The organism is Martinezella rhizogenes (assembly GCF_000799715.1).
Taxonomy (GTDB): Bacteria; Pseudomonadota; Alphaproteobacteria; order Rhizobiales; family Rhizobiaceae; genus Rhizobium; species Rhizobium rhizogenes_C.
The window spans coordinates 1,031,720-1,089,390 of record NZ_JUHG01000013.1; the positions used below are offsets into that span (position 1 = coordinate 1,031,720).

53 protein-coding genes and 1 riboswitch (2 of these 54 running past the window's edge) are annotated in these 57,671 nt (G+C 60.3%); of the genes, 33 read left to right on the forward strand and 20 right to left on the reverse strand.

What is annotated here, in order from left to right:
- Positions 1-30: the 5' portion of a transporter substrate-binding domain-containing protein gene (locus tag EX00_RS16665; protein WP_047459863.1), read on the reverse strand. Its footprint begins 819 nt before the window's first position; 30 of the gene's 849 nt are visible here — the first part of the coding sequence; its start codon is at positions 28-30; the stop codon falls past the left edge of the window.
- Between the two features lie 326 nt (positions 31-356).
- Here EX00_RS16665 and EX00_RS16670 point away from each other — a divergent pair, with 326 nt between their 5' ends.
- Together EX00_RS16670 and EX00_RS16675 are read left to right on the forward strand one after the other, a co-directional pair.
- Positions 357-1,274: a LysR substrate-binding domain-containing protein gene (locus EX00_RS16670; RefSeq protein WP_047459864.1), complete on the forward strand. Its 918-nt coding sequence runs from the start codon at positions 357-359 to the stop codon at positions 1,272-1,274.
- Positions 1,275-1,408: 134 nt separating this feature from the next.
- Positions 1,409-2,260 (forward strand): alpha/beta hydrolase family protein, encoded by an 852-nt coding sequence (locus EX00_RS16675; protein ID WP_234709042.1) that lies wholly within the window; start codon positions 1,409-1,411, stop codon positions 2,258-2,260.
- 71 nt (positions 2,261-2,331) lie between these two features.
- Here EX00_RS16675 and EX00_RS16680 read toward each other — a convergent pair whose 3' ends face one another.
- The 5 genes from EX00_RS16680 to EX00_RS16700 form a co-directional block, all read right to left on the reverse strand.
- Positions 2,332-3,267 (reverse strand): 2-hydroxyacid dehydrogenase, encoded by a 936-nt coding sequence (locus EX00_RS16680; RefSeq protein ID WP_047459870.1) that lies wholly within the window; start codon positions 3,265-3,267, stop codon positions 2,332-2,334.
- A 27-nt stretch (positions 3,268-3,294) separates the two neighbouring features.
- Positions 3,295-4,026, reverse strand: a complete 732-nt coding sequence (locus EX00_RS16685) for an amino acid ABC transporter ATP-binding protein (RefSeq protein WP_007689256.1) — start codon at positions 4,024-4,026, stop codon at positions 3,295-3,297.
- Positions 4,007-4,666 (reverse strand): amino acid ABC transporter permease, encoded by a 660-nt coding sequence (locus tag EX00_RS16690; RefSeq protein WP_047459873.1) that lies wholly within the window; start codon positions 4,664-4,666, stop codon positions 4,007-4,009. Before EX00_RS16690 ends, EX00_RS16685 begins: the two co-directional genes overlap by 20 nt.
- Positions 4,663-5,367, reverse strand: a complete 705-nt coding sequence (locus EX00_RS16695) for an amino acid ABC transporter permease (protein ID WP_047459874.1) — start codon at positions 5,365-5,367, stop codon at positions 4,663-4,665. Before EX00_RS16695 ends, EX00_RS16690 begins: the two co-directional genes overlap by 4 nt.
- Positions 5,368-5,439: 72 nt before the next feature.
- Positions 5,440-6,243 carry a transporter substrate-binding domain-containing protein gene (locus EX00_RS16700; protein WP_047459877.1) on the reverse strand — a complete coding sequence of 268 codons (804 nt, stop codon included), beginning with the start codon at positions 6,241-6,243 and terminating at the stop codon, positions 5,440-5,442.
- Positions 6,244-6,568: 325 nt separating this feature from the next.
- Between EX00_RS16700 and EX00_RS16705 the strand changes: the two genes are divergently transcribed.
- From EX00_RS16705 to EX00_RS16755, 11 genes are all read left to right on the forward strand, one after another.
- Positions 6,569-6,889: an EthD domain-containing protein gene (locus tag EX00_RS16705; protein ID WP_047459881.1), complete on the forward strand. Its 321-nt coding sequence runs from the start codon at positions 6,569-6,571 to the stop codon at positions 6,887-6,889.
- 55 nt (positions 6,890-6,944) lie between these two features.
- The gene (locus EX00_RS16710; protein WP_047459882.1) at positions 6,945-7,967 is read left to right on the forward strand and encodes a LacI family DNA-binding transcriptional regulator; all 1,023 of its coding nucleotides are present in this window, start codon (positions 6,945-6,947) and stop codon (positions 7,965-7,967) included.
- Between the two features lie 96 nt (positions 7,968-8,063).
- Positions 8,064-8,195: riboswitch (TPP riboswitch) on the forward strand.
- A 94-nt stretch (positions 8,196-8,289) separates the two neighbouring features.
- Complete coding sequence (gene thiC / locus EX00_RS16715) at positions 8,290-10,116, forward strand: phosphomethylpyrimidine synthase ThiC (protein WP_047459885.1); 1,827 nt, start codon at positions 8,290-8,292, stop codon at positions 10,114-10,116.
- 1 nt (position 10,117) lies between these two features.
- Entirely contained in the window at positions 10,118-11,092 is a 975-nt protein-coding gene (gene thiO, locus EX00_RS16720) for a glycine oxidase ThiO (protein WP_047460479.1), read from the forward strand.
- On the forward strand, positions 11,089-11,286 hold the full coding sequence (thiS, locus tag EX00_RS16725) for a sulfur carrier protein ThiS (protein ID WP_047459888.1): 198 nt from the start codon (positions 11,089-11,091) through the stop codon (positions 11,284-11,286). Before thiO ends, thiS begins: the two co-directional genes overlap by 4 nt.
- A gap of 2 nt (positions 11,287-11,288) precedes the next feature.
- Positions 11,289-12,062, forward strand: a complete 774-nt coding sequence (locus EX00_RS16730; protein ID WP_047459891.1) for a thiazole synthase — start codon at positions 11,289-11,291, stop codon at positions 12,060-12,062.
- Positions 12,059-12,685, forward strand: coding sequence for a thiamine phosphate synthase (locus tag EX00_RS16735; RefSeq protein ID WP_047459894.1), 627 nt, complete (start codon positions 12,059-12,061; stop codon positions 12,683-12,685). Before EX00_RS16730 ends, EX00_RS16735 begins: the two co-directional genes overlap by 4 nt.
- A gap of 147 nt (positions 12,686-12,832) precedes the next feature.
- Positions 12,833-13,735, forward strand: coding sequence for an alpha/beta fold hydrolase (locus tag EX00_RS16740; protein ID WP_047459897.1), 903 nt, complete (start codon positions 12,833-12,835; stop codon positions 13,733-13,735).
- Between the two features lie 147 nt (positions 13,736-13,882).
- The gene (locus EX00_RS16745) at positions 13,883-14,905 is read left to right on the forward strand and encodes an ABC transporter substrate-binding protein (RefSeq protein WP_047459900.1); all 1,023 of its coding nucleotides are present in this window, start codon (positions 13,883-13,885) and stop codon (positions 14,903-14,905) included.
- A 51-nt stretch (positions 14,906-14,956) separates the two neighbouring features.
- On the forward strand, positions 14,957-15,724 hold the full coding sequence (locus EX00_RS16750; protein ID WP_047459902.1) for an ABC transporter ATP-binding protein: 768 nt from the start codon (positions 14,957-14,959) through the stop codon (positions 15,722-15,724).
- Positions 15,725-15,752: 28 nt separating this feature from the next.
- On the forward strand, positions 15,753-16,574 hold the full coding sequence (locus EX00_RS16755) for an ABC transporter permease (protein WP_052210781.1): 822 nt from the start codon (positions 15,753-15,755) through the stop codon (positions 16,572-16,574).
- Between the two features lie 88 nt (positions 16,575-16,662).
- Here the strand turns inward: EX00_RS16755 and EX00_RS31750 are convergent, their stop codons facing one another.
- Positions 16,663-16,833 (reverse strand): hypothetical protein, encoded by a 171-nt coding sequence (locus tag EX00_RS31750; protein ID WP_202903725.1) that lies wholly within the window; start codon positions 16,831-16,833, stop codon positions 16,663-16,665.
- A 158-nt stretch (positions 16,834-16,991) separates the two neighbouring features.
- Entirely contained in the window at positions 16,992-17,882 is an 891-nt protein-coding gene (locus EX00_RS16760; RefSeq protein ID WP_202903728.1) for a LysR family transcriptional regulator, read from the reverse strand.
- 270 nt (positions 17,883-18,152) lie between these two features.
- On the opposite strand from EX00_RS16760, the gene EX00_RS16765 reads away from it, so the two are divergent.
- Positions 18,153-19,436, forward strand: a complete 1,284-nt coding sequence (locus tag EX00_RS16765; protein ID WP_047459912.1) for an NAD(P)/FAD-dependent oxidoreductase — start codon at positions 18,153-18,155, stop codon at positions 19,434-19,436.
- Between the two features lie 35 nt (positions 19,437-19,471).
- Positions 19,472-21,010, forward strand: a complete 1,539-nt coding sequence (gene amaB, locus EX00_RS16770) for an L-piperidine-6-carboxylate dehydrogenase (protein WP_047459915.1) — start codon at positions 19,472-19,474, stop codon at positions 21,008-21,010.
- Between the two features lie 95 nt (positions 21,011-21,105).
- Here the strand turns inward: amaB and EX00_RS16775 are convergent, their stop codons facing one another.
- Positions 21,106-21,735 carry a TetR/AcrR family transcriptional regulator gene (locus tag EX00_RS16775; protein ID WP_047459917.1) on the reverse strand — a complete coding sequence of 210 codons (630 nt, stop codon included), beginning with the start codon at positions 21,733-21,735 and terminating at the stop codon, positions 21,106-21,108.
- Positions 21,736-21,863: 128 nt separating this feature from the next.
- On the opposite strand from EX00_RS16775, the gene EX00_RS16780 reads away from it, so the two are divergent.
- The 7 genes from EX00_RS16780 (at position 21,864) to EX00_RS16810 (ending at position 33,350) form a co-directional block, all read left to right on the forward strand.
- Positions 21,864-22,943 (forward strand): efflux RND transporter periplasmic adaptor subunit, encoded by a 1,080-nt coding sequence (locus EX00_RS16780; RefSeq protein ID WP_047459919.1) that lies wholly within the window; start codon positions 21,864-21,866, stop codon positions 22,941-22,943.
- Positions 22,940-24,025 (forward strand): efflux RND transporter periplasmic adaptor subunit, encoded by a 1,086-nt coding sequence (locus tag EX00_RS16785; RefSeq protein WP_047459922.1) that lies wholly within the window; start codon positions 22,940-22,942, stop codon positions 24,023-24,025. Before EX00_RS16780 ends, EX00_RS16785 begins: the two co-directional genes overlap by 4 nt.
- Positions 24,022-27,072 carry an efflux RND transporter permease subunit gene (locus EX00_RS16790; RefSeq protein ID WP_047459924.1) on the forward strand — a complete coding sequence of 1,017 codons (3,051 nt, stop codon included), beginning with the start codon at positions 24,022-24,024 and terminating at the stop codon, positions 27,070-27,072. Before EX00_RS16785 ends, EX00_RS16790 begins: the two co-directional genes overlap by 4 nt.
- Before the next feature lie 263 nt (positions 27,073-27,335).
- Positions 27,336-29,360, forward strand: coding sequence for a protease modulator HflK (hflK, locus tag EX00_RS16795; RefSeq protein WP_080761264.1), 2,025 nt, complete (start codon positions 27,336-27,338; stop codon positions 29,358-29,360).
- The gene (hflC, locus tag EX00_RS16800; RefSeq protein ID WP_047459929.1) at positions 29,357-30,367 is read left to right on the forward strand and encodes a protease modulator HflC; all 1,011 of its coding nucleotides are present in this window, start codon (positions 29,357-29,359) and stop codon (positions 30,365-30,367) included. Before hflK (EX00_RS16795) ends, hflC begins: the two co-directional genes overlap by 4 nt.
- 2 nt (positions 30,368-30,369) lie before the next feature.
- Positions 30,370-31,410 (forward strand): protease modulator HflK, encoded by a 1,041-nt coding sequence (gene hflK, locus EX00_RS16805; RefSeq protein ID WP_047459931.1) that lies wholly within the window; start codon positions 30,370-30,372, stop codon positions 31,408-31,410.
- Positions 31,407-33,350, forward strand: coding sequence for a heavy metal translocating P-type ATPase (locus EX00_RS16810; protein ID WP_047459934.1), 1,944 nt, complete (start codon positions 31,407-31,409; stop codon positions 33,348-33,350). The genes hflK (EX00_RS16805) and EX00_RS16810 overlap by 4 nt, the downstream gene beginning before the upstream one ends.
- Before the next feature lie 152 nt (positions 33,351-33,502).
- Here EX00_RS16810 and EX00_RS16815 read toward each other — a convergent pair whose 3' ends face one another.
- From EX00_RS16815 to EX00_RS16825, 3 genes are all read right to left on the reverse strand, one after another.
- Positions 33,503-34,852, reverse strand: coding sequence for a c-type cytochrome (locus EX00_RS16815; protein ID WP_047459937.1), 1,350 nt, complete (start codon positions 34,850-34,852; stop codon positions 33,503-33,505).
- A 159-nt stretch (positions 34,853-35,011) separates the two neighbouring features.
- A complete protein-coding gene (locus EX00_RS16820; protein ID WP_047459939.1) occupies positions 35,012-37,279 on the reverse strand; it encodes a xanthine dehydrogenase family protein molybdopterin-binding subunit in 2,268 nt (755 codons plus the stop codon).
- A complete protein-coding gene (locus EX00_RS16825) occupies positions 37,276-37,737 on the reverse strand; it encodes a (2Fe-2S)-binding protein (protein ID WP_047459941.1) in 462 nt (153 codons plus the stop codon). Before EX00_RS16825 ends, EX00_RS16820 begins: the two co-directional genes overlap by 4 nt.
- A gap of 645 nt (positions 37,738-38,382) precedes the next feature.
- Here EX00_RS16825 and EX00_RS31110 point away from each other — a divergent pair.
- From EX00_RS31110 to EX00_RS16850, 5 genes are all read left to right on the forward strand, one after another.
- Positions 38,383-39,465: a molybdopterin cofactor-binding domain-containing protein gene (locus EX00_RS31110; RefSeq protein WP_202903726.1), complete on the forward strand. Its 1,083-nt coding sequence runs from the start codon at positions 38,383-38,385 to the stop codon at positions 39,463-39,465.
- Positions 39,466-40,051: 586 nt separating this feature from the next.
- Entirely contained in the window at positions 40,052-41,278 is a 1,227-nt protein-coding gene (locus EX00_RS16835) for an ABC transporter substrate-binding protein (protein WP_234709030.1), read from the forward strand.
- An 87-nt stretch (positions 41,279-41,365) separates the two neighbouring features.
- Positions 41,366-42,232 carry a carbohydrate ABC transporter permease gene (locus EX00_RS16840; protein WP_047459947.1) on the forward strand — a complete coding sequence of 289 codons (867 nt, stop codon included), beginning with the start codon at positions 41,366-41,368 and terminating at the stop codon, positions 42,230-42,232.
- On the forward strand, positions 42,229-43,140 hold the full coding sequence (locus tag EX00_RS16845) for a carbohydrate ABC transporter permease (RefSeq protein WP_047459951.1): 912 nt from the start codon (positions 42,229-42,231) through the stop codon (positions 43,138-43,140). The genes EX00_RS16840 and EX00_RS16845 overlap by 4 nt, the downstream gene beginning before the upstream one ends.
- 4 nt (positions 43,141-43,144) lie before the next feature.
- Positions 43,145-44,230: an ABC transporter ATP-binding protein gene (locus EX00_RS16850; protein WP_047459954.1), complete on the forward strand. Its 1,086-nt coding sequence runs from the start codon at positions 43,145-43,147 to the stop codon at positions 44,228-44,230.
- Positions 44,231-44,261: 31 nt separating this feature from the next.
- Here EX00_RS16850 and argE read toward each other — a convergent pair whose 3' ends face one another.
- The 7 genes from argE to EX00_RS16885 form a co-directional block, all read right to left on the reverse strand.
- Positions 44,262-45,374 carry an acetylornithine deacetylase gene (gene argE, locus EX00_RS16855; RefSeq protein ID WP_047459957.1) on the reverse strand — a complete coding sequence of 371 codons (1,113 nt, stop codon included), beginning with the start codon at positions 45,372-45,374 and terminating at the stop codon, positions 44,262-44,264.
- Positions 45,375-45,446: 72 nt separating this feature from the next.
- Complete coding sequence (locus EX00_RS16860; protein ID WP_047459958.1) at positions 45,447-47,804, reverse strand: beta-glucosidase family protein; 2,358 nt, start codon at positions 47,802-47,804, stop codon at positions 45,447-45,449.
- A gap of 260 nt (positions 47,805-48,064) precedes the next feature.
- Positions 48,065-49,015 carry a LysR family transcriptional regulator gene (locus EX00_RS16865; RefSeq protein WP_047459961.1) on the reverse strand — a complete coding sequence of 317 codons (951 nt, stop codon included), beginning with the start codon at positions 49,013-49,015 and terminating at the stop codon, positions 48,065-48,067.
- Between the two features lie 49 nt (positions 49,016-49,064).
- Positions 49,065-49,736 carry a DUF1028 domain-containing protein gene (locus EX00_RS16870; protein WP_047459963.1) on the reverse strand — a complete coding sequence of 224 codons (672 nt, stop codon included), beginning with the start codon at positions 49,734-49,736 and terminating at the stop codon, positions 49,065-49,067.
- 14 nt (positions 49,737-49,750) lie between these two features.
- Positions 49,751-50,164: a RidA family protein gene (locus EX00_RS16875; protein WP_047459965.1), complete on the reverse strand. Its 414-nt coding sequence runs from the start codon at positions 50,162-50,164 to the stop codon at positions 49,751-49,753.
- Between the two features lie 80 nt (positions 50,165-50,244).
- Entirely contained in the window at positions 50,245-51,510 is a 1,266-nt protein-coding gene (locus tag EX00_RS16880; protein ID WP_047459968.1) for a flavin-containing monooxygenase, read from the reverse strand.
- 508 nt (positions 51,511-52,018) lie between these two features.
- A complete protein-coding gene (locus EX00_RS16885) occupies positions 52,019-52,414 on the reverse strand; it encodes a winged helix-turn-helix transcriptional regulator (RefSeq protein WP_047460482.1) in 396 nt (131 codons plus the stop codon).
- 45 nt (positions 52,415-52,459) lie between these two features.
- On the opposite strand from EX00_RS16885, the gene EX00_RS16890 reads away from it, so the two are divergent.
- Complete coding sequence (locus EX00_RS16890; protein ID WP_047459970.1) at positions 52,460-53,269, forward strand: SDR family NAD(P)-dependent oxidoreductase; 810 nt, start codon at positions 52,460-52,462, stop codon at positions 53,267-53,269.
- 102 nt (positions 53,270-53,371) lie between these two features.
- Here the strand turns inward: EX00_RS16890 and EX00_RS16895 are convergent, their stop codons facing one another.
- The gene (locus EX00_RS16895) at positions 53,372-54,298 is read right to left on the reverse strand and encodes an AraC family transcriptional regulator (protein ID WP_047460484.1); all 927 of its coding nucleotides are present in this window, start codon (positions 54,296-54,298) and stop codon (positions 53,372-53,374) included.
- Between the two features lie 82 nt (positions 54,299-54,380).
- Between EX00_RS16895 and EX00_RS16900 the strand changes: the two genes are divergently transcribed.
- The 5 genes from EX00_RS16900 to EX00_RS16920 all read left to right on the forward strand — a co-directional run.
- Positions 54,381-55,208 (forward strand): oxidoreductase, encoded by an 828-nt coding sequence (locus EX00_RS16900; protein ID WP_047459973.1) that lies wholly within the window; start codon positions 54,381-54,383, stop codon positions 55,206-55,208.
- A gap of 60 nt (positions 55,209-55,268) precedes the next feature.
- Positions 55,269-55,859: a TetR/AcrR family transcriptional regulator gene (locus EX00_RS16905; protein WP_047459976.1), complete on the forward strand. Its 591-nt coding sequence runs from the start codon at positions 55,269-55,271 to the stop codon at positions 55,857-55,859.
- Positions 55,860-55,934: 75 nt separating this feature from the next.
- Positions 55,935-56,564 (forward strand): hypothetical protein, encoded by a 630-nt coding sequence (locus EX00_RS16910; RefSeq protein WP_047459977.1) that lies wholly within the window; start codon positions 55,935-55,937, stop codon positions 56,562-56,564.
- Between the two features lie 104 nt (positions 56,565-56,668).
- On the forward strand, positions 56,669-57,523 hold the full coding sequence (locus EX00_RS16915; RefSeq protein WP_047459980.1) for a cytochrome b/b6 domain-containing protein: 855 nt from the start codon (positions 56,669-56,671) through the stop codon (positions 57,521-57,523).
- Positions 57,520-57,671, forward strand: partial view of a molybdopterin-binding protein gene (locus EX00_RS16920; protein ID WP_047459981.1) — the start only. 625 nt of this gene lie beyond the right edge of the window; only the first 152 of its 777 coding nucleotides appear in the window; it begins with the start codon at positions 57,520-57,522; its stop codon lies off the right edge, out of view. Before EX00_RS16915 ends, EX00_RS16920 begins: the two co-directional genes overlap by 4 nt.

Below are 57,671 nucleotides of genomic sequence, written 5' to 3' on the forward strand. Positions count from 1 at the left end.
GAGGCCTGCGAAATCTCTGCGTTTCATCATGTTCATTCCCCTTTTTTGTTTGATGATTGATGATCTGCTTGACTGCAATAGGAAGGAGCAGCTCCAGCGCTCCGATGCCTAAAGCTCGGTTTGAAGCTCTTGTCCGACGGTCGAGGAGACCTGCTTTGCAGCGCATCCGACGCGTATCGTGTGAGCTTCGCCATCGCAAAAGCAGGCTTGCAAGATTCTCTTTCCTTTGTGGGCGTCTAATTTTCGCGCACCTATTACAATTGCCCGATTAATGGCCTGTCGCGCGTAAAAACACAAAACTTGAAAACTCGGTTCGTCATGAGTATTTGTCATGACGAAGACATAATAGGGACTTCATGCGTCGCTTCCTTCCTTCATTACCGGCCCTGCAGGCCTTCGAAGCCGCTGCTCGCCACATGAGCTTTACGAAGGCGGGGGAGGAGCTTGCGATGACGCAAAGCGGCATCAGCCGCCATATACAGAATCTCGAACGCTATCTCGGCGTCCGGCTTTTCGAGCGCTCCGGATCGCGGCTCGTGCTGACTGATCCCGGCGCCAAGTATTTTCAGGAGATCGAACAGACGCTCAACAAGCTTGAGGAGGTCTCCATTGACGTCGTGCGTGGGCGCAAGGCGGATGCATCGCTGATGATCGGGGCCTACCCCACGCTTGCCGCGCGGTGGCTGGCACCCCGGCTCGAAGGCTTCGTGCAGGGAAATCCCGACATGCCGATCGAGATCATGCTGGTCGATCCCAAGCTGGATTTCGATCATAGCCGGATTGACATCGCCATCCTGCGCGGCGTCGGCTCCTGGCGAAATGCGCGCGCCTCCTTGCTGTTTCCCGAGGAGCTTGCCGTCGTCGCTTCCCCGAAGCTGATCCCGGCGACGACGACGCTCGACTGGCTCGATTTCGCCCGGTTTCCCACGCTTCAAAATGCCAGCAGGCCCAGTCTCTGGCTCAACTGGCTGCGAGCCGCCAATCTGAGCTATAGCGGCGCCATCCAGGGGGTTCGCTTTGCCCATAGCGAGATGCTCATCAACGCTGCCGTCAGCGGTCTCGGCCTGGCGGTCGTGCCGGTGCAATATGTCGAGCGGGAACTGGAGAGCGGCGAGCTGCATCTACCGCTCGGAAAGCCGGTTCGCTCCAGCGAATCCTATTGGGCCGTCTATTCGGAGCGGAAGTCGCAAAAACACAGCGTCATCGCATTCCGCGACTGGCTGTTGCATGAGAGCCGGAAAAGCCGCCAGGTGACGGGTGGGACTGCGGCGTAACAACACCCGGGCCTGTCCTTGACCGCGTTGCCTTTTTCTCTAGTCTTCATCGGTATTTGCAACACCGTGGCCGTTGAGGATTTAAGATGCTTGGAATGACGAAGGCGAGCAAATTTGGGCTCGTGTGCTTGACTGTGGCAACCATCGCCAGTTTCGCGTCCGCCGCCGAGACGAAGGTTTCCTTTAGCGTCGACGGGCAAAAGGTGATCGGCACCCTGTCGACGATCGATAACAATCCCAAGGCGCCCGTCGTTGTCATGTTCCACGGCTTTGGTGGCTCGCGCGACGAACTGGCGATCAAGGACACCAAGGACGGGGTCTTTTCGCGCAGCGCCCGGCTTCTTGCCGAAAGCGGTTATGCAAGCCTGCGGATCGACTTCCGCGGATCCGGGGAGAGCGACGGCAAATGGGCTGATACCACCTTCTCCGGCCAGATCAAGGATGGCGTCGCGGCGGTGGACTGGCTGAAGGCCAGCGACAAGGTCGACGGCTTCAGGATCTCGATCCTCGGCTGGAGCCAGGGCGGCCTGGTGGGTGCCCATGTGGCGAGGGCGCGACCGGACGTCAAATCCGTGACCTTGTGGGCGCCGGTGGTGACGCCGCTTTACACCTACGGCAGCCTCCTCGGCGCCGACAATGTCGCGAAAGGGTTGACCAGCCCGCCGGACACCGAGATCACCGCCAAATTACCGTGGGGCGTCGATACCACGCTGAAGGCTTCCTTCTTCAAGGAAATGCCAACCACCAGCACGATCGCGGCAATCGCCCATTACCCCGGCCCGCTGCAAGTCATCGTCGGCAGCAAGGATATCACGGTCACGCCCCAGCCGGCATCCGGCCAGGTCCTTCTCGATTATCACGATGGCGAAGAGCGTCTGGACGTTTTCGACATGGATCATGTTTTCAACGCCTTTACCGGGCCGGAGACGATCGACAGCCACCTGGTTCCGGCAACGCTGGAATGGTTGAAGAAATTCAACCCCTGATAAGGTTACAGATCAGATGAGCGGCGTTGCGGCCGCTCATCTGATCTCCATCGAGATCCGGCGTCAGCTCGTCAAACGACAGCAGTCGGTAGCGGCATTCCCGCGAAATGGGCGTCGAGATTGGCAAGTACCAGATCGGCCATGGCCCGCCGGGTCTCATGCGTGGCACTGCCGAGATGCGGCGCCAGAAGCACGTTGTCCATGTCGTACAGCTCTTCCGGGACGCGGGGTTCATCCTCGAAGACATCAAGTGCTGCGCCGCCGATTCGCCGGTCCCGCAAGGCGACGACCAGCGCCCGCTCATCGACCAGCGAGCCGCGTGCGACGTTGACGAGCGTGCCGCTCGGCCCGAGGGCATCGAGCACCTCGGCGTTGACGACATGCCTGGTTTCGGCCGTGGCGGCGGCGGCAAGGATGAGGACATCGCAATTTGCGGCAAGCGCTGTGAGCGTCTCATGATAGTCGTAGGGCACATCCCGCTTCGAGCGCGCCGAATAGGAAATGCGGGCGTCGAAACCCTCGAGCCGCCTGGCAATCGCCATGCCGATGCGGCCAAGCCCGAAAATGCCGTAGCGGCGACCGGCGACCCGCGTCGAGAGCCCCATGTCGGCCGAGAGCCATTTGCCGGCTCGGACATAGGCATCGGCACGCGGCAATTGTCGGCCAAAGGCAAGGATCAGCCCGAGCGCCAGATCCGCGACATCGGCCGTCAGCACATCCGGCGTGTTGGAGACACGGATGCCCCGCCGCTTCGCCTCGGCCAGATCGACCTTGTCGAAGCCGACGCCGTTGATTGCAACGATTTCGAGTTTTGGAAGGGCGGAAGCCAGATCGGCCGGAATACCGAGGTGACCGCCCGTGACGGTGGCGCGAATGCTATCGCCATTGGCCGCCAGGAAGGCCGCCTTGTCCTCCATCTCGAAGAGGCGATGGATGGTAAATCGTTTGGCCAACTCCGTTTCGAGAAAGGGCGTCAGCGGGCAGAGCTGCAGGATGTCTACGGTCATGGATCAACTCAAACTTTGAACGAGGGGTTATTTCACGTCGGATTTCACGAACTGGCGCAGCTCCGGCGTTTGCGGGTTGGCGAACAGCTCCGCCGACGGTCCCTGCTCCCAGATCGTGCCCTTGTGCATGAAGATGGTTTGGGTCGCGACGCGCCGGGCAAAGCTCATCTCGTGGGTGACGAGGATCATTGTCATGCCGTCGCGCGCCAGTCGTTCCATGACCAACAGCACTTCCTCGGTCAGTTCCGGGTCGAGCGCGGAGGTCACCTCGTCGAAGAGCATCACCTTCGGCCGCATGGCGAGCGAGCGGGCGATGGCCACGCGCTGCTGCTGGCCGCCGGAGAGTTGATCCGGATAGGCATCGAATTTTTCCGACAGGCCGACGAGTTGCAGAACTTCTCGGGCGATCTCGCGGGTCTGCGCCTTCTTGACATCCTTGACGATGCGCGGCGCCAGCATGATGTTCTCGCCGACCGTCAGGTGCGGAAAGAGATTGTAGCTCTGGAAGACGATGCCGACATCGGTTCTGAGATCCCTCAGCGACTTGGCATCGCCGCCGAGCGCATGGCCGGCAATCTCGATCCGGCCGGAATTGATCTTCTCCAGCCCGTTCATGCAACGAAGCAGCGTGCTCTTTCCGGAACCGGAACGACCGATCAGCGCGAAGACCTCGCCCCGTCCGACGCTCAGCGACACACCTTTGAGAACCTCGAGCGCACCGAAGCTCTTGTGAACATTTTCAACGATTACTTCCGGCATGAAGCCTCCTTTCCAGCCAACGCGACAGCTGGGACAATGGGTAGCAGACGACGAAGTAGAGGGCCGCCACGGCGATGAAGACGCGAAACGGCTGGAACGTCGCATTGTTGATAAGCTGCCCGGCACGGGCGAGTTCGACAAAGCCTATGATCGAGGCGATCGAGGTGTTCTTGACCACCTGCACGGCAAAGCCGACGGTCGGCGGCAGGGAAATACGCATCGCCTGCGGCAGGATGACGTAGCGATATTGCTGCAACCGGGTCATGGCGAGCGACTCGGACGCCTCCCATTGCGGCTTGGGCACAGCCTGGATACAGCCCCGCCAGATCTCCGCCAGATAGCCGGAGGCATAGATCGTCATCGACGCACCCGCGGCAATCAGCGGCGGCAGTTCGAAGCCGGCAAGGCTCAACCCGTAATAGGACAGGAAGAGGATCATCAGGACCGGAATGCCCTGGATCACCTGGATATAGGTGCCGGCGGCAATACGCACGGCCTTGAGTGATGACGTTCGGGCGAGTGCCACGGCAAAGCCCAGGAGCCCACCACCGATCAGCGCGATGATCGTCAGAACGACGGTCCATTGCAGCGATTGCAGCAGGAAGGTGAATTCGTTGATGCCGAATGTTCTGAGTGTCATGCCTGTACCTCCGGCAGGGCCGTGATCGTGCGACGCGCGACGCGGCGGCCGAAGAGCCACATTCCAACGAGCGCGAGGCCGGCCCGCAGCGCAAGCGCCAGCGCCAGATACATCAGCGTGACGACGATATAGACCTCGAAGGACCGGTAGGTCTGCGATTCCACGAAGGCGGCCGAGGCGGCGAGTTCATGGGTCGAGATTGCCGAGCAGATGCTCGATGCCAGCATCATCAGCACGAACTGGCTGCACAGCGCCGGATAGACCTTGGCGATGGCCGGCACGATGATGACATGACGATAGATCTGGAACCGCGTGAAGCCGAGCGCTTCGCCCGCCTCGATCTGGGACTTGTGCACCGCCTCGATGCCAGCCCGGATGATTTCCGTCGAATAGGCGGCGAGATTGATGGTCATGCCGATCAGCGCCGCCGTATCGGCACCGACCCTCAAGCCGAGACCCGGCAGACCGAAATAGACGATGAAGAGCTGCACCAGGAAGGGCGTATTGCGGATGACTTCGACATAGGCATCGACGAGAAACCGCACCCACCTGCCCTGGACGGAACGCAGCGAGGCAAGCACGATGCCGAAGCCGGACCCAAGGATGATCGACAGAACCGAAAGCCTGATGGTCAGCCAAAGACCGCTCAGGAACTCGCCCTGATATTGCGCGAGCGCGCTGAATTGAAACGTATACGACATGGAAAGGACCTCCGTTGAGGTTTCGCGGCCCGCCGGCGAATAGTCCGCCGGCGGGCACGGACGCAAACCCAATCAGAAGGACGGAAGCTGCGGCATCGGCCGGCCGGTCCACTTCAGCGAGATCTTGTCGAGATCGCCGGACATCTTCATGAGGTAGATCGAGGTATTCAGCCATTGGCGCAGTTCGAAATCATCGATCTTCGTCGCCATGGAATTACCTTGCTGGAAGAAGGTGAAGCCGACCTGCAGGCCCGCATCCGGGAGCTGCTTGATGATCGCCTCGCCAACCGTGGAGGGTAGCGCCACCGCGTCGGTCTGGCCGGCGATCAGTGCCTGCGCGCTGGTGGAATCATCCTCATAGACAACAATCTCGAGGCCGGGAACCGCCGCCTTGCGCAGCGCCGTTTCCTGCGACGAACCACGGTTCACCGCCACGCGCTTGCCCTCGAGATCGGACAGCTTGGTGAATTTCTGGCCGGGACCGGAAATGATGTCCATGTTGAAGGCGCTGTAGGGCTGGGTGAACATCACCGTCTTCGCCCGCTCGCCGGTCGGCGCCAACGTTGCGACGAGGAAATCCACCTTGCCGGTCTGAAGCGCCGGAATGCGCGACGGCGGCGTTAGCGGAACAAGTTCCACCGGCAGCGAGAGATAGCCGGCTATCAGATTGGCGACGTCGACGTCATAGCCGGCCGGATTGCCCTTTTCATCGACCATGCCCATCGGCGGCGCGCCGGTGAGAACGCCGATGCGCACCTTGCCGCGCGAGACGATGTCGTTCAGCGTCGTCGCATGGGCCTGCGTCGTCGCAAGCAGGCCCGTGGCGACAATACCGACCGCGGCCATGATCCCGCGCAGGGATTTCGAGATGTTCATGATACTCCTCCATTGGTGCTTTGTTACACTCCGCCGCTGCCCACTCCCCGGAGCCTTCGCGGCGGAATCATTCATCTATTCGCGGCACCCATGTTTACGGTAACATAGGGAAAGAGAATGGAGAAAACCACCATAGCCAAATTGGCGCTTTTGAAGTGTTCGCTCCTATTTCCCAGAATTCAAACAATAATGCTTGCGCTTCTGCACCGCCTCCGATCCGGCTCGCACCTTTTCGGTTGGTGATTGCAATAGAGCATGTTACCGGTATCATTGCAAGCTGGATAACACATAGTGGTTTCGGCATCGTCTTAAGGGAGGAAAATTCATGTTCACTCGTTCCGCGATTTTCGAGGGCGCAATCCACGCCGGTCGCGAGGAGGAATTCTTTCGCATCGTCGAGGAAAAGCTGCTACCCGTGTGGAAGCGCATGCCGAATGCCCAGGCCGTGCGTGTGATGCGCACCGGGCGCAGCGACCCCGGAGCCGCGCCGATCATCATGGTCCAGGAAATCGATTATCCGACGATGGATGCCGTGGAAGAGGCGCTCGCCTCGCCCGTTCGCCTGGAAGGTCGCGCCATCACCGACGAGATGATGAGCATGTGCGACGGCCGGTTCTATCATCTCGTCTACCAACGGATTGCGTGAGTCAAAAACAGGGGAAAACGTGGCGCATCCTTCAGACATATCCCGCAAGGCGACCATGAGCGACGTCTCGCGGCTTGCCGGCGTTTCGAAGATGACCGTATCTCGCGTGCTGGCCGACCCGGCGCTCGTCGCCGAACCGACGCGCAACCGCGTGATGACAGCGATCGAGCAGCTCGGCTATGTGCCGGACCGGACAGCCAGCTCACTTTCCTCGCGCCGGACCAACTTCATCACCGCGATCCTGCCCACCTTGACCAACGCCAATTTCGCCGACACCGCACAGGGCCTGGCGGGTGCGCTGCGCGCCGCCGACTACCAGCTTCTGATCGGCTACACCATGTACAGCCTGTCGGAGGAGGAGCGAATCGTTCGCGCCATGCTGGCGCGGCGCCCGGACGCGATCGTCATCGCCAGCACGGTCCATACCAAGGCGACCAACGAGATGCTGCTGCGGGCAGGCATTCCGATCGTCGAAATCTGGGACGTGCCGGAACATCCGGTCGATCATGCTGTGGGCTTTTCCAATTACGAAGTCGGGCGGCTGGCGGCCCGGCACCTCATCTCGCTCGGCCATCGCCGCATCGGCGCCGTCGGATCGGCGATCGATGCTGACGCCATGGACTTTCGTGGCGAAAGCCGCCTGCTGGGATTCGCCGCAGCCCTTCGGGAGGCTGGCCTCTCCGACAATTTCATCGTTCGCCAGAACGCCGCGCCTTCGTCCTACGACCACGGCGCAGAGGCGCTGAGCACGCTTCTCCAACGAGCCCCCGATGTTCAGGCCGTCTTTGCCGTTTCCGACATTTCCGCGGTCGGCGCGCTGATGGAATGTCATCGCCGCAAGATCGCTGTCCCGGACGACCTTTCCATTCTCGGCTTCGGCGATTTCGACATCGCCCACCAGTGCGTGCCGGCACTGTCGACCATCCGCGTCGATGCCGCCATGATCGGCCGGAAAACCGGGGAGTTGCTGCTTTCCATCCTGGAGCCAGGCGGCACCGGCGCGCAACCGGCGGAGAGCCGCATGAATGTCGGCTTCGAACTCGTCATCCGCGAAACGACGAGTGCACCCAAAACATAGCCTTCTTGCTTGGCCGGAGGATCTCTCGGCCAAGCCTCGATGTCATCGCCTCATCTGCAGGGTTGACATGACCCGAACCGAGAGCATAGCCTTCACGACATTCACCAGGGGGGTCCCGGCAAGGGGCTGAGATACTGCTGGACAACTCGGCTTTGCCGATTGTGGCGCAGTGACCCGTTGAACCTGATCCAGTTCATACTGGCGTAGGGACGGTGCAAGCGCTCGAAAGGTTTGTGGATTCACGCGTGGAATCCTTAGCCGGCGTCTTTTCATCATTCCGGCTGAGGACTGGGTCTCCAATCGCAACTTGGAGCCTCAAACCATGAATATCGCCGCAAAGAATGTAACCCCGACAGTCACCACCGGCCCCTTGCCGGCATCCCGGAAGATCTACATTCCCGGAGACATCCACCCCGACATCCGCGTGCCGATGCGCGAAATCAGCCTCCATCCGACATCGGGCGAGCCGCCCGTCATCGTCTATGATTCCTCCGGCCCCTACACGATCGAGGGTGCCGATATCCGCATCGAGCAGGGGCTTGTCGATCTGCGCCGCAACTGGGTGCTCGCCCGTGGCGACGTCGAAGCCTATCAGGGCCGCCATGTCCGCCCCGAGGACAACGGCTTTGCCAGTGGCGAAAGGCTGACGCCCGAATTTCCCACGCTACGCCAGCCGTTGCGCGCCAAGGATAGCAAGGCCGTCACCCAGCTCGCCTATGCGCGCGCCGGCATTATCACACCGGAGATGGAGTTTATCGCCATCCGCGAAAACCTCGGCCGCAAGGCACAAGTGGATGCGATGGTGCGCGACGGCGAAAGCTTCGGCGCCCATATTCCGGACCATGTGACGGCGGAATTCGTCCGGCAGGAAGTGGCGGCGGGCCGCGCGATCATCCCGGCCAACATCAACCACCCGGAAGCCGAGCCGATGATCATCGGCCGGAATTTTCTGGTGAAGATCAACGCCAATATCGGCAACTCGGCCGTCACCTCGTCGATGGCCGAAGAGGTCGAGAAGATGGTCTGGGCGGCGCGCTGGGGTGCCGACACCGTCATGGACCTTTCGACCGGCCGCAACATCCACAATATCCGCGAATGGATCATCCGCAACTCGCCGCTGCCGATCGGCACCGTTCCGCTCTACCAGGCGCTGGAGAAGGTCGAGGGCATTGCCGAGAACCTGACCTGGGAGGTCTATCGCGACACCCTCATCGAGCAGGCCGAACAGGGTGTCGACTATTTCACCATCCATGCCGGCGTGCGGCTCCACTACATCCCGCTCACCGTCAACCGCGTCACCGGCATCGTCTCGCGCGGCGGCTCGATCATGGCCAAGTGGTGTCTCCATCATCATCGCGAGAGCTTCCTCTACGAGCATTTCGAGGAGATCTGCGACATCTGCCGCGCCTATGACGTTTCCTTCTCGCTCGGCGACGGCCTGCGCCCCGGCTCGATCGCCGATGCCAATGACGCGGCGCAGTTCGCCGAACTGGAAACGCTGGGCGAATTGACCAAGATCGCCTGGGCTAAGGATTGCCAGGTGATGATCGAGGGCCCCGGCCATGTGCCGATGCACAAGATCAAGGAGAACATGGACAAGCAGCTCAAGGTCTGCGGCGAAGCCCCTTTCTATACGCTCGGGCCGTTGACGACCGACATCGCACCCGGCTACGACCACATCACCTCCGGCATTGGTGCGGCGATGATCGGCTGGTTCGGTACCGCGATGCTCTGCTACGTCACCCCGAAGGAGCATCTGGGACTTCCGGATCGCAACGACGTCAAGACCGGCGTCATCACCTACAAGATCGCCGCCCACGCCGCCGATCTTGCCAAAGGACATCCGGCAGCACAGCTGCGCGACGACGCGCTCTCGCGTGCCCGTTTCGAATTCCGCTGGGAGGACCAGTTCAACCTCTCGCTGGATCCGGAAACCGCCCGCAGCTTCCATGACGAGACGCTGCCGAAGGAGGCGCACAAGGTCGCGCATTTCTGCTCCATGTGCGGCCCGAAATTCTGCTCCATGCGGATTTCGCACGACATCCGTGCCGAGGCGCAGAAGGAGGGTCTGGAGGCGATGGCGGCGAAGTACCGCGAGGGTGGCGATCTCTATATGCCGCTCGATGCCGTCGAGCCTTCGGCCGGCTGAGATGCGTATCCTCGTCAAAGGGGCCGGCGTCGCCGGCCTCACGGTCGCGCATGAACTCCACGCTCGCGGCGCCGACGTCACCGTCTTCAACCCGCGCCCAGGGTTCGGCCGTGCCGCATCCTGGCTCGCGGGCGGCATGCTGGCGCCCTGGTGCGAACGGGAAAGTGCCGAGGAGGCGGTGCTCACGCGCGGCCTCGATGCTGCCGACCGGTGGGAGGCGATCCTGCCCGGAGAAGTCGTCCGCAACGGGACGCTGGTGGTGGCGCCAGCGCGCGATCATGGTGAGCTGAAGCGCTTCGCCGGTCGGACGACGGGTTATGAATGGGTGGAAGAAGAAGCCTTGGCTACACTGGAACCGGCGCTTGCCGGGCGCTTTCGGCAAGGCCTGTTCTTTCCCCGCGAAGCCCATCTCGATCCACGGCGGGTGTTGAGCGCACTGCAGGAAAGGCTTGCCGTACGAGGCGTTATCTTCATCAGCGAGAATCCGACCGAACAGGGTTTCGACGATATTGTCGACTGCACCGGCGGAGCACGCATTGGAGAGACCCGCGACCTGCGTGGGGTGCGAGGCGAAATGCTCTATCTTCAGACCGATGAGGTCGAACTCATCAGACCCGTTCGTCTGCTGCACCCGCGTATTCCCGTCTATATCGTGCCGCGCGGCAACGGCCTTTTCATGGTCGGTGCAACGATGATCGAGACCGAATTCAACGGGCCGATCGCGGCGCGCTCGCTGATGGAATTGCTGAACGCCGCCTATGCGCTGCACCCGGCTTTCGCGGATGCCACCGTCATTGAGACCGGCGCCGGTATCCGCCCGGCCTTCCGTGACAATTTTCCGCGCGTGAGGCGGGAAGGAAATGCCGTCATTCTCAATGGTCTTTATCGTCACGGCTTTCTGCTGGCGCCGGCCATGGCCGCTGAGGCCGCTGATCTTGTCTTTTCCCGACCCCCCATAGGAGCGCCTGTCCCATGAGACTGATCGTCAACGGCGAGTCCCAGACCATCACTGTCGCGACACTTTCCGAGCTGCTGGTCACGCTGGATTATGAGGGCGACTGGCTTGCGACCGCCGTCAACGGCGAGCTCGTTCATCGCGAGGATCGCGCCGACCACGCCCTCAACGACAATGACAGGATCGAGATCCTGACCCCCATGCAAGGAGGCTGATCATGCTTGCTCTCTACGGAACCGAAGTCGCGTCCCGCCTTTTGCTGGGCACCGCGCGCTACCCCTCTCCCGCCATTCTGGCCGAGGCCGTCAGACAGTCGGCAACGGAGATCGTAACCGTGTCGCTGCGCCGCGAGACAGCCGGCGGGCGCAATGGCAGCACGTTTTTCGAGATGATCCGCGCGCTCGGCGTCCACGTCCTTCCCAATACCGCCGGCTGCCATGGCGTTTCCGAAGCGGTACTGACGGCCAAAATGGCGCGCGAAGTGTTTCAGACCAACTGGATCAAGCTGGAAGTCATCGGCAATCACGACACACTTCAACCGGATATCTTTGGGCTGGTGGAGGCGGCGCGCATTCTTTCCAGCGAAGGGTTCGAGGTCTTTCCCTATACGACCGACGATCTGGTGGTGGCCGAACGGCTGCTGGATGCGGGCTGCAAGGTCCTGATGCCCTGGTGCGCGCCGATCGGCAGTGCTGCTGGGCCGCTCAATCTTTCCGCCCTTCGGGCCATGCGGGCGCATTTCCCGGATGTGCCGCTGATCGTCGATGCCGGTATCGGCCGGCCATCGCATGCGACGACGGTCATGGAGCTCGGCTTCGATGCGGTGCTGCTCAACACCGCCGTTGCTGGCGCCCGCGACCCAGCCGCCATGGCTGGCGCCTTTGCCAAGGCGATCGACGCGGGCCGGCAAGCCTTTGGCGCCGGCATGCTGGAGCCGCGCGATATGGCGGTGCCATCGACGCCGGTGATTGGAAAGGCGGTCTTCGCATGAGGCTTGCCCCCTTCTACCTCATCGTCGATAGCGCCGACTGGATTGCCCGGCTGGTGCCGCTCGGCGTCAAGCTGGTGCAGCTGCGCATCAAGGATCGTACGCCGTCGGAGATCCGCGCCGAAATCCAAAGGGCGAAGGCAATCTGCACGGCGCATCAATGCCAGCTCGTCATCAACGACTACTGGCAGCTTGCCATCGAAGAAGGATGCGACTTTATCCATCTCGGGCAGGAAGACCTGGCCGTGGCCGATCTCCGGGCTATTCGCAAAGCGGGCCTGAAGCTCGGGCTCTCGACGCATGACGAGGCCGAACTGGCCACAGCCCTTGCCGCGAGGCCGGATTATATCGCACTCGGCCCGGTCTACCCCACCATCCTCAAGAAAATGCCATGGGCACCACAGGGCCTCGATCGTCTGCGCCAATGGAAAGGCCGGATCGGAACGCTGCCGCTCGTCGCCATCGGCGGTTTGAACCTCGATCGCGTCGCGGGCGTCTTCCAGAACGGCGCCGACAGCGCTGCTGTCGTGACCGACATCACGCGTAACGCCGACCCCGAAGCCCGAACCCTGGAATGGATCGCCGCAACCCGCATCCATGCCACCAGTCAAGCCAGGACGGAATGACGACGCCGCATAGATCTCTATCGCATAGAAAAGTGGCGTCGGCCTGTTCGAAGATGCTTGACTGGCCCGGCAGCGGCCGAACACAACAATCAGCATCGTAGGCCCGATCGCGCTCGAGGGCGCCCATTCCAACGGAGTCATCAAGCCATGGATCGACACGCGAATACGCTATTCCCCGATTTCGAGGACAGGTGCATCGAGACAGCCCAGGCCGAGTTGGCCGTCCTGACCGGCGGTTCCGGGCCGGCGATCCTTCTCCTGCATGGCTATCCGGAGACACGATCCACCTGGCATCGCATTGCGCCGGTTCTCGCGACCAACCACAGCATCGTCGTCCCAGATCTGCCCGGCTACGGCAACAGCCGCCTCGTCGGCAATTCTGAAGGCGCCGGATCGAAGCGGCGAATGGCGACGTGCCTGCATGAGATGATGAAGGCCCTTGGACACGAACGCTTCGTTGTCGTCGGCCACGATCGCGGCGGCCGCGTCGCCTACCGCATGGCGCTCGACTATCCAGAATCCGTTACCGCGCTCGTCTCGGTTACGGTCGTGCCGACGTCGGAGATGTGGGAGGGTGCAGCCAAGGCTTTCGGCATGGGTGCCTGGCACTGGTTCATGATGGCGCAGCCAGCACCGCTGCCGGAGAAGCTGATGGCGGCGGACCCCGGCTTCCTGATCGACCTCACCCTCGACAAGATGGCTCTCGGCATCGACAGGCTTCACCCGCTGGCGCTCGAGGATTATCGGGCCGCCTTCGACAGGCCGGAGGTGCGGCACGCCATGTGCGAGGACTACAGGGCCGGCGCCACCACCGATGAAGCTGACGATCTCACGGATCGCGCGTCCGGGCGCAAGATCCAGGTACCCGTCCTTGTCCTTTCGGAAGAAGGGCGGCTCTATGGCGGCGGCCGGGAGCCATTGGATATATGGGCGGATTGGGCGGAAAATGTCGAAGGCATTGGTATTGGCGGCGGCCATCTGTTGCCTGAAACCGCAGCCGACGAGGTGCTCGGTGCCCTCCTGCCCTTCCTGAAGAAAATCTCTCGATGACATGCCGGCGGGTAACCTGCCTCCTTGCCTGAAGCTTAGGCGCAGAAGGTGCCGGAGACATCGCCACGGTTGGTTGCCTTCCATGACGGTCAATGGCAAACAGGAGCAAAGACGCCCCAGGCGCTGCCCCATCGGAGGAGACACCAAATGAAGTTTACCTTGAACCGCCGTCAGGCGCTTATCGGCATGGGCGCTGTCGGCGCTGCGGCCGCCTTCGGCATGCCGGCGCGCGCGGCAACCCGCAATCTCGCGGTGCTGCATCTTGCCAGCCATGCGCCGAGCTTCATCGCCTATGAGCGCGGCTACTACAAGGAAGCCGGGCTCGACATCGACCTGAAATTCTTCGAAGCCGCCCAGCCCATGGCCGTGGCGATTGCCTCCGGCGACGTCGATTTCGGCGTGACCGCGATGAGCGGCGGCCTGATCAGCCTGGCGCAGAAGGACGCAGTCAAGGTAATCGGCGGCGCGCTGACCGAGGAGAAAGGCACCGTTGGCGCCATCATCCTCGCCTCGAACAAGGCCTATGATGCGGGCCTGACGGATCCGTCAAAACTAGCCGGCAAGAGCTTCGGCATCACCACCGCCGGCTCGTCCTTCCATTTCATGATCCACAAGATCGCGCAGGCGAACAATATCAAGCTCTCGGACATTCAGCTTCGCCCGCTGCAAAAGCTCGGCGCCCTGGTCGGCGCGCTGTCGACCGGGCAGATCGATGCCTGGGCGATCCAGCCGAATGTGGCCAAGCAGATGCTCCGGGAAGGCGCCGCCAAGCAGATCGGCCTCGTGTCCGATTATGCGCCGAACTACCAGGTGACAACCGCCTTTACCTCGACCAAGAATGCCAAGAGTGAACGGGAGCTGACAGAGGCCTTCGTCAAAGCCTATTCCAAGGCGATCGCAGACTACAACGCAGCCTTCGTCGACAACAAGGCCAATGACGCCGAGCGCGACGATCTGGCGAAGATCGTGCACAAATACGTCGAAAGCGACAGTCCGTTCGAGACCGCCAGGCAGAACCTGATCGACGGCGCGATGCGGATCAACAACGGCCTGGCGCTCTCGCTCGGCAGCTGTGTGGAACAGCTCGAATGGTTCAAGTCCGAAGGCATGGTCAAGGAAGCGATCACCAACGAGCAGCTCTTCGACACGTCCTACGTCAAAACGATCTGATCGGCCGCAGCTGAATGCGGGGGGCTTTCAAGGCTTCCGCCTGGAGGACACATGGACCTGAAGCTCAAGAACATCAGCCATCGCTACGGATCCGTCGAGGTTCTGAAGGATATCTCGCTCGATATCCCGCAGGGCCAGATCGTCTGTCTGATCGGACCATCCGGATGCGGCAAGTCCACGCTGTTGCGCTTCCTCGGCGGCCTTGAGCGCCCCTCATCGGGCGAGGTCCTGCAAATCGGCAATCCGCCAGCCGGTTCGCTCAATCCGCTCACCTACGTCTTCCAACACTTTGCCCTGCTGCCTTGGCGCACGGTCGAGGGCAATATCAAGCTGGTGCTCGAGGATCATGGCCTCAGCAAACGCGAGATGGACGAAATCGTCACGGATGTCCTCGAACGCACGCGCCTTTCCGAATTTCGGCGCACGCTTCCCAAGCAACTCTCCGGAGGTATGCGCCAGCGTGTTGCCATCAGCCGGGCGCTTGCGGTTCGCCCCGCCGTCATGCTGATGGACGAGCCGCTGTCGGCGCTCGACAGCCAGACCCGCGAACTGCTGATGGACGACCTGATTTCGCTCTGGACCCGCCAGCCCTTCACCTCGGTCTATGTCACCCACAATCTCAATGAGGCCGTTCGGCTGGGTCATCGTGTCGTCGTCCTCTCCCGCCGCCCTGGACGCATTCGCGACATCGTCGATATCGATATTCCGCTGTCCGACCGCCATCTCGGCGATCCGGTGCTGGAGGAAAAGCAGAAGCAGCTCTGGGAGCTGATGCGGGAAGAGGCCATGGCCGCCGACAAGGAGCTGGTCAATGTCTGACATCACCACATTTTCACCGCCGTCATGCATGGCCGATGACGACAATGCCGGAACGAATGCAGCGCCGGTTCGCGCTGTCGACTTTCGCGGCGGCGGCTTTGCCCCGACGCCTGTTCGCGGCATGGCGCTCGCAGTCTTCGTCATCCTGATCGCGCTTGCCGAAATCGGCACCCGCACCGGCATCATATCGAACCTGACGCTGCCGCGACCGTCGGCGGTTCTTGAGACCTTCATGCAGCTCTGGCGAACAGGCCTGCTCTGGCAGCATTTGTTGCCGTCTTTGCAGCGGCTTTTCGTCGGCGCCACCCTCGGCATTGCCGCCGGCATCTCGATCGGCGTCTGCATCGGCCTTTTCAGCCATGTCCGCGCCGGCCTCGTGCCGCTCGTGGCGGCACTGTTTCCGATCCCGAAGATTGCCCTCCTGCCACTGTTCGTCATCTGGTTCGGGATCGACGAAACCTCGAAATATGCGCTGATCGCCTTCGGGACATTCACGCCGACGGTCGTCGCCACCTATGGCGCCGTCGACAATGTCGACCGCTCGCTGATCCGCATGGGCCAGAGCTTCGGCTTGAGTTGGTGGTCGATTGTCCGCAAGATCGTCCTGCCGGGCGCTTTTCCGGCGATTCTTTCCGGTCTTCGCGTGTCGATCTCGATCGCGATCATCCTGCTGGTCGCCGCGGAAATGCTCGGCGCGCAATTTGGCGTCGGCGCCTATATCCTCGAAGCAGGCTCGCTTTATGATCTTGAAAAGCTGTTCACCGGCGTCGCCATCTTGTCGATGATGGGCCTGATCGTGAACTTCGTCATCGGCCAGATCGAACGGCGCTTCCTGAACTGGCGCGGATAGTCATCCAGTTCTGTCGCTTGCGGATGTCCGGCGGACTGACCGCAAGCGACAGGATCAGGGAATGCGGCGAAGAACAGGGCCGGCAGTATCAGCTATTGGCCGTTCCAAGATTGTCGCCCGGCATGGCGCCGGTCTTGTCGACCGTGTCGGTCTTCGGCGCGCGCGCAGAGCGCTCGACCTGCACCGACCGCCATTCACTTTCCAGGCGATCGACGACGTGTAAAGGTATCTCGTTCCGCATGGCTTCACGCTCTTGCATCAGGACCTCCTTGGTGTGAGACCACTTGGATGGCACGAAAGAAATTCTTTGTAAATCATAGCATTAAAGGGTTTAAACGATTGAATTTATTTTAATCGATTAGAGATTCTTCAATTATGCAGGCGCCCTCGATTTCTCCACAGGGGCAGGGTGATCCCTCAACGCTGATTCACAATCCACTCGCGAAAGCGGACAAGCGGCGGATATGCCAGGCGCTCGAACGGACAGGCAAGATAATAGCGTTCGTCGCTTTCCAGCTCGTTGGACGAGGCGGCCACCAGCTCTCCGCGCTTGAGTTCTTCCTGGATGAGAAATGTCGGCAGCAAGGCAACACCAAGGCCGGAGATGGCAGCCTGAGCGGCGGTTGCGAACTGATCGAACAACATGCCCCGCACACCGGATGCGGGCGCGCCGTTCGCCGCCAGCCATTTTTCCCAGGCATCCGGCCGGGTGGTCAGATGCAGCAGCGGCACCTGCAGAAAGTCGGCGGGCTCCACCAGCCGGTGACGGGCGAGAAAATCGGGGCTGCAAGCGGGCACGGTCCGCTCCGACATCAAGAATGCAAGTTCGGCACCCGGCCAGTGCGGATGGCCAAAATGAATGGCCGCATCGATCGAATCCAGCCGAAAATCGAACGGCGACAGACGGGTCACCAGATTGATGGTGATGCCCGGATTGGTCGAAAGAAAATCGCCGAGCCTCGGGGCGAGCCAGCGCGTCCCGAAGGTCGGTAGGATCGCCACGTTCAATGTTCCGCCGTTCGGGTTGGCGCGCAGGTCGAGCGACGCCGAGGAGATCCGCCGCAATGCCTCGCGGATCTCGCGGGCATAGCTGTCGCCGGCAAGCGTCAGCCGGATGGTTTGGCGCTCCCGCACGAACAGCTCCACGCCAAGCTGCTCCTCCAGCGCCTTGATCTGGCGGCTGACCGCGCTTTGCGTGAGATCCAGTTCCCTTGCGGCCACGGTGACACTGCCGGTGCGGGCCGCCGCCTCGAAAGCAGACAGCAGGGACAAAGAGGGCAGAAATCTCCGAGGCGTGATCATGTTCATTCCCATACGGAATTAACTCTTGAAGAAATATCAATTTCTTCCATGAAAACCGCGCCGTAAAGAGGCGGAGGCAGAAAAATTGGAATGATGTCTCCATATCTCATGAACGTCGCTCCCGTCCGCCTGCCCAACCGTTGCGAGATCGTCCAATGCAGGCTACTGCTTTCATCTCCAGACATTGGCTGCGGCCGGGTCAGGCGTCTCTAGGATGTCGGTTCCAGTCTGCCGCGAAGGCATTGCCCGAGATTTTCATATTGATGGACAGGACCGATGCTGAATAACCCCCGCTCCCACGGCCTTTGGGAGAAGACCGCACCCGCCGGCCCCGTGACATCAGCGCTTGCCGGCGACATCACCGCCGATGTCGTCATCGTCGGTGGCGGCTACACCGGCCTCTCGGCGGCCCTGCATCTCACTGAAGCTGGTCAGTCGGCGGTCGTTCTGGAGGCGGTCGAAATCGGTTTTGGTGGTGCTGGCCGCAATGTCGGCCTGGTCAATGGCGGCATGTGGGTGATGCCGGACGATATTCCCGGCGTGCTGGGACCGGTCCACGGCGAGCGGGCGCTCGATCTGCTCGGGGCAGCGCCGCTTCTGGTACGCGAGATCGTCGAGAGACACGAGATCGCCTGCGAGATCGAAAAGAACGGCACGTTGCATCTGGCCGTTGGGGCTGATGGCCTGAAGGAGTTGCAGGAGCGGCATCGCCAATGGACCGCCCGGGGCGCCCCGGTGCAACTGCTGTCTGCCGAAGAGACTGCCCGCCGGGTCGGCAGCTCCGCCTATGCCGGATCGTTGTTCGATCCGCGCGCCGGCACCATCCAGCCGCTTGCCTATGCGCGCGGCCTGGCGCATGCGGCCATCCGTGCCGGCACGAAAATCTTTACCGGTAGCGCCGTCATCGCCACCGAACGCCAGGGCGACGGATGGAAGGTGAGCACGGCGCATGGGTCCGTCTCCGCAAAATGGATCGTCGTCGCCACCGACGCCTATTCCACCGGCCCCTGGGAACAGGTGCGCACCGAGCAGGTGCATCTGCCCTATTTCAATTTCGCCACCGTGCCGCTCGGCGACAATGTACGCAAGTCGATCCTGCCTGGCCGCGAAGGCTGCTGGGATACGAAGGAAATCCTGTCGTCCTTCCGCATGGACCAGGCCGGACGTCTTGTCATCGGCAGCATCGGGGCATTGCGCAACACCGGCCTTGCCGTTCACAGAAGCTGGGCGCGGCGGTCGTTGAAGAAGCTGTTCCCGCATCTCGGAGACATCGCCTTTGAAAGCGAGTGGTACGGCAAGATCGGCATGACCGAGGATGCCGTCCCCCGTTTCCATAAATTCGCGGAGAACGTCATCGGCTTTTCAGGCTATAATGGCCGGGGCATTGCGCCGGGCACGGTGTTCGGCAAGACCATTGCCCACCATATTCTCGGTGATATCAGCGAAGCCGAGCTTCCCCTGCCGCTGACCGCGCCGAAGGACCCAAGCTTTCGTGCCGCCAAGGAACTCTATTACGAAGCCGGAGCCCAGATCGCTCATCTGACCAGCGACCGCTTCTAGACATCACCGAACACCCTTCCATCAGAAAGACGATAATGACCATGTCCACGCCAGATCTTGCTTCCGAAGTCTCGAAAATCCTCACCGGCCTCGGCGTCTCCGCCGATCGCTATACGGGCGGAACGCTTGCCGTGACCTCACCGGTCACCGGCGCCGAGATCGGCCGTCTCAGGGAAGATTCGGCCGCCGATGCCAAGGCCGCGATCGACAAGGCGCAAGACGCCTTCCTCGCCTGGCGCAATGTACCGGCGCCCAAGCGCGGCGAACTGGTCCGTCTGCTTGGCGAAGAGCTGCGCGCCGGCAAGGCGGTACTTGGTCGCCTCGTCTCCATCGAGGTCGGCAAGATCACCTCCGAAGGCCTCGGCGAAGTACAGGAAATGATCGACATCTGCGATTTCGCCGTGGGCCTGTCGCGCCAGCTCTATGGTCTGACGATCGCCACCGAACGCTCCGAACACCGGATGATGGAAACCTGGCATCCGCTCGGCCCAATCGGCATCATCTCCGCCTTCAACTTCCCGGTCGCCGTCTGGTCGTGGAATGCGGCGCTCGCCATGGTCTGCGGTAATTCGACGATCTGGAAGCCCTCGGAAAAGACGCCACTCACCGCACTTGCAACACAGGCCCTGTTCGAAAAGGCCTTGAAGCGTTTCATCGCCGAGGGCGGCGACGCCCCGGCCAATCTCTCGACGCTGATCATTGGCGGCCGCGATCTCGGCGAGATCCTGGTCGATCATCCCAAGGTTCCGCTGGTCTCCGCCACCGGCTCGACGGCCATGGGCCGCGCCGTCGGTCCGCGGCTTGCCAGCCGCTTCGCCCGCGCCATCCTCGAGCTCGGCGGCAACAATGCTGCGATCGTCAGCCCGACGGCCGATCTCGACCTGACGCTGCGCGGCGTCGCCTTCTCCGCCATGGGCACCGCCGGCCAACGCTGCACGACGCTGCGCCGTCTCTTCGTGCATGAGAGCGTCTACGATCAGCTCGTGCCGCGCCTGCAAAAGGCCTACGGCTCCGTCACCATCGGCAATCCGCTCGAACAGGGCACGCTGGTCGGCCCGCTGATCGACAAACACGCTTTCGACCGGATGCAGGCAGCCCTTGGCGAAGCCAAATCGGCCGGCGGCAAGGTGACCGGCGGCGAGCGCGTCGACAACGGTTCAGCCGATGCCTTCTACGTCCGCCCGGCTCTGGTCGAGATGCAGGCACAGACCGGCCCGGTGGAGCAGGAAACCTTCGCGCCGATCCTCTATGTGATGAAGTACAGCGATTTCGATGCGGTGTTGGCGCTGCACAATGCCGTACCGCAGGGCCTGTCGTCATCGATCTTCACCAATGATATGCGCGAAGCGGAAGCCTTCGTTTCGGCGCGCGGCTCGGATTGCGGCATCGCCAACGTCAATCTCGGTCCGTCTGGCGCTGAGATCGGTGGTGCCTTCGGCGGCGAAAAGGAAACCGGCGGCGGCCGCGAATCCGGCTCTGACGCCTGGAAGGCCTATATGCGCCGCGCCACGAATACCATTAACTACGGCCGCACCCTGCCCCTCGCGCAAGGCGTCAAGTTCGACGTCGAATGAGGAACGAGCTTCACGGCTAATCCAACGGACAGATGGGGCGGAATTCCGCCCCATCCATGGCCTCGCGGAACAATCAAGCTTTCGCGCAAGACGGTTCAGTCCCTCGCGATCAATCCGTTGAGAATGACATCCACATGCGCCTCGAAAAACGCCTCCACGTCCTGTGGCTTGCGATCGGCAAAGAGCATCTGCCATACGGACAGCATCATGGTCGCCCCTATGGCAGCATCCGGAATCTTGATTGCCGGCGCATTTCGAAATTCGCCGGCGGCAACACCTGCCTCAAGGATATCCCTTGCCGCTTCGATGAGAGGCTTGATGAATTCGTCATGGTTGCGGTCCACCACATGAGGGAACCGTGATCCTTCCGTGAGGACAAAGCGCAGAAGCTCTCTCGTATTCCGGTCCATCACGATACGATCGTAAAACAGGCGAATAAATGCCCTGATCCTTGAGGAATAGGGGCCGCTCAAGTTTTTCGCGCCAGCACTGACATCGGAAAACGGGACGGAGATATGGCGGATCATTTCGTCGAACAGCCGTTCCTTCGTCTCGAAATAGAAATAGATCGTCCCCTTGGTGACGCCGATACGCTTGGCGATGTCCTCGATGCGAGTCGCCACATAGCCACGCTCGACGAACTCCTCAAAGGCCGCTTCCAGTATCTCTTGAGGCCGCTGTGCTTTGCGCTGTGCCCGCTGTCCCAATTGCTTTTTCGCCGGCATGTGAGCTCCTCATTTTCTTAGAAAAATCTGATATAACAATCTAAATTGTAACAGATTATTTCATTGACTAGTCGGTCAGTCAATAATATTGGACATGCGCAACCGTAAAACCCGCGCTCGGGGGATGTATGAATAGATTGGCACCCATCATGGGGCTGCTCGCACTGACGCTGGCCCTATCGTCCTGCGATCAGAAGGACGCGCCCGCCGCACAGACGTCGCAAAACGTCAGGGCTATCGAGACAGCGTTCAGCAAACCCACCGCACAGACGACCGTGACCGGTGAAGTGAAGGCCCGCATCGAATCGGAACTTTCGTTTCGCGTCAGCGGCAGAATCATCGAGCGAAGCGTCGATGTCGGCGCCAAGGTCAAGGCAGGCGATCTTCTGGCGAAGATCGATGCCGAAGAGCAACGGGCCGATGTCGACGTTGCGACGGCAAGCCTTCAGGCGGCTGAAGCGCAGCTCACTCAGGCGCAGCTCGCCGAAACCCGCCAGGAAAGCCTCTTCAAGAACCAGGTGACCACCCGCGCCGCCTACGATTCGGCACACGAGACGCTTCTGACCGCTCAGGGGTCCGAAGAATCCGCAAAGGCCCAGCTCGAGACCGCCAGGGATGCGCTTTCCTATACGGAACTGCGCGCCGACGCGGACGGGATCATTACGGCGCGCAATGCCGAGGCCGGCCAGGTGGCCCAGGCGGCGCAGTCCATCTTCACGCTTGCCCATGACGGTCCGCGCGACGCGGTTTTCAACGTGTTCGAATCCCTGTTTCTGAAGGAGCAGCCTGACAAGCAGGTGGTCGTCACCCTGCTGTCCGGCGCTCCCAAGCAGGTAACCGCCACGATCAGAGAGATATCACCGACGATCGATGCCTCCACCGGCACCATAAAGGTCAAGGTCGGGCTGGATAATGGTGGGGACTTGCCGCTTGGCGCGGCTGTTGCCGGAACGTTCAGCAAGCCATCACCAGAAGCGATCCTTCTGCCGTGGAGTGCCATGGCATCGGCGGGCGGTCAGCCGGCGGTATGGGTCGTCGACCCCGCGACAAGTGAAGTCTCCTTGCGGAAAATTCAGGTCGCCGAATACGAAACCGGACAATTCGCGGTCAGCAGCGGACTGAAACCGCAAGAGATCGTCATCACCGAAGGCGGAAAATTTCTGCGCCCCGGCCAGCGCGTCGATCGCACCCAGGAGGCCGCGAAATGAAAAACGCCGTGATCGCAGCATCGCTGCTGCTGGCCATATCGGCACTGTCTTCCTGCGACAGCAAGCCCACCGATACCGAACAGAAGGTGCGGCCGGTTCTGTCGACCGTCATCAAGACAGAGCCGGTCGTCAGCCTGCAGCTGCCGGGCACGATCGAACCGAGGATCGAGACGGACCTCGGTTTCCGCGTCCTTGGGCGGGTCATCGCGCGCGACGTCAATGTCGGCGATCTCGTCACCAAGGGACAGGTGGTCGCCGCGATCGATCCGCTTTCGCTCGAACTTGCCGTCCGCAGCGCGCGCGCTGATCTTTCGAACAGCCAGGCGCAGTTGACCAATGCCTCAGCGTCGGAAGAACGCCAGCGTTCGCTTGCCGAATCCAGATCGGGCAGTGAAGCGGCGCTTGAAAGCGCCGAGCAGGCGCAGAAATCGGCCGCCGCCGCCGTCGCCAAGTCGCAAGCCAATCTGGCGAAGGCGGAAGAGCAGCTTGGCTATGCTCAGCTGAAAGCGGAATTCGACGGCGTCGTCACCGCAACCTCGGCGGAAGTCGGTCAGGTGGTCTCGGCGGGGCAGACCGTGCTCACCGTCGCGCGCCCCGATGTGCGCGAAGCGGTCATCGACATTCCCGAAGCAAGCCTCGATGGGCTGAAGCCGGGATCGCCATTCGAGATCGCCCTGCAGCTTGATCCGACCATCAGGGTCACCGGCATCGTGCGTGAAATCGCCCCTGAATCGGAGGCGACCACACGGACAAGACGGACAAGGATCACGCTCAGCAACCCGCCGGATGCTTTCCGCCTGGGGTCGATCATCACCGCAAGCGCCGTCGTCAACGGCGAACCCACCATCTCCCTGCCGTCGACCGCAATTCTGCTGCAGGACGGCAAGCCGAATGTCTGGGTGATCGACACGGAGAAAGCGACGGTCTCCCGCAAGCCGGTTACCCTGGACGGCTCCTTTTCCGATCCTGACCATGTGCGGATCCTCGACGGGCTCAAGATTGGTGACCGCGTCGCGATCGCGGGCGTTCATCATCTGACAGATGGCCAGAAGGTCAAACTTACGCAGGAGAACCAGCTTTGAAGACCTTCAACCTCTCCGACTGGGCACTCGAACATCGTTCGATGGTCTGGTATTTCATGATCGTCTTCATTCTCGCCGGCGTGTTTTCCTATATCGGGCTCGGCCGCGAAGAGGACCCTTCCTTCACCATCAAGACCATGGTCATCCAGGCACAATGGCCGGGCGCCTCCGCCGAGGAAGTCACCAAGCAGGTGACCGATCGCATTGAAAAGAAGCTGGAGGAGCTCGAGTCCCTCGATTACACCCGCAGTGAAACCGTTGCGGGGCAGACGACCATCTTCGTCGAGCTGCTTGCGACGACAAAAGCCAAGAATGTCGAAGCCACCTGGGTCCGCGTCCGCAACATGGTTGCGGACATCAAGGGCGATTTTCCGTCCGGCGTGGTGGGTCCGTTCTTCAACGACCGCTTCGGCGACGTCTATGGCAACATCTTTGCATTCACCAGCGACGGGCTCACCCAGAGGCAACTTCGCGATCGCGTCGAAGACGCACGCGCCAGAATCCTGACCGTTCCGAATGTCGGCAAGGTCGACATCATCGGCGCGCAGGACGAAGCCGTCTATCTGGAATTCTCGACCCGCAAGATCGCGGCGCTCGGCATCGACCGGTCCGCCATCATCTCGACGCTACAGGCGCAGAATGCCGTCACCCAGTCCGGTTTCGTGGAGGCAGGACCTGAGCGTATCGCGCTTAGAGTGGGCGGTCAGTTCTCTTCCGAGGAAAGCCTGCGGGCGATCAACTTGCGGGTCAACGACCGCTTCTTTCCGCTGACCGACGTCGCGACGATCAAGCGCGGCTATGTCGATCCGCCATCCTCGCTCTTCCGCGTCAACGGCGAGCCGGCGATCGGCCTTGCCATCGGCATGAAGCAGGGCGCCAACCTGCTCGAATTCGGGAAGGCCCTGGAAAAGAAGGTCGACGAGATCGTTGCGGACCTGCCGGTGGGCGTCGATGTTCACCGCGTCTCGGACCAGCCGGCCGTGGTCGACGAGGCCGTCTCCGGCTTTACGCGCGCCCTCTTCGAAGCCATTGCCATCGTGCTTGCGATCAGCTTCATCAGCCTTGGACTGAGGGCCGGTCTTGTCGTCGCGATATCCATCCCACTCGTCCTTGCCATTACGTTCGTGGTGATGGCTTATTCCGGCATCTCGCTACAGCGCATCTCGCTTGGCGCCCTGATCATTGCGCTTGGCTTGCTGGTCGACGACGCCATGATCGCGGTCGAAATGATGGTTGCGCGTCTGGAGGTCGGCGACGACCTGCGCAAAGCTGCCACCTATGTCTACACCTCGACGGCATTCCCGATGCTCACCGGCACGCTCGTCACGGTCGCAGGCTTCATTCCAATCGGCCTCAACGATAGCGCGGCCGGCGAGTTCACCTTCACTCTCTTCGTCGTCATCGCGGTGTCGCTGCTCGTCTCATGGATTGTGGCGGTTCTCTTCACCCCACTGCTGGGGGTGACGATCCTGCCCAAGACCATGAAGAAGCATCACGACAAAAAGGGCTGGTTCGCCTCGCTGTTTTCGCGGCTATTGACGACAGCGATGCGGTTCCGATGGATAACCATTGCCCTGACCGTCTTTGCCTTTGCCCTCTCCATTGTCGGCATGGGCTACGTGCAGCAGCAATTCTTCCCATCATCGGACCGGCCGGAGCTCATCGTCGACTGGAACCTGCCGCATAATAGCTCGATTACAGAAACGAACCGGCAAATGGCCCAGTTCGAACGTGAGAAGCTTGCGAACAACCCGGGCATCGATCACTGGACCACCTATGTCGGACAGGGCGCGCCGCGCTTCATCCTGTCGTTCGACGTGCAGACGCCGGACGTGACCTTCGGCCAGACGGTCATCGTCACGAAGAGCCTGGAGGTGCGCGACAAGGTGCGGGCGGAACTTCAGGACTATCTCAACAAGACCTTCCCGGGCACGGATGCCTTCGTAAAGCTGCTCGACATCGGCCCGCCGGTCGGCAAGCCTGTCCAATACCGGATAAGCGGTCCGGACATCCAGAAGGTCCGCGGCATAGCCCAGGACTTTGCCGGCGTCATGGGCAGCAATCCGTCGCTGACCGGCATCATCTTCGACTGGAACGAGCCGGCGCGCGTCGTCAAGATCGATGTGCTCCAGGACAAGGCACGCCAGCTGGGTGTCTCATCCGAGGACATCGCCACCGCGCTCAACAGCATCGTCGAAGGATCGTCCACGACCCAGATCCGCGACAACATCTACCTGATCGACGTGATCGGGCGTGCCCAGACGGCGGAGCGCGGTTCCATCGAAACGCTCCAGAACCTGCAATTGCCGGCTTCGAACGGAAAAGCGGTCCCCCTGTCTGCCGTGGCGACCTTCCGCTACGAGCTGGAGCAGCCGACCATCTGGCGTCGCGCGCGTATCCCGACGATTACGGTCAAGGCTGGCGTGATCGGAGCGATCCAACCGGCAACGGTCGTCAGCCAGCTCGACGCCAAGGTCGAGCAGTTCGAAAAGACATTGCCGGTCGGCTATTCGATCGTCGTTGGCGGCGCCGTCGAGGAAAGTGCCAAGGCACAGGGACCGATCGCCGCCGTCGCGCCAATGATGCTGTTCGTGATGGCGACGATCCTGATGATCCAGCTGCAAAGCTTCAGCCGGCTGTTCCTGGTCTTCGCGGTCGCTCCCACAGCCCTCATCGGTGTGGTGGTCGCCCTGTTGATGAGCAACGCGCCACTCGGCTTCGTTGCGATATTGGGCGTGCTGGCATTGATCGGCATCCTGATCCGAAACTCGGTCATCCTCGTGGTGCAGATCGAGCATCTGCGGGAAACGGGGGTCAGTGCTTGGCAGGCAGTAATCGAGGCAACCGAACACCGCATGCGGCCGATCATGCTGACGGCTGCCGCCGCCACGCTCGCCCTGATCCCGATTTCGCGAGAAGTGTTCTGGGGACCGATGGCCTATGCCATGATGGGTGGCATCGTCGTCGGCACGGTCCTGACGCTATTGTTCCTGCCCGCCCTTTACGTGGCATGGTTCCGGATACCGCGGGAAACGGCCAAGGTGTAAACTGGTTCGGAACGCTGACCGCGCTGAAAAGCCCGACACCGAAGTTATTAGCAAAATCAGCTTGTCTATGAGGTCACGACCGACGCCGGTCGTGACCTCATAGACCCTACGCTTAGCTATGGAGCAGTGGCACGGCAGTATCAAAGCGAGGCCTTGCAGATAAGAGAGCGATACGTAATAACGTATCGCCACACCCTACTCATGATGCTGGCGAGAATGGATATAGACCTTTCTTTAAAGCTGCATGGAAGAGCGCATAAAGCATGGCAACGCCAAAAATGAGTTCCGACAATAGACATCAGCTTCCTGAGATCAAAGACCGAGCAAATTTCCAGCTTGCGGCGGTTCAAGCCCATGACCTCGCAAGCCAGGGCGTCTATGTGTCGATTTTCGCGGTCCTGCTTCTGCTCTGTGCTCTGATTGCAAATATGTTCAGCCTCAACGCGATCTGGATCGCGTTCTTCTGCAATAACGCGGCCGCACTTATCCTGTTTGGGACCGGGCTCCGATCCGCCCACGACGTCGCGCGGTGGCGACGAGAGCAGGCCGGCCTTGCCGGCATCCCGCTTGGAAGGTCAATGCAATGGTTGATTGCCTTGCTGGCGTCGCCGTGGTCGTCACAGGAAACGCATGAGCCGGATCGGGTTGAGCGCTGGACCGGGAGAGCATTCCTCACCGGGCAGTCGCTGCTGTCGCGCATCGGCGCCCGCGCGCTCGTGGTCTTTGGCCTCGCCCTCTTCGCATGTTTGATCGTCTATGCCGGCTGGAGCCTGAAGGCAGACGAGATAGTGATCGGGACGATGACCTTTCTCATCATTGCGGTCTGTCTGGCTTTCGGCTTTCTTCTGCTGGTGACGGAAAGGCGGCTCGCCGCGATCGATGCGATAGAATGGCCCGAGGCAAAAGCAATTTCGCACCTGGCGCGCGTGCCCATTTTCGTGCTCGTCCTGTCTTGCTTCTGCCTGTTTTTGAGCACGCGCGGGTCCGGGCTCTCCATCAAGCTTCTGGCGGCGCTGGGAGGCTTTGTCGCGCTGGTCGGAATTGAGTTCCTGATCCGCGCGATCGCCTCCATGTTCCGTCCGCAAAACGACAGCCGCGAGCCGGCACTGATCGCCACAAGCCTTGTCGCAGGTGCTCTTCAGTGGCCGCCCCAGCCATTGGTCGGCATTCAATCGGAATTGCGGACCAGGCATGGCATCGATCTTCGGCAGATCTGGGCCTTTTCGTTCATTCGAAAGGCCGCGCCGGCCATCATTCTCGGAACGCTGCTTCTAGGCTGGCTGTTGAGCGGCGTGCATGAAATTCCGATGACCGGCCGGGGCGTATACGAGCGGTTCGGCAAGGCCGAGGGCATCCTGCATTCCGGCCTTCACATCGGTCTTCCATGGCCGTTCGGCCGTGTCATTCCCGTCGAGAACGGCAGCGTGCACGAGCTGGCAACCGCCGTCAGCACGAGCGACAATGGCGAACCGCTAGCCGACGCCGAGGGGCCAGCGCCGGAAAGTGCGAACCGGCTGTGGGATGCTTCGCATATCAGCGAGAAATCGCAAATCATCGCCAGTGGCAATGGCGGCGAGCAAAGCTTTCAGATCGTCAACATGGACGTGCGCTTCGTCTACCGCATCGGCCTTTCGGATCAGGCGGCGATGAAGGCGGCCTATCGAGTCGCCGATCTGCCAGCCCTGATCGAAAGCACCGCAAACCGCGTGCTGGTCCATGATTTTGCCAGGAGAACGCTCAACGATGTCTTGAGCGAAGGCCGGTTGTCGCTTGCAAACGATATCGCCTCCGCCGTCCAGAAGAACATGGATGAGCTGGACAGCGGCGTGGAAATTCTGGCGGTCGTCGTCGAGGCCATCCACCCGCCCGCCGGCGCGGCCAATGCCTTTCACGGCGTCCAGGCGGCGCAGATCAGCGCCGAGGCACTGGTTGCGCGCGAGCGGGGAATGGCAGCCGAGCAGACGAACGAGGCGCAATTGAATGCCAGCCTCCAGCAGGACAATGCGACGGCGACCGCAAGGGAAGGCATTGCGGCTTCGGAAGTCGCAAAACTGCGCTTCCAGGCCGAACAATCCGCCTTCCACGAGGCGGGACAGGCATTTCTGACAGAGGAATATTTCAATCAACTGACGATGGGATTATCCCATTCAAAGGCTCTCGTCCTTGATCACCGCATCGGTGGAAGCATCGCTCCGACCCTCGATCTCCGGAGCATGACTTTGCCGGTCGATCCCTACACAAGTGCCGAACCTAGCACCCCATACCAAAGCGAAGAAACCGGCCCATGACTGACGCGCACGCCCATTTGGGCTCGGACCATCACGAGCACGATCATCATCATTCTCACGGCGATGATCACAACGAGACGATGCCCTTTCGGTGGTCTCGCCTGATCGTCGCGATGATCGTCGTCGCCATCATTCTGGTCGCCGCCTGTCTCGTCCAGGTGAGATCGGGAGCTGCGACCATCATCACCAGGTTTGGCAATCCGGCTCGCGTTCTGATCGATCCCGGTCTCGCTCTCCGGCTGCCCATTCCCCTGGAGAAAACCATCGACGTCGATCTGCGCGCCAAATCGACGTCCAGCGGCCTGCAGGATGTCGGAACCAAGGATGGGCTGCGGATCATCGCGCAGGCCTATGCGATCTGGCAGGTCCCGCCCGACCCGGATGCCATCAAGCGCTTCGTCCGGTCGGTTCAGAACCAGCCGGACCAGGCGGCCGCTCAGATCCGTACGTTCCTCGGGTCGTCGCTGGAAACCACGGCCAGCAATTTCGACCTGTCGTCACTGATCAATCCCGATCCGGACAAACTTCGGATCGATGCGCTGGAGGAGCAGCTCAAAGCCCAGATCGCGCAGCAATTGTTCGATACCTATGGCTTGCAGGTTGTCGATGTCGGCATCGAACGCCTGACCCTGCCCTCCGTGACCCTAAACGCCACTGTCGACCGCATGCGGGCCGAGCGTGAGACGATCGCCACCGAACGTGCGGCGGTCGGCAAGCGCCAGGCCGCGGAAATCCGCTCCGCAGCCGAACGGGACGCACGAGTGCTGCAGGCGGACGCGACCGTGAAGGCCGCCAATATAGAAGCTAAATCCCGTGTCGAGGCAGCACAGATCTATGGAACGGCCTATAAGAGCGCGCCGGAACTTTACGAACTGCTCCGCTCCCTCGACACGCTCGGCACCATCGTCAATTCCAATACCCGCCTTGTTCTGCGCACCGATGCCGCACCTTTCCGGGCACTGGTCGATGGACCGCCCAGCGCCGCATCGGCTGGCGGAGCACATTAGAGATGGATGCGGTCGGGGATAGGAATTCGACGGCGCAACATCAGGCTGTTCGTCTGGTGTCCATGCTGCTGTCAGCGGTCATGGTGCTTGCGGCCGCCGGCTGGGCAACATCGAATATCAGGGAGATCGCACCACAAAATCGGGCCGTCGTCTTTCGCCTGGGCGCCTTGAACCGGGTGCAGGAATCCGGCCTGCTGTGGGCCCTGCCCGCGCCGTTCGAGAAGGTCTTGCTTCTGCCCGACGCCGCAACGGTTCTGGAACGCCGGATCGATGGATTGCTTCGTTCGCCAGCCGCGCAGACCGGCGGGGCCGAGGCTGAGATAGAAAGCGATACCCTGGCGGGATCAGGATATCTTTTGACCGCCGACGCCAGTGTCGTTCAGCTCGACATCCGCGTGTTTTATCGGGTGACCGACCCATTCGCCTATGCCCTGCAACAGGACCATATCCTTCCCGCGCTCGACCGCCTTGTGACCCGTAGCGCCGTCGTGATCTGCGCTTCCCGCGATCTGGACAGCATTCTGGTGGCGCGCCCGGAGCTGGTCTCCGCCGACAGCGATGTCGCCGAACGCCGCGAGCGCTTGCGCGCCGACCTTGTGAACAGCATCAACGCCAGCCTAGGCGCACTGAAAGCGAAGGGCATGGGTCTCGGGATCGAGATCGACCGCGCCGACGTTCAATCCGCACTTCCGGTGGCAGCCGTGAGCGCCTTCGATGGAGTGCTGACGGCAAGCCAGCAGGCAGAGCAGGCGATTGCGTCGGCACAGAACGATGCGGAGAAGGACAGACAAGCCGCCGATCAGGAAGCCGACCGGATCGTGCAGGTGGCGGAAGCCCAATCCAGCGAACGTCTGGCAAAGGCGCGCACTGACACGGCCACCGTCACCGGCTTTGCGAGCGCGCAAAGCTCCGATAGCGATCCCGGTCTCCTCTGGCGCCTCTATCGCGATCGCGTTGCCAAAATCCTGTCGCAGGCAGGCTCGGTGGTCACGGTCGACCCCAGGGACGATGCGCGCCTCATTCTACAGGGAGCCGATAAATGAGTGTCGCGACCGATCATTCGCACGGCTCCCATGGCCACACGCACCACCATGGCCATATACTCAGCGCCGGCCTGCTGACCGCCAACGAAAAGCAGGCGGCGGCCGTTCAGCTCACTCTCGCCATGATCGCCTTGAGCCTACTTGCGCTTGGCATCGCCTGGCGCTGGCTTGCGCCGGATGAAGAGGGCGTCAGCCAGCTTCTGCTGGCGGCGGCCTCGCTGATCGTCGCGGTTCCGGTCATCCGCTCCGGTTGGCATAGTCTGCGTCATCCAAGCCTGCATGGCATCACCGATCAATTGATCGCCCTTGCAATGCTGGCCGCCTGGGCGACAGGCGACCTGCTGACCGCCGCCCTCCTCCCGATCATCATGATATTCGGCCATGTGCTGGAAGAGCGCAGCGTCATCGGATCGAAAGAAGCGATGGAGGCGCTGGCGCGTCTGACGCACAGCCACGCACGGCTGATCACGCCGGATGGCTCGACGCGTGAAGTCGACAATGCCGCGCTGAAACCGGGCGACCTGGTGGAGGTGAGAGCGGGAGACCGCATTCCCGCCGATGGTCGTATCAGGGTGGGACAAGCAAGCCTCGATACCGCGCCGATCACCGGCGAATCCGTGCCTCTCGAAGTCTCCGCCGGCATGGAGGTCTTCGGCGGCGCGATCAATCTGGACGGCCGCCTCGAGATCGAGGTGACCCGAACCGGCGAGGAGTCGACGCTTGGAAAAGTCATCGCGCTGATGCAGCGCGCGGAAAACTCAAAGCCGCCGATCACCCGGCTCTTGGAGCGCTACGCCCAGCAATATCTGGGCTTCGTGCTGACGATCGCGGCCATCGCCTGGTTCCTCACCTACAATGACCAGATCATGCTTGCGATCCTGGTCGCGGCCTGCCCCTGCGCCCTGGTTCTGTCAGCGCCGGCAACGGCGATTGCCGGTATCGCGGTCGCCGCACGCCACGGCATCCTCATCCGCAGCTCGGCATTTCTCGAAGAGCTGGCCGATCTGACCTCCCTGGTCATCGACAAGACCGGCACCCTCACTTTCGGCCGGCTTCGGCTGCAGGAGGTCAGGCTGACGGGCAATACGGACCAGGAAACCGTTCTGGCCTTGGCGGCATCACTGGGGGCTGCCAGCAGCCATCCGGTCAGCCGGGCGCTCGCCTCGCTCGTCACCCACGATGCCTATCACCCGCTGACAGGCATCCGGGAACTTCAAGGACTGGGCGTGGTTGCGGGCACGGCAACCGGCGAGGTGGCCCTTGGACGCCCCGAACTGTTCGAACGCCTGTCCGTCACCATTCCCTCGGTTCCCGCGCATGACGGTCCGCTCGCCGGCATTTCCATCGGCGGAGAGTTTGTCGCCTGGCTTCTGCTGTCGGACACGGTCAAGCCGGAAGCGGCGGTTGCGATGACGGAGCTGCGGGCGCTCGGGCTCAACCGGCAGCTTCTGCTCACCGGCGACCGCCAATCGGTCGCGCATGCCCTGGCGCGCGAAATCGGCATAACCGATGTCGCGGCTGAGGCTCTGCCCGCCGACAAGCTGAAACGCGTGCTGAACGAGACGAAGAGCGGCTTCAAACCTCTGGTCGTCGGCGACGGGATCAACGACTCGCTCGCCCTTAAGGCCGGTGCCGTCGGGATTGCCATGGGCGCTAGCGGTGCCGATATCGCGCTTGCCTCCTCGGACATCATCCTGATCGGCAGCGATCTGCGACGGCTCGGCACATGCATCCGCCTCAGCAGGCTTTGCCGCCGGACATTGAAAACCAACGTCATCATCGGCCTTGGCTGGACTGTTGCGATCATTGGACTTGCTAGCCTGGGCTTCCTTGGAATGGCGGGAGCCGTCATTGCAGCGCTTCTCCACAATGTCAGTACCTTGCTCGTCCTAGCAAATGCGGGCCGGATCCTGCGATATGAAGAGCCGTTTGCGATTTAACGAAGCAGTTCGGAATGAACCGCGCCGGGTTTGGCAAAGTATCCACTGGAGAAAATCAAGACGATCGGCGACGCCCACATGGTCGCCGCCGGATTGCCGGATTCTATCGAGGTTGTCGTTCAATTTTCAAAACGCGGCGGTTTCTCGATAAGTCACCGCATCTGCAGGATGATTGGAGTGCTGCTTGCAGGATCGGTATGTTCGCGCAGAGCCCGGACTTGGTCGGGACTGACAGGCCCGCCATGGTTGCCCCATGTCGAGCGGACATAGGAGAGGACATCGGCGACCTGCTCGTCGGAAAGCTGCTCGCGGAAAGGCGGCATGCGGTAGGCATCGGGGATGCCTGCGGTGACCACGCGGCCCGATCCATTCAGCGTCACATTGATCTGCGAGGCGTTTTCCTGGGCTAGCGACGAGGCTGCACCGGCCAGTGGCGGTATCCACTGGTTTCGGCCCTTGCCGTCATTGCCATGACAGAAGCCGCATTTGGCCGCAAATGTCTGTGCACCGGCCGCATTGCGTTGTTCGGTTGACGAGGCGCTGACCAATGTCGCCGGCTGATATTGCCAGGGAGTGCCATCGCGCGTGGGGTCCCCCGGCAGTGATTTCAGATAATGGCTGATGGCGCGCAGATCATCGTCGGTCATGAACTGGGTGGAGTTGTTGTAGGCCTCGGTCATCGAGCCGAAGACGACGGCGTGCTGGTTCCTGCCGTTCTTCAGGAACTGGTAGATATCGTCCTCGCTCCAGCGGCCAAGCCCGGTATTGTGATCCTGACGAAGGCTTGGCGCATACCAGCCATCCAGGAGAGCCCCGGCGAGATAGAGCGGACTGCTTTCGTCCAGGGCCTTTTCATTCATGGTCAGGCTGCGTGGGGTGTGACAGCTGCCGCAATGGCCGGCTGCCTGGACGAGGTAGGCGCCACGGTTCCACACCGCATCTCCCGACGTCTTCTCGACATAGGTAGCCTTGTCGGTAAAGACGGCATTCCAAAGAGCCAGCGGCCACCGCATGTTCAGCGGCCACTTGATGTCCGACTCCCTGTTTGGTTGATTGACGGGCGTCACACCAGTCATGAAGAATGCGTAGAGCGCGCGAATGTCGTCATCATTCATCTTCACGTAGGATGGATACGGCATGGCCGGATAGAGCCGGCGGCCATCGGGCGTAACGCCGTGCCGAACCGCCCGATCGAAATCGGCCAATGTATAGTTGCCAATGCCGGTTTCCTTGTCAGGCGTTATGTTCGTCGCGAATATCGAGCCCAATGGCGTTCCCATTTCCAGGCCGCCGGCAAAAGGTTTGCCGTTTGGCAGGCTGTGACAGGCAACGCAGTCAGCCTGGCGGGCGACATATTCGCCGCGCTGCGCGAGCTCTGGCGAAGGCGCTTGAGCTGCCGCCGTCTGGTCGAAGGGAGAAGACGGCTTGTGCGTGACAAACCACGCCAAGCCACCGGCAGCGATAATGACGATCAAGAGGAGAACCAGGAGCGCTTTCTTCAAGGACAATCCATCCTGTTTGTTTGTTGCTTTTTGGCTTTGACTTGTATCGCTTCAACGAGCGCACGCCCCTTCAGTCTTGCGCAGTTTCCCGAAGACAAGGCGTCTCGCCGTTCGAGGCGATGGGAAACCAGGCAAAGCAGGGCGGCCCCGCATGACGACCTAGCTTTCAAACGTATACTGAGAAAGCGGCATGCTGCGGATCCTCTGCCCCGTCAATGTGGAGACCGCATTGGCGACGGCCGGAGGAACGGCGGGAAGCCCCGGTTCTCCTATGCCGCCCATCTGCGCACCGCTCTCGACGATGCGCGTATGCACACGCGCCATTCGATCAGGCGGCAGGATGGGATAAAGATCGTAGTTGCGGGCAATCGGCTCGCCATTTTTGTAAATAGCCTCCTCCATCAGGACCTGGGAGAGGCCGAGCGCCGTTGCCGAATTGATCTGGGCTTCAATAATCGCCGGATTGACGATGCTGCCAGGGTCGATCGCTTCCCAGACATCATGGACGACGACCTCTCCCTTTCGTATCGAAACCTCTGCGATGGCTGCCGTGTGGCTGCCGAAGGGTGATGCCATTGCCACTCCTCGCGCTCTGCGTGAACCGTCGTCAGCTGTGAAAGGCCCCCTCTTCCAGCCTCCAGAAAGGTCTCCGACCGCCTTGAGCAGGTTGGTCAATCGCTCGTTACCTTGCAGAAGCCGCAGGCGCAGCTCGAACGGGTCCTGTTTTCCCTTGTCCGCCAATTCGTCCAGGAAGGACTCGTAGAGGAAATCGTTCATGGAATTGCCGACGGATCGCCAGTAAGCGAGCATTGTCGGGTTTTCCACGTAGATCTGCGCGATGCGGCGATTGGGAATGGCATAGGCTTTGCCCGTCAATCCTTCCACCGCCGTCTCGTCGATCTTGTCGGCGCTATGGCCGGAGATCCCTTCGGTCGGCCCTTCGCAAACGGTAATCGCCTCAAGCGCAACGGGCATGCCCTTGTCGTCGAGTGCTCCTCGGAAGCGAACCGCTGCCATCGGGCGCAGCGGATCGCGCAGGAATTCCTCCTCCCGGCTCCAGATCAGCTTGACCGGGCGGCCGACTTCCTTGGCAAGCTGAATGGCCTGGGGATAGGGATTGGCTGCCGCATACAGGAAATGGCGGCCGAAAAAGCCACCCAGCAGCGGGCTGTGAATGTTGACCTTCGACGGGTCGAGGCCGGTCAGCTTGGCGATCGCCGCCTGGAACATTTCAGGGGCCTGATTGGGTATCCAAAGCTCCAGTGTTCCATCATCGTTGAACCGGGCCAGCGCCGACGGCGGCTCCAGCTGCGCATGATGAACATACTGGCTGTGATAGGTGGCGGACACGACTGTCTTAGCGCTGGCCAAAACGCCCGTAGCATCGCCTTCCTTCTCCGCCTCCTTCCCATCCCCAGCCTCGTTGGCGAGACGCTGGCTAAAGGCAGCGGTGGAAAAATCCGCTGGCATATTGCGCACGCCGGGTATGAGTGGCTGCGCGCCCGGTTCATTCCAATCGACTTGCAGCGCTTCCACCGCGCGCTTGGCGTTCCACCATCTCTCCGCGACGACCGCAACGGCGCCGGGCAGCCGATGGACCGAATGCACGCCGGCCATGGCCTTGACTTCGGTTTCATTGCGGATGCTGCCGACTGACAGGCCCAGGCGTGGCGCATGCTGAACGGCGGCATGCAGCATGCCATCGACCTTGCAATCGATGGCATAGATGGCCCTGCCCGTGGACTTATCGAGAACATCGAGCCGTTTCACAGGCTTGCCGATCCAGCGAAACTGGCTGCGCTCCTTGAGCGTCACACTTTCCGCAGCCGGCACGGGAAGGCTCATCGCATCCGTGGCAACATCGCCATAGGCAAGCTTGCGGCCGGATGCGGCATGGATGACCTGGCCAGGCTCGGTTGTCAGCTCACCGACTGGAACATTCAGGCGCGTTGCGGCTGCCTCAAGGATCATGGCACGCGCAAGGGCACCCAGTCGGCGCATCGTATCATAGCTCATCCTCACGGACATGCTGCCGCCGGTAATGCGCATCTTGCCGCCCACGACCAGATAATCCGAGCCCGTCGGCGCATTTTCCACGATGAACGAGCTTGGGTCCATGTCGAGTTCTTCACCAACGATCTGTGCCATCGCCGTAAAAACGCCCTGGCCACCTTCGACGAACGGGCTCATGAAACGCACGGTATTATCAGGCCGAATTTCAAGAAACGCGGGAACCCGCGTGCCCGGCGCCATCGTGCTTGCGGCCTGCTGTGCCCGCGCGGTGCCGACCGGTATTCCGAAACCAAGCACAAGAGCACCCGCCGTCGTTCCCGCGGCGCCGAGAAGAAAGCCCCGGCGGGAAATGTTGACTGGCGCTCCAGTGGGAAATTCGCTTTCCAAGGCGAGTTTGCGGTCGATCTCGTTCATAGCGTTTCCACCTTCTGGCCAGAGAGTTCCTGGACGGCAGCCTTGATCGAGTTGTAGGTTCCGCAACGACAGAGGTTGATCATCGCAGCCGCGATATCCTCTTCAGACGGTTTGGCCGTCTGCTTGAGCAGTGCCGTCGCCGCCATGACCTGGCCCGACTGACAGTAGCCACATTGGGGAACCTGGTGCGCGACCCAGGCGGCAACGACCTTCTTGCCGACGGGATCATTTTCGATCGCTTCGATCGTGGTGATATTTCGACCCACCACGCTCTCCACCGGCGTCACACAGGATCGAACGATTTCGCCGTCAACCAAGACAGAACAGGCACCGCATTGCGCCAGACCGCAGCCATATTTGGTACCGGTCAGTCCGAGCTCATCACGGATCACCCAAAGAAGCGGCGTGTCATCACCGGACTCGACCTGATAGGTCTGACTGTTGATTTGAAGTTTCATGGCTCTTCCTCGAGATTTGACGCGGCAATGAACGCAAACGTTATATTAGTAGTGGCTGTCCAGATTATCCGATCAATTATCGGTGACCGCAAAAATTCATCCGGATCCGGCTAAATAAACCCATTGAGCGTACCGATACTGTAATCTCTTTTCCTGCCCACCGTTGCGAAACCCGACCCGATATTCGCTCGCGAGGTAACGGGCAGACACGCAGCAGCGTCTTGATCCCACGACGTTCGTCCATGGCCCTATAGCCTTCGGCGTCGTTGTCGATGGGGGACGTCTTGAACTCAGGCGAGCGCTTTTTCACCACCGCTCAAGCCCCAAGCCCAATCAAGCCCAATTGAGAGACCACGATAGAAAGGATCACATCATGCCGCGACCTGCATGCGGACATTACCAGACAGATTTGCCCCCACCAAAGCTGACCCTCAGCGGACTGGCAGCTTTCGGAAAATCGCGAGCGCGGCCTCAACGGCCGAAACAAAGGCGCGTTGCAATCGGACAGCTTCAGACCCCGTCCCGGTCGCTAGTCAGCTCTAAAGCAGCCGTTGGGTCGAATGGGTAAGAGGCGACCTTTATACGTTTTTCTAACTAGAAGAGAATCTGTACACTACGGCTCTTGAAGGTGCAGGAGAACTCGATTTGCAAACTTCATTTGGTAGGCAGCGACAGAATTCCGCGCGCGCTGAGAAATCATATCGAGAATTCCTCCTGCACCCATCGAGTGTATCAACCCTCGACGATCGTTGCGACCATCGATACGGCGATGAGCGTCGCAGATACGACCCCAATACGAGCAGCAGCGGTGCGTCTACCGGCACACCCTATAGCGCGGAGGCTGTCAAACGTACATGCGAGCAGCTGAGGCAGCAGCTGCATGAATTTGGATATCAACTGCTCAAGGATAACGGAAACGAATGGTGTAGGGACAATGGCGTCGATTTCTGGAACTACGGCCAGGACGGCTGGAATACAACGGCGAAGACTTCGCAAGGGAACAAATTGATCTGGCAGAACCTCATCAATTTGGCATATGTGAACCGGCTGCCGCTGACCGCCACGTTCAACGCCAATATCGAACATGGCGAGTTCGACATGCCTGTTCTATGGTTCAAACAGCCGGGGGAGCAGCACGATATCCCCGGGATTACAAGAGCCGGCGTTTCCACCGTTACCGACGTGCAGAACCAATTCGTCGGCTTTACCTATTCTGCCGCCTGTTCGGTGGTCGAGGTGGACATCCTGACCGGCGAGACAACGATCCTGCGTTCTGACCTCGTCTATGACGTTGGCTGGAGCCTTAATCCTGCGCTTGATGTCGGACAGGTCGAAGGCGCCTTCGTCCAGGGGGGCGGCTTCCTGCTAACCGAAAACCTCGTGACCCAGATGGACGACACGGGGCCGAATGAAAAAAGCCACCTGAACACCACCAACACCTGGCGCTATAAAATCCCGGCTCATGTCACCATCCCTCTCGAGTTCAACGTGTCGCTTTTCCCACGAAACGATCCATCCGTGGTCAACATTCCCCCGGACGACCAGGGGGTCTTTTCCGCCAAGGAAGTGGGAGAGCCGCCTCTGGTGCTGGCAAACTCGGTGTTCTTCGCGATCAAGGATCGCCATCAGGGCATCGAGAGTGGAACGCAAGCACAGCGCGCTCTTCAATCTGCGCGCACCGGCAACAGTGCAGGAGGTGCGAAACGCCTGCGATGTTGTGTGGACTGAACTGGCAAGTTAATGGTCCTGGCCGGTGGAACATTTTGCGCCATTGGCCTGTCGCCACACAGGACAACACAGTGCTGACCTTCGTCCGCTGGATCAACCAGCGATGTCCCAGGAAGCCATCGTGTATAACCTCTCCTTTCTAGAGGGATCCTCCAATACCATATTGCGCCTCCATTGAGGGATGGCGCCAAGGCAATCCTCAACTATGGAGGCTCCAACTTTCAACCCTGACGAGATTTCCTGCGACGCCGCGAAATGGCCACTTTGAAGGGAGCCGAACCGCAGACCCGCCAAAACGGATGTCGGTTTATGGATTATCTCACATTTTCTCGCATAGACGGCGATGCCTTCATCGTATTTCGTTCCCTTCACAGCCCGGAAAAATCATCGGAAAACTTCAATCAAAACGGCCCAGTTTGAAGGGGTCAGATCAGGGCACGTCAATCGGAGCAAACTCGTCTCAACCAGTTCACAGAGTAAATCGGTTTTAGCGACGCAATGGCACATAAAATCAAAATTGCAATTTGACAGGTGACAAAATTAAGTCGGTCCTGGAAATGAAACCAATAAGGGGACCACAATGGGAATGAAATTGTCACTGGCCGGAGCGAGCACCGCAATCGGCTTGCTGCTCTCCACCCAGGCCTTCGCGCAGACCGCCGAAGTCATGCACTATTGGACGAGCGGCAGCGAAGCAGCCGCCATTAAGGTCATCGCCGATGGTGTTGCCAAGAAGGGTGGCACCTGGAAGGACAGTCCGGTCACCGGCTACGAGGCTGCACGCGCGGCCGTGCTCAGCCGCCTTGCCGGTGGCGACGCGCCAACCTCGATGGTCGTCGACCTTGGCGAGATCCAGCCGTTGGTCGCGGAAGGCGTCCTGGCACCGATCGACGATATAGCTTCCACCAAGGGCTGGCAGACATTCTTTCCCAAGCTGGTCGTCGACAAGGCCAGCGTCGATGGCCACCTTTATGCTGTTCCGATCGATATCGGCACTGCCAACTGGATGTGGTATTCGACCAAGGTCATGGCCGATGTCGGCATCAAGCCGCCAGCAACCTGGGACGAATTCTTCGCGGACGCCGACAAGATCAAAGCGAAGGGCTACGTGCCGCTCGCCTTCGGCGGTCAAGCCTGGCAGGAAGCCCTTGTTTTCCGCTCAATCATGATCGCGACCGGCGGCAACGCCTTTTACGGCGACGTCTACACCAAGCATGATGTCGCCGCCGCCGGCGGCCCGCTGATGGTCAAGTCCTTCGAAACCTTCGGCAAACTGCGTGCCTATGTCGACGAAGGCAACGTCAACCGCAACTGGAACGATGCCACCAACATGGTCATTACCGGCAAGGCGGCCATGCAGATCATGGGCGATTGGGCCAAGGGCGAATTCCAGGCCGCCGGCCTGACGCCAGGCAAGGAATATGGCTGCGAACTCGCGCCCGGCACCCATAATACTTTGAACATCGTCTCCGACACCTTCGTCTTTCCCGTCGGCGACAAACCGGAGCAGGTTGCAGCCCGCAAGCTGCTGGTTGACGTGATGATTTCGCCGGAAACCCAGGTCGCTTTTAACACCGTCAAGGGCGCTCTGCCGCCGCGTCTCGACGCCAACCTTTCCTCCGCCGACATCTGCACGCAGAAGGCTGCGGCACTGCTCAAGGACCCGGCCAACCTCGCGCCGAATGCGGAACTGTCGTTCAGCAGCGAGACGGTCGGCGCCATCAAGGATCTGGTCACCCAGTTCTGGAGCAACCCCTCCATGTCTGCGGCCGATGCTGCCAAGCAGTATGCCGATATCGTTGCACGAAACTAAGTCCTGCCGTTAGTGTTTCCCTGCCCCGGCGCCATGCGCCGGGGCAGTTTCACAAGGTGGTTGCGATGTCGATGAACGGGGCAAGCAATGTCTAAAAAGAACCTGGCTGCCAAACTGACGCTGTTGCCGAGCGTGGTGGTCATCGCCGTATGCTTCTACGGCACGATCCTCTGGACGCTTTATATTTCGCTCACGCATTCGACGATGATGCCAAACTACAAGTTCTATGGGTTCGGCCAATATGTAACGCTGCTCTCCATGCCGCGCTGGCATGTCGCCTTCGCCAACATGCTGATCTTTGGGAGCCTCTTCATCGCCGGCGCGCTGGTGATCGGCACGACGCTGGCGGCGCTGCTCGATCGGAACGTGAAGGCCGAGGGCCTTTTCCGCGTCTTCTTTCTCTACCCGCTTTCCATGTCCTTCGTCGTCACGGGTCTTGCCTGGCAATGGCTTTTGAACCCAACGACGGGCATTCAATCCCTGGTGCGCAGCTTTGGATGGGAAAGCTTCGAATTCAACTGGCTGGCAAGCCCGGACAAGGCAATCTACGCCGTGTCGATTGCCGCGATCTGGCAATCCTCGGGCCTCGTCATGGCGATCATGCTGGCCGGCTTGCGCGGCGTCGACAGCGATATCTGGCGGGCGGCCAAGATCGACGGCATTCCCGTCTGGCGCTCCTATGTCAGCATCGTGCTGCCAATTCTTCGCCCGCTGATTCTCACCTGCGTCATCTTGCTCGCAACTGCCGTCGTCAAAAGCTACGACCTCGTCGTTGCCATGACCGGCGGCGGGCCTGGGATCAGCACGGACGTGCCAGGCAAGTTCGTGGTCGACCTGCTGTTCCAGCGCGCCAACATCAGCACGGCCGCGGCGGCCGCGATCCTGATGCTCCTGTCCGTGATCTGCGCGCTTTCCCCTTACGTCTACATCGAGCTCAAAAGGCAGAAACGATGACCCAGACTTCTCTCGCCCAGTCCAACGGATCGCCGGTCCAGACGACGCCGCGGATCAGTAAGATGAAGCCCGGCCGCATTCTGCTCTACGCCATCCTGACGCTGGCGTTGGTCTATTACGCGATCCCGCTGCTGCTGGTAGTCTCGACATCGCTGAAGACCTCGGAGGAAATCCGCGTCGGAACAATCTTCACCCTGCCGCAGAGCCTCAATTTTGATGCCTGGACAAAGGCCTGGCTGACCGCCTGCACCGGTATCGAGTGCAACGGCATTCACGGCAATTTCTGGAATTCCGTCCAGATCGTCGTGCCGAGCGTGATCTTTTCCATCCTGTTCGGCGCGTTGACCGGCTTTGCCCTCTCGCAATGGCAGTCGAAGCTGAGCCGCGTGATGTTGCTGTCACTGATGCTGGGGGCCTTCATTCCCTATCAGGTCATTCTCTATCCGCTGGTGCGGATCTTCAGCAGCGTTGGTCTCTACGGCACGCTGCCTGGCATCGTCCTGATCCACATCATATTCGGCCTGCCCTATATGGCGCTGCTGTTCTTCAACTTCTATCAAGGCGTGCCGCCGGAGCTCTCCAAGGCCGCGAAGATGGATGGCGCCGGCTTCTTCACGATCTTCTTCCAGATCATGCTGCCGATGTCGGTGAATGTGCTTGTCGTTGCCATCATCATGCAGGCAACCGGCATCTGGAACGACTTCCTGCTGGGCCTGATCTTTGCCGGACGAGATCACCTGCCGATTACCGTGCAGCTTAACAACATCGTCAATACAACGACCGGCGTCAAAGAATACAATGTGAACATGGCAGCGACCTTCCTCACCGCTCTGCCGCCTCTGCTCATCTACATTGTTTCCGGACGTTATTTTGCGCGCGGCCTCGCCGCCGGCGCAGTGAAGGGCTAACGCAATGACACAAATCTCCGTTATCGACGCGAACAAGTCCTTCGGACCGCAGCACATTCTTCGTGACATCAATCTTTCTGTTGCCAGCGGCGAATTCATCGTCCTGCTCGGCTCTTCCGGCTGCGGAAAGTCGACACTGCTGAACGTCATTGCCGGACTGGAAGATCTGGACACGGGCAAGATCATCGCCGGTGAGCAGGATGTGACCAATGTGGATTCCAGCCGCCGTAACATGGCGATGGTTTTCCAGTCCTACGCCCTTTATCCGACCATGACGGTGCGCAAGAACCTTGCCTTCGGCTTGCGCGTGAACAAGGTGGCAAAGGCCGAGATCACCAAGCGTGTCGAATGGGCGGCCAACCTGTTGCAGCTCACCGACTTCCTGGACCGACGTCCCTCGCAGCTGTCCGGTGGCCAGCGCCAGCGTGTAGCGATCGGCCGGGCGCTGGTGCGCCGCAGCCCGATCTGCCTGTTCGACGAACCGCTGTCCAACCTCGATGCCAAGCTGCGCACCGAAATGCGGCTGGAGATCAAGAAGCTGCACCAGGAGCTGCGCAGTACCATTGTCTATGTTACCCATGACCAGATCGAAGCGATGACCCTGGCGACCCGCGTCGCCGTCATGAAGAGCGGCAAGATCGAGCAATATGCCTCGCCGGACGAGCTCTATGAAAAGCCCGAGACGCTGTTTGTCGCCGGCTTCGTCGGCTCACCCGGCATGAACCTGTTGTCCGGCCGCATCCGCATTCAGGATGGCAAGGCGATGGCTGCCGTCGGTGACCATTTGCTGCCGATCGATGCCTATCCCTTTCGTAAGGCGCCGGTCGATAGCCAGGAAATCGTGCTCGGATTGCGTCCGGAAGACATCCAGCTTGCCGACGATCTGACCAAGCTGCCGACGATCTCGGCACCGCTGACCTTCATCGAGCCAATGGGCGCCGATACCCTCGTCTGGTTCGCGCTCGGAGATCAGAAGCTCTCCGTCAGGCTGCCCGCGGCGAAGGCACGCGGACTGAAAGAGACCGTTCGGCTGGCCTTCGACCCGGCCGTTGCATCGATCTTCTCGAAGGAAAGCGAACAGCGGCTGTAGTCAGCCGCGTTCGCCTGAGCGATTGCCTTGTCTATTCGCAAAGCTTCTCTATTAGCCGGCTCAGCATCAGGTCGCACCGTTGCAGCTCAGCAGCCTCGATATACTCATCCGGCTGATGGCCCTGCTCCATATTGCCCGGACCAAGCACCACCGTTTCCGCGCCCAGTCTCGTGGCGAACAGGCCGGCTTCGGTGCCGAACGATACTTTGGTCGTCGGCGCGTCGTCGAGCAGTCGCTTTGCAAAGGAAACAGCATGGCTGTCGGCTGACGTTGCAAGCCCCGGATAGGCATTGCGCACCTCGATTTTGGTGGATGGCCCGGCCTGTTCGCGAATGCGACCGATGATCTCGTCGACTCTATCTTCCGCGAGATGGCGGATCTCGAAATCGACCAGCGCGTTTTCGGCAACGATATTCAGCACCTCACCGCCGGCAATCTTGCCGGCATGGACTGTTGTGTAGGGAATGTCGTAGCCGGGGTCGGTCGCTCCAGCCTCGGCAATATGGTCCTGCACCTGCCGGAGCACGCTGACGAAATCGCAGGCGAGATGGATGGCATTGACAAAGCGGGGTGCAAGCGAGGAGTGTCCCGCTTGGCCGCGAAAATGCGCGCGGGCAGCCGTCTTACCCTTGTGGCCAACGGCAATCTGCATGGAGGTCGGTTCGCCGACGATGCAGAGCGACGCTTTGAAGCGCTCGGCCGCCAGCGCATCGATCAACGACCTTACACCGACGCAGCCAATCTCCTCGTCGTGGGAAAAGGCGATGTGCAGCGGCCGCTTCAGCGCCTTGGCATCGATCCCGTCGACAGCCGCCATGACGCTGGCGAGAAAGCCCTTCATGTCGGTGGTGCCCCGGCCATGGAGACGCGTGCCTTGGCGCAACAGCTTGAAAGGGTCGCTGGTCCAGCTCTGCGTTGCGACCGGCACGACATCGGTATGGCCGGACAGAAGAATCCCGTCATCCCGTTTCGGGCCCATGGTGGCGAACAGGTTGGCCTTGTCGCCGCGCTCATTGCCGATGATGCGGCATTCGAAGCCCCTATCCGCGAGATAGCCACGGATGAAATCGATGAGCGGCAGATTGCTGTCGGCGCTGATGGTGGGAAAGGCAACGAGGCGTTCGAGCAGATCGAGCGTAGTCAAGGGACACTCCCAAATGAGGAAGGCCCGCATTCTCAGCGAGCCCTCGGGTCATTCTTTATCGTCGACGGCGCGCTATCGCGCCGCAGCCTCTTCGTTGGCCATCGCCTGATTGATGTCAGCCAGCAAAGCGGCAACATCCGCCTTCGGGAAGGACTGACGGAAACGACGGTCAAAGGTCGTGAACATTCCAAAGAAGGAATTGGCGCAATGCTCGAGCATCCTGTCAGCCGCAGCTTCTTCGATCGAGAGATGCGTCTGAAGGAACTGGTTGAACTTGGCGCGGGCGATCGGATTGGCAAGTACGAAGGTTGGTTGCGTATCCCACATCACCTGGCGATGCTTCGAGGCGCGCGAGCAGATCTTTAGGGGCGACTGCAGATGGATATCACGCGAGGACGAACCGATCTCGATCTGAACAGCATCCTCATCGAGGATCCATTTGCCCTTGCCCGGGTCGAACAGGGTGAAATCGTCGGCCGGTATGGTCAGGCTGACACGCTTTGATTCTCCCGGCTCCAGATGAACCTTGGCAAAGGCCTTCAGTTCGCGCAGCGGCCGCTGCAACCTCGGCTTGCCATAGCGAACATAAAGCTGGCTGGCCTCCTTGCCGGCGACAGCGCCGGTGTTGGTCACGGTGAAGCTGGCAACCAGTTCGTCGCCGGCCTTCAGTTCCGAGCGGTCAAGCTTCAGATCGGAATAGGCAAAGCTGGTGTAGCTCAGGCCGAAACCGAAGGCGAACTGGGGCTCGATATCGCGGCTATCGTACCAGCGATAGCCGACATGAATGCCTTCGCTGTAGTCGTGGCGGCCGTTCTCACCCGGATAGCTGAGATAGGTGGGCATATCCTGCATGCGTTTCGGGAAGGTGGTGGTCAGTTTTCCGGACGGATTGACCACGCCGAAAAGGATATCGGCGATGCCGCCGCCGGTCGCCTGACCGGAGAAGAACATTTCGACGATCGCCTTGACCTCCGGCACCCACGGCATGACCACGGCGTCCGGGCTGGCGATGGCCACCACGACATTGGGATTGACCGCCGCGACGGCGCTGATGAGCAGGTCATGGCCGGGCGCAAGGTCAAGGGTAGTGCGGTCGGAGCCTTCGCCATCGTAGCCGTTTTCGCTATTGACGAAGATCACCACGATATCGGCGCCTCGGGCACCTTCGACGGCTTCCGCCAGCAGTGCGGCCTGTTCGCTTGCCACTTCGCTGGTGCCGCGATACTGATCGACCTTGATTGCATTTCCGGCCAGCTTCAGAATTTCCTCGATCGGCGTATCGACCTCAGTCGGCGTTGTCGTCGCGCAGCCCGAGCCCTGGATAACAGGCGCACCGGCACCCTCGCCGATGACGACCATCCGCTTGACCCTGCCAGGCGCGATCGGCAGCAACTGATCGTCGTTCTTCAGAAGGACCATCGATTCCCCGGCCATGCGGCGAGCCAGCTGGTGGTGGGCAGCCCGGTCGAACACCGTATCGCGGCGCTCGCCAAGCTTGCCGGAGCGGACCAAAGCCAGCACCCGCTCGCAGGCCTTGTCGACGACGGCCATATCGACCTCACCGCTGGTGATGGCAGCCATCAGATCGCCTTTTCTCGTCTCGCTTTCCGGCATGTCGAGTTCGTTGCCGGCGATCAGGGAGGCAGGGCGGTTCTTGATGCCGTGCCAGTCGGAAACGACCAGGCCTTCATAACCCCATTCGTCGCGGAGCACCGTCGTCAGCAGCCAGTGATCCTCGGCGGCCTGGGCGCCATTCAGGCGGTTGTAGGAACTCATGACAGTCCAGGGATTGCTCTTGGCGATCGCCCGTTGGAAACCCTTCAGATAGATTTCGCGCAAGGCCCGCTCGGCGACGATGGAATCCATCGTCGTGCGCTCCACCTCGGAATTGTTACAGGCGAAATGCTTCAGGGAAGCACCGACCCCGTTTTCCTGAAGGCCATTGATCACGCCAGCCGCAAAATCGCCGCTGATGATGGGATCTTCGGCATAATATTCATAGGAGCGGCCCGCGAGTGCCGTGCGGCGAATATTGATGCCCGGTCCGAGCAACAGGTGAACCCCGAACTCCTGGCATTCCAACGCCAGCGCCACGCCCATCTCATGGGCCAGGTCGACGTCCCAGGAGCAGCCGAGACTGGAGCCGTTCGGAAAGCAGGTCGCCTGCTTCATCGCGCCCCAGGCAACCTCGACATGGCTGGCGCGCTGGCCAACGACGGAAAGAAAGGCCGAAAAATCAGTGCCGCCAGCCTGATCATTGTCGATCTGCTGGATGGAATAGCGAACGCCATAGGTGCCATCGGTCATGACAATGCTCGGGATGCCGAGACGCTCGATCGCCTTGGTCTTCCACATGCGATGCCCAGCCAAAAGAGCGACTTTCTCTTCGGCGGTCATTTCCGCGATCAGCGCCGCGAAGTCGCCATTCATAAGCTTGTCTGAATTCACGTCATGTCTCCAAGATCAATATATAATGGCGGCTCGCGGAGGCTTGGCGTGACTTACAGCCATCGCTTGCTCCGCGTTTAGCGGTGGTCGACGGTTCGATGCAACATGTTGAAATTGCCGCGCGCCGGCATCGGCCTTAGCTGGAAGGGGTTGTTGCGTTGACCAATCATGGCATTCGTCCGGCCGGAGAGAAATAATGCATTTCCGAGGCGGCGCTTTACCAAAAGCTTGGCAGCGGCCGATCAGCTCTGCACACGCCGCCGCTCCATGACCGGCGCGACCATGCCCGGGATATAGGCATCCGAGACAAAGGACTTGCAGTGCTGCCCGAACGTCTCGATCAGCCTTGATTTGCGACTGTGCTTTAGGGTTATGACCCCGATGACCATCGGCTTTTGATCGCCCGTGATCGGAACGCGGACCACCGGCCGGCCGTCCATGGCCAGTTGCGATCGCGGTCGGACATTGGCGATCGTGTAGCCGTAACCGTTGGCCACCATGGTGCGGATGACGTCCTGATGCGCCGAGCGCATGGCGATGGTCGGTTCCAGCCCGGACTTCGCAAACAATCCGAGAAAATACTCGCGGCTGATAGGCAGATCCAGGAGGATCAGCGGAGCTTCAACGAGTTCGGCAAGACTGATGGAAGAGTGGCGGGCAAAGGGATGTGCCTCGCCGACGAGGATATGAGGCGGCAACGTCGCCAGCGGTAAGAAATCGAAAGCCTCCGGGACCAGCAGATCGTAGCTCAACGCCACATCGATCTCGACGCGCTGCAGTTTTTCGAGCAATTCCTCGTGGTCACTGACTGTCTGCATGATGCGGGTTTCAGGAAATGCCGATGTGAAGGAATGCGACAGCTCCGGCATGATCATCGATGCCAGCGTCACCATGCAACCGAGCGAAAGCTGGCCCCTGACCTTCTCGTTCACTTCGGAAGCGACCGTATAGATGTTTTCTGCTTGCTCGACGAGGTGCTTGGCTTCGGCCAGCATCAGTCTGCCGGCCGGCGTCAGCGATAGCCCCTTGGCATGGTGGCGCACGAAGAGCTGGGTTTCCAGCTCGGTTTCAAGATGGGTTATCGCCGTTGAAATGGAGGGCTGGGATATGTTCAACCGCTCGGACGCCAGCGTGATGCTACCTGTTTCCGCAGTCGCGATGAAATATTCGATCTGACGGAGCGTGTACCTCATGGTGCATTTATATATCCGTCAGGTGAAAGAACAAGCAGCTCGCCACCTGTTATTCGTCTCCCGGTACGCCGAAGGATGGGGCCGCATTGGGGTCCAGCGCGCGCCTGACATAGTCTTCCATTTGCGGCTCATAAACAGACCACAGGCCATGCAATGCTGCGATCGGTTGCTCGTCCCAGTCGACCCGCAGGTCGACGATGGGCCAGGCGACATCGCGCACGACCTTCAAGCCGGCGGAGCGCACCGGCCCGGCTTCGCCACCGGCCTCAAGGCCGGCCGCAAGCGCCGCCAGTAGCCGCGACGGCAATGAGCCGTTGCCAGCTTCGAAAGCGGCCACCATCTGCTGAGGCACATCGGTGTTTGCGAGGAGATTGCCCGCAGCGATGCAGCCAGCGCCCTTCGCCATCGCATGGACGCCAAGCGTCCGCTCGCCGGAATGCCCGGCTGTGTTCCCCTGCGCATCAATCAAAGCAAGCTGGCGATAGGCGGCAAAGGGCGTCGACGACAAAAGCCGGGTCAAGGTTTCCTCGGCGGCAAGACCCTTTGCCAGCATCTCCAGCCCGCCGATGCCCAAAAGCGGATCGGTGATGTTTTGGCTGGCCACAACCCCGGCGCCGGCCTGGACATGCGAGCAGCGCGCTGCAACCGCTGGCGAGGAGGACGAAATGGCGATGCCAAACATGCCGGTTTCAGCACAGCGGGCGGCAATGGAGAATGTCATGGGATCAACCTATCTTATTCAGGAATGACGGCAATGGCGTCGATCTCGACCAGCCATTCCGGACGAGCGAGTGCCGAGACGACGATGCCTGTCGAAACCGGGAAAACGCCCTTCAGCCAGTGGCCGACGACGCGGTAGACTGTCTCGCGATAGCGCGGATCGACGATATAGATGGTGATCTTGCAGATATGATCGACCGAGGAGCCGGCTTCGCCGAGAAGCATCTTGATGTTTGCCATGGCCTGCTCAGTCTGGCCCTCGACGTCGCCAATCGCGACACTTGCGGAGGTGTCGAGATCTTGTCCGATCTGGCCACGCACGAAAACCATCGTGCCCTTGGCGACAACAGTCTGGCAAAGATCGTTATCGAGTTTCTGCTCGGGGTAGGTGTCCTTGGTATTGAACTTGCGGATGCGGGTATGAGCCATGTTTGAAGTCCTTGGAATGATGCTTTCGCGAGTGGTTGCGGCGGTTGAGCGCTGTCCGAGCATGGAAGTATTCGAGCGTTTCAGTCGCCCATTGGGCTGGAAGGACGGTAATCGAAGTACTTGCGCTGGGTTGCAATCCGATCCGCCAGATGTTTCGCATCGTGCCAGACACCCCAGATAAAGCTGGAACCTCTTCGCGACTGCCATGGCAATCCGAGAAAATAGATGCCGCGCTCGGCGGAGACCCCGCGCTGATGCTTTGGACGTCCCCGCTCGTCGAACGCGTCGACCTTTAGCCAGCTATAATCAGACATGAATCCAGTCGCCCAGATAATCGACCCAATGCCGGCTTCCGCAAGATTGAGCTTCAGAATTGGGCTGGTGACGCAATCCGGCACTGGCTCGATCCTCCTGGCCTCGGGATCTTGCGGAAGGTCGATGCCGTTGCGTGTTACATATTCGTCGGCCTCGTCCAGCAGCGACATATAGTTGGCATCACCGCGCGCCAGGTTTCCGGCCAAGTCCTGGGCAAAGTTCAGGGCGGCACCATCGAAGGATTGCGTCAGGCCAAGCAAGGTCATCCCCTGTGCGGCCAGGCGTCGAAAGTCGATCGTATAGCCGCCATGGGCACCGCTTACCGCGATCGTCACATGTTCCGTCCCCGGCCCGGGCGTTTCGGCGTCCCATTTCCCAAGAACGCCGAGCCACCAGCAAAAGTCGCGTCCGCGATAGGCGCGCGGCGGGCGATCATGTGGGCCGACAGACAGATATACGCGCCGGCCTGAAACAAGGAGTTCCTCAGCGATCTGCACTCCAGACGACCCCGCGCCCACGACCAGTACCGCTCCATCGGGCAACCGATCCGGATTACGATATCCACTGGAATGCATCTGGAGAATGTTCGGATGTTCCGGAACGATCTTCGGGATGATCGGCAACTGGAAAGCGCCGGTCGCAGCGACAACGTTTTGAGCCATGATGACGCCTTCGGACGTTTCCACGCGGAAGTCAGGCCGGCCAATATTTCTCTCTACGCTTTTTACCTCGACCCCGCAGCGAATGGGAGCGCCGATCTGTTCGGCATAGGCCTCAAAATAGCTGGCAACCTCTTCCTTTGTCGCAAAGGCATCGGGATCAAGACCGGAAAATTCCATTCCAGGGAAACGATCATGCCACGCGGGGCCATTGGCAACCAGGGAGTCCCACCTTTCCGAGCGCCAGCGTTCGGCGATGCGGCTGCGCTCAAGGACGAGATGGGGGACGCCGGCCCTGCTTAAGTGCTCGCTCATGGCAACTCCAGCTTGGCCAGCGCCAACAATAAGAGTGTCCACTATTTCAACTGACATTGCTGCGTCCTTTTCCCGATAAGGGCTCTGTGCGTAGGGCGGGGTATGATTGTTGGTTTAGTGCACAGGCCCGATCTAGAAAATTACGTTTTCATTTCGCAGTGGTTAGCCTGCCGCTAAGCATGAACGGCCGCCGATGACAGCACGAAGGGCACCGTCGCGTAACCGAGCAGCGATCAAAATGTGGGATCTGGCGGCATGACGAGATTATCTCGTAATCCTCTTTGTCGTTGCCACCAATTTCCAACGGACGTGATTGCTTATGCCGTTTGGCTCTATTTCCGGTCTGCCCATGGTCGAGGATATGCTGGCAGCCCATGGCCTCATCGGATCAGAAGTCGCTCACCAGACGGCCCGATCGTCACAATCTCCGTGACAAGGAGAACTCTATTCCGGACGGCACACTCGTCACAATCTTCGCCCCGACAACCAAGCCGCTGTCGTCATCGCCGCCGCGGCATGGTTGCTTGGCAAACAAACGGAGCTGCCTAGACAAAGCGTCATGCGGTCAGCCCGGTATTTCTCCAACTTTCTCGGGATGAAGGCGGGAGAACGCCCTTACCGACATCAGCACCGGCAAGAGGTCGCGACCGGAATCCGTCAGACTATATTCGACACGCGGCGGCTGCTCACCAAAGTCTCGCCTCGCGACAAGTCCATCGTTCTCAAGCTCTCTGAGATGCTGCGTCAGCATTTTCTGCGAGATGTTTGGAATGTCCCGCAACAATCGCGAAGTCCGCATCGTCGGTTCCGCGAAAAGGCGGAACAAGATCGGCAGCTTCCATCGCCCGCTGATCATACGAAATACTCTGTTCACATGGGCGACAGATCCATCCGGGCCCAGGCAAACATCTCTTTCCTCATATTCCATAGGCACTTTTAAGTGCGTAATTGCGTCACTCATCATCCTGTCCTCATAACACCCAGACACTAGCACGGGAGTGACGTCATGGATCTGAAACTTAATGGAAGGGTTGCGCTGGTCACTGGCAGCAGCAAAGGGATTGGCGAAGGGATAGCACGAGTGCTTGCGCGCGAGGGCGCGACCGTCATCATTCATGGCCGCAACAAGACCAAGACCGAAGAAGTCGCTCACGACATTGTCGCTGAAGGCGGTCGTGCCCATGTCGTCATCGGCGACCTGATGAGCGAAGACGAGGTACAACGCCTTGTCGATGAGGCGCAAGGTTTCGCTAGCCCCGTGGAGATACTGATCAATAACGCTGGTGGCTCCGGTGAGACCGAAGACTGGACTACGACTCGCTCCGAGACCTGGGCGGCGGGATATGACCGCAACGTCCTTGCGGCCGTTCGAGTCACGTCGCGTCTGCTACCAAGAATGCGGGAGGCGAAATGGGGAAGGATCGTCAATATTTCCAGCCTCGCGGCATTGATGCCTCCTTCCAAAAGACCTGACTATGCTGCAGCAAAAGCAGCCATGATTGCGATGACCGCATCTCTGGCAAAGGCTGTCGCAATGGACGGCATTACGGCAAATACCGTTTCGCCTGGAACGATCCATAGCGCCAGCCTCGACGAAGCTTTCCAGAAAGTGGCAGGCAAGCAAGGGCTTGCAGCGCATGCACCATGGGCGGAAATCGAACAAACAGTGCTACCCATGTTCGCCCAGGTTCCTATGGGGCGGGTTGGAACGCTTGAAGAGATTGCCGATGCCATCTGTTTTCTCGTCAGCCCTCGAGCAAGCTACATCACCGGAGCAAACCTCAGGCTCGATGGCGGAATGTGGCCGGGACTTTAGATCGTCACTTTGGCTGCCCAATGCGAAGGGGTAGGTTCGTCCGGATTGCCGACTGTGGTCATGGCTCAAAAACGCCAAAAGCAAACGACCTAAGCGTAATGGTCAAGCAGGCTCGCCAAGGTGGCGTTGGACCCACTTCATCTCTTCCGATGCCGTGCGTCCGAAATGCCGTTTGAAGTCACGGCTGAATTGAGCTGGGCTCGCGTAGCCAACCGAAGCCGCGACCTCTGCAATCGTGCCGCTTTGGCGTGCGATCATCAATCTTGCTTCGTGGAGCCGTATCGCTTTCACGTACTGCATTGGACTGTTACCGGTCAGACCCTTGAAATGAACATGGTAGGAGGGAACGCTCATGCCTACGTCTCTCGCCAGATCAGCGACCGCGATTTCGGAGCCATAATTTTCCCGCAACCAGGCCAAGCTCTGAATGAGTTTTCCGGATGTGCCTTTCTGCTGAAGGGCAGCGATCATCGCGCCGCCTTGCGGGCCAACCAAGGCCCGGTAATGCAGTTCACGCAGAATGCTGGCACCAAGCACAGCAACATCAACGGTGCTGCAAAGTGCCATCAGCAGGCGCAGCAGGACATCCTCGATATCGGTCGCCATCCTACTTGAGACGAGACCTCGCGGCTTGTCGCTCACCAGTTCGGCGTGCTTTTGCACTTGCATGGCGATCTCGGCTGCCATCTGCATGTCGAACTCGACATAGACCGCAAGCAATGGCCGCTCCGGACTGGCCGTCGACTTCATCCGGAATGGAACGGGTATCGAAACCGCCAAATAGTGTTCCTCATCGTAGCAGAAGACCTTCCCTTCGAGGATGCCTTGCTTGCTTCCCTGCAATACGAACACCGCGCCTGGCTTATAGAGCACCGGGATGTCGTGAAGCACAGCTTCCGTCCGCAATATGCGGACGGAACTGAGCGCGGTCGGATTGTATCCGTGACGGGGGGCGAGAACTTTGGCCAACTCGACCATCTCGCGTCGCTTGGATCGGTCCTGATCGCCAAGCATAGGATTTGGCAACATATTCATAGAATCCGCAATCGAAGCAGGGCCTCCTTCATACTATTTGTCAAACCTAACCTCAATTAGGGAATGTTTGCAGATCATGTCACAAAAGACCTTCTTCATCACTGGAGCGAATTCCGGCTTCGGGCTGGCCGTTGCTTCAGCGGCCGTCCAGACGGGCCACACGGTGATTGGTACCGTTCGCTCGGAAGCGTCACGCCGAGCGCTCGCCAAAGCCCTCCCCGCAGTCCGGCCGGTCCTCTGCGACGTAACGGAGTTCGACCGTATACCTGACGTCGTCCGGCAGGCGGAGGACGAGCATGGACCGGTTGACGTGCTGATCAACAATGCCGGTTACGGCCATGAGGGAGTGCTTGAGGAGTCGCCGATTGAAGAGATGCGGCGTCAGTTCGACGTGAACGTCTTCGGCGCCGTCGCTGTGGCCAAGGCATTTCTTCCCAGGTTCCGCGAGCGACGCAGTGGGTTCATCGTCAACGTCACTTCTATGGGCGGCATGATCACCATGCCCGGCATCGCGTATTATTGCGGCAGCAAGTTTGCGCTTCAAGGCATATCGGAAGTGATGCGTTCGGAAATGGCCCCGTTCGGTGTCCGCGTGACTACCCTTTGCCCCGGCTCCTTCCGGACAGATTGGGCCGGGCGATCAATGGTCCGCACAGAGCGGTCCATCGCGGACTACAATACCCTTTTTGATCCGATCCGCGCGGCGCGACAGGCCGTAAGCGGCAAGCAACTCGGTGACCCGGACAAACTGGCAGCGGCCGTTTTGACCTTGGTTGAATCCGATGATCCTCCGCCGCAGCTTCTACTTGGCAGTGATGCCCTGAAGTTTGTGTCGGCTCGAATCGAGCGCCTCCAGCAGGAAATTGAGACGTGGAAATCAGTCACCGTCTCGACCGATGGATGATGGGCGCAGGAAATCAGCTTTTCTGCTTGACTGCCTTCCTACTGGAAGGTAGAAACAGTCATGAGCAACCTTTTAACGACATCCGACGAAATCCTGGCTTCCGCGCGAGCATTGATCATGAGCGGAGGTTATAACGGCTTCAGCTATGCCGACATCGCTGAAGTCGTCGGCATCCGCAAGGCCAGCATCCATCATCATTTCCCAAGCAAGGTCGATTTGGTCCGCACGCTTGTAAAACAATATCGTGAAGATGCCGAGATGGCCGTGGCGGGTCTGGAGCAAAACGTACCAGACCCCCTTCAGCTCCTCAAAACCTACGCGGGCCACTGGGCCAAGTGCATAGAGGACGCAAGCAGGCCTTTTTGCGTCTGCGCTTTGCTTGCAAGTGAACTGCCAGCGCTGCCGCCAGAAGTCGCGGGAGAGGTAAAGGCTTTTTTCCGCTTTGCCTCGACATGGCTGACCTCCGTCATGGAACGAGGATCCAAGGAGGGGGCCGTAAATCTGTCAAGCGAACCTCGCGTTGAGGCTGAAGCATTCATGGCGACTGTCCATGGAGCCATGCTCTCGGCGCGTGCTTACGGGACTCCAGAGGTGTTCGCCACCATTCTGGCGCCCACCTTGGAGCGGCTGTCTCCGACCACCGCTCACTAAAGTTCCGGGCGAAACAAATCGCCCTGAGTGACAACTGTAACTCACGAATCTACCAACTAGTAGGAAGAAATTAAAATGATCAGGAACTTTCTCTCCGCCCTCGTAGTGGGCCTGTCCGGTCTCTCGTCGGTGACTATTCTTGCCGTGCCTGCGCATGCCGAAGACAAGAAGGCCGAGCAGGTCCATGTCCGGGGCAGCATCGTCAACTACAGCGGGTCCACTCTCAAGGTGAAGACGCGCGAGGGCGAGATCGTCGATGTCGCCCTCGCTGACGACTGGAAACTTGCCAGCGTCGCAAACGCGAAAGTCACCGACATCAAGCCGGGCGACTTCGTCGGCATTGCATCTCTGCCGAAAGAGAGCGGTGGTGACGGCGCGCTTGAAGTGCTCATCTTCCCGCCGGCAATGAAAGGTGCAGGTGAGGGCAGCTACGGTTGGGACCTTAAGCCCAACAGCAGCATGACCAATGCTACCGTGGCAGATGCCGTCAAAGGCGTCGATGGCCGGACGGTCACTGTTTCCTATCACGGCAAGGAAAAGAAGATCTCTATTCCGGACGGCACGCCCGTCGTGACCATTGCTCCGGCAACCAAGGACGATCTCGTTCCCGGCGCCGTCGTCTTCGTACCTGCCGAGAAGGCTGCAACCGGCACCATCGCCCACCAGATCCTTGTCGGAAAAAATGGCGTGGTCCCACCAATGTGACCACGTCGTCGCCGGTCGGCTCGGCCCGCCACCGGTTCGACCGGCGACTGCCAAGAAACGCTGCCTGACCTTATCCGATGGATGCTATCGACGGAGGATCCGTCATGAACGACAATGCCACCAATGACAACGTTCGATATCCTCGAATGACCTTCATTCGCCGCCACACCCTCGTCACGCGGCTCACTCACTGGCTGAACGTGCTTTGCCTAAGCTTTCTCCTGTTGAGCGGGCTGCAGATTTTCAACGCCCATCCGGAGCTTTATTGGGGCCATTATGGCGCAGATGGCGACCCTGCCGTCCTCACGATTGGCTCTGAGGGACAAGGAGGCGAAATACGCGGTTTCGTGCGGGTCGGGGGTGCCCGTTTTGCGACCACTGGTGTCCTTGGAGTTTCGGACGTCGAAGGTGAGCCGACGTCGCGGGCTTTCCCGGTATGGGCTACCATACCGTCGTTTCAGGATCTCGCGGCTGGACGCCGCTGGCATTTCTTCTTTGCCTGGCTGTTTCTTATCAACGGTATCCTTTACCTCGGCTTCAGTGCCTTGAACGGCCATTTCAGGCGGGACCTGGCGCCGACAATTCGAGAGCTTTCACCACGTCATCTGTGGCACGAAGTTCTTGATCACGTTCGTCTTCGCTTCCCGGAAGGCGAGGAGGCAAAACGCTACAACGCACTTCAAAAGCTGACATATCTTGCCGTAATCGTTGTCCTGCTGCCCCTCATGGTCCTGACAGGTCTGGCTATGTCGCCCGGTGTCGATGCTGCCCTCCCCGCGCTGGTCGATCTCTTCGGGGGACGCCAATCTGCTCGAACCATCCACTTCATCACCGCATCGCTTCTGGTGCTCTTCGTCATCGTTCACATCGCCATGGTCGTGCTGTCGGGGACCTGGAACAATATCCGCTCGATGATCACCGGCCGCTACGCGATCCAAGAGAAAGGCCCGAAATCATGAGCCATCTTCTCACCCGCCGCCGGTTCCTGATCGGCAGCACACTTGGCGCCAGTGCCCTGACCCTTTCCGGGTGTGACCTGCTGGAGCAAAACGCCGACGTCGCCGCTGTTATCCGCTCGGCGGAAAAGCTGACGATGAAAGCTCAAAG

Coding starts and splice junctions, on each gene's coding strand:
- EX00_RS16700 (WP_047459877.1), bottom strand. CDS start 6,243: ATGAACATCTCGAAATCCCTGCGCGGGATCATGGCCGCGGTCGGTATT.
- EX00_RS16755 (WP_052210781.1), top strand. CDS start 15,753: ATGGCCGATGACGACAATGCCGGAACGAATGCAGCGCCGGTTCGCGCT.
- EX00_RS16735 (WP_047459894.1), top strand. CDS start 12,059: ATGAGGCTTGCCCCCTTCTACCTCATCGTCGATAGCGCCGACTGGATT.
- EX00_RS16905 (WP_047459976.1), top strand. CDS start 55,269: ATGAGCAACCTTTTAACGACATCCGACGAAATCCTGGCTTCCGCGCGA.
- EX00_RS16845 (WP_047459951.1), top strand. CDS start 42,229: ATGACCCAGACTTCTCTCGCCCAGTCCAACGGATCGCCGGTCCAGACG.
- EX00_RS16835 (WP_234709030.1), top strand. CDS start 40,052: ATGAAATTGTCACTGGCCGGAGCGAGCACCGCAATCGGCTTGCTGCTC.
- EX00_RS16740 (WP_047459897.1), top strand. CDS start 12,833: ATGGATCGACACGCGAATACGCTATTCCCCGATTTCGAGGACAGGTGC.
- EX00_RS16860 (WP_047459958.1), bottom strand. CDS start 47,804: ATGAATGGCGACTTCGCGGCGCTGATCGCGGAAATGACCGCCGAAGAG.
- EX00_RS16775 (WP_047459917.1), bottom strand. CDS start 21,735: ATGCCGGCGAAAAAGCAATTGGGACAGCGGGCACAGCGCAAAGCACAG.
- EX00_RS16710 (WP_047459882.1), top strand. CDS start 6,945: ATGAGCGACGTCTCGCGGCTTGCCGGCGTTTCGAAGATGACCGTATCT.
- EX00_RS16890 (WP_047459970.1), top strand. CDS start 52,460: ATGGATCTGAAACTTAATGGAAGGGTTGCGCTGGTCACTGGCAGCAGC.
- hflK (WP_080761264.1), top strand. CDS start 27,336: ATGGCAACGCCAAAAATGAGTTCCGACAATAGACATCAGCTTCCTGAG.
- EX00_RS16690 (WP_047459873.1), bottom strand. CDS start 4,666: ATGACACTCAGAACATTCGGCATCAACGAATTCACCTTCCTGCTGCAA.
- EX00_RS16820 (WP_047459939.1), bottom strand. CDS start 37,279: ATGAACGAGATCGACCGCAAACTCGCCTTGGAAAGCGAATTTCCCACT.
- EX00_RS31750 (WP_202903725.1), bottom strand. CDS start 16,833: ATGCAAGAGCGTGAAGCCATGCGGAACGAGATACCTTTACACGTCGTC.
- thiS (WP_047459888.1), top strand. CDS start 11,089: ATGAGACTGATCGTCAACGGCGAGTCCCAGACCATCACTGTCGCGACA.
- EX00_RS16850 (WP_047459954.1), top strand. CDS start 43,145: ATGACACAAATCTCCGTTATCGACGCGAACAAGTCCTTCGGACCGCAG.
- EX00_RS16825 (WP_047459941.1), bottom strand. CDS start 37,737: ATGAAACTTCAAATCAACAGTCAGACCTATCAGGTCGAGTCCGGTGAT.
- EX00_RS16730 (WP_047459891.1), top strand. CDS start 11,289: ATGCTTGCTCTCTACGGAACCGAAGTCGCGTCCCGCCTTTTGCTGGGC.
- EX00_RS16840 (WP_047459947.1), top strand. CDS start 41,366: ATGTCTAAAAAGAACCTGGCTGCCAAACTGACGCTGTTGCCGAGCGTG.
- EX00_RS16885 (WP_047460482.1), bottom strand. CDS start 52,414: ATGAGTGACGCAATTACGCACTTAAAAGTGCCTATGGAATATGAGGAA.
- EX00_RS16910 (WP_047459977.1), top strand. CDS start 55,935: ATGATCAGGAACTTTCTCTCCGCCCTCGTAGTGGGCCTGTCCGGTCTC.
- EX00_RS16915 (WP_047459980.1), top strand. CDS start 56,669: ATGAACGACAATGCCACCAATGACAACGTTCGATATCCTCGAATGACC.
- thiC (WP_047459885.1), top strand. CDS start 8,290: ATGAATATCGCCGCAAAGAATGTAACCCCGACAGTCACCACCGGCCCC.
- EX00_RS16780 (WP_047459919.1), top strand. CDS start 21,864: ATGAATAGATTGGCACCCATCATGGGGCTGCTCGCACTGACGCTGGCC.
- EX00_RS16695 (WP_047459874.1), bottom strand. CDS start 5,367: ATGTCGTATACGTTTCAATTCAGCGCGCTCGCGCAATATCAGGGCGAG.
- EX00_RS16875 (WP_047459965.1), bottom strand. CDS start 50,164: ATGGCTCATACCCGCATCCGCAAGTTCAATACCAAGGACACCTACCCC.
- hflK (WP_047459931.1), top strand. CDS start 30,370: ATGGATGCGGTCGGGGATAGGAATTCGACGGCGCAACATCAGGCTGTT.
- thiO (WP_047460479.1), top strand. CDS start 10,118: ATGCGTATCCTCGTCAAAGGGGCCGGCGTCGCCGGCCTCACGGTCGCG.
- EX00_RS16895 (WP_047460484.1), bottom strand. CDS start 54,298: ATGTTGCCAAATCCTATGCTTGGCGATCAGGACCGATCCAAGCGACGC.
- EX00_RS16680 (WP_047459870.1), bottom strand. CDS start 3,267: ATGACCGTAGACATCCTGCAGCTCTGCCCGCTGACGCCCTTTCTCGAA.
- EX00_RS16705 (WP_047459881.1), top strand. CDS start 6,569: ATGTTCACTCGTTCCGCGATTTTCGAGGGCGCAATCCACGCCGGTCGC.
- hflC (WP_047459929.1), top strand. CDS start 29,357: ATGACTGACGCGCACGCCCATTTGGGCTCGGACCATCACGAGCACGAT.
- EX00_RS16685 (WP_007689256.1), bottom strand. CDS start 4,026: ATGCCGGAAGTAATCGTTGAAAATGTTCACAAGAGCTTCGGTGCGCTC.
- EX00_RS16785 (WP_047459922.1), top strand. CDS start 22,940: ATGAAAAACGCCGTGATCGCAGCATCGCTGCTGCTGGCCATATCGGCA.
- EX00_RS16750 (WP_047459902.1), top strand. CDS start 14,957: ATGGACCTGAAGCTCAAGAACATCAGCCATCGCTACGGATCCGTCGAG.
- EX00_RS16810 (WP_047459934.1), top strand. CDS start 31,407: ATGAGTGTCGCGACCGATCATTCGCACGGCTCCCATGGCCACACGCAC.
- EX00_RS16900 (WP_047459973.1), top strand. CDS start 54,381: ATGTCACAAAAGACCTTCTTCATCACTGGAGCGAATTCCGGCTTCGGG.
- EX00_RS16670 (WP_047459864.1), top strand. CDS start 357: ATGCGTCGCTTCCTTCCTTCATTACCGGCCCTGCAGGCCTTCGAAGCC.
- EX00_RS16760 (WP_202903728.1), bottom strand. CDS start 17,882: ATGAACATGATCACGCCTCGGAGATTTCTGCCCTCTTTGTCCCTGCTG.
- amaB (WP_047459915.1), top strand. CDS start 19,472: ATGACCATGTCCACGCCAGATCTTGCTTCCGAAGTCTCGAAAATCCTC.
- EX00_RS16865 (WP_047459961.1), bottom strand. CDS start 49,015: ATGAGGTACACGCTCCGTCAGATCGAATATTTCATCGCGACTGCGGAA.
- EX00_RS16870 (WP_047459963.1), bottom strand. CDS start 49,736: ATGACATTCTCCATTGCCGCCCGCTGTGCTGAAACCGGCATGTTTGGC.
- EX00_RS16880 (WP_047459968.1), bottom strand. CDS start 51,510: ATGTCAGTTGAAATAGTGGACACTCTTATTGTTGGCGCTGGCCAAGCT.
- EX00_RS16745 (WP_047459900.1), top strand. CDS start 13,883: ATGAAGTTTACCTTGAACCGCCGTCAGGCGCTTATCGGCATGGGCGCT.
- EX00_RS16765 (WP_047459912.1), top strand. CDS start 18,153: ATGCTGAATAACCCCCGCTCCCACGGCCTTTGGGAGAAGACCGCACCC.